This is a genomic window from Citrobacter youngae, assembly GCF_003818115.1.
GTDB lineage: Bacteria > Pseudomonadota > Gammaproteobacteria > Enterobacterales > Enterobacteriaceae > Citrobacter > Citrobacter youngae.
Window position 1 is genome coordinate 1 of the sequence record NZ_RPOI01000017.1, and the last position, 57671, is coordinate 57671.

Genomic DNA, 57671 nt, shown 5'->3' on the forward strand with positions numbered 1-57671 from the left:
TTTTACATCGGGTTGATGCGAATCGCCGGCCGATCCTGCTGAGTCGCAGCTATCACAATATTTTGTTCGATTTCGCCCGTTCGCGCCGGGCACTGTCCCAGTTTAACCCTCACGTCCTGTATCTTTCGTACCCGTTTGGCGGTTATAACGCCACGGCGGTAAAAGCAGCAGGCGACGCGGGATTCCACATGGCGGTCACCACGGTGAGAGGGAAGGTTAAGCCGGGAGATAATCCGTTCTTATTGAAAAGGCTTTATATTTTAAGAACGGATTCGCTGGAGACGATGTCGCGGCTGATAAGCAACCAGCCGCAGGGGTAAGGCTATCAGGCAACCTGTACCGGAATAGCTTTCGCGGTACGCTTCATTTCGTTGTCGCCTTCAAAGTAAGCCACTTTCGGGCGCCATGTACGGGCTTCTTCATCAGACATGGTGACGAAGCTGGCGATAATCACAATGTCGCCAACCTCTGCACAATGCGCTGCCGCACCGTTCACCGAGATGATTCTGGAGCCGCGTTCAGCCGCAATTGCATAGGTTGAGAAACGTTTCCCATTCGTCACGTTCCAGATATCAATAGCTTCATTTTCCAGAATACCGGAGGCATCAAGGAAATCCTGGTCGATGGCGCAGGAGCCTTCATAGTGCAGGTCCGCCTGCGTGACTTTTACACGGTGGAGCTTGCCTTGCAGCATGGTGCGAATCATAACTTCTATACCCTGTCGTTTACCTTGGCTAAGCAGGTGCTACTGACCTGCTTTGAGAATTTTCAGGCAGTATTGCCTGATTTTTAACCCCTGTCTACTGGGCTAATGTAACGCTTTGATTATCGATCAGACGAGCCTGACCCAGCCAGGCGGCAACCAGAATCACTGCGCGTTTACTGCTTTCAGTCAGTTCAAGCAGCGTGTCGGCGTCGCGGATCTGAATGTCGTCGGCGCGGAAGCCTTTTTCATTCAGCTCGTGTTCAGCAATGGCGATAATCTCTTCCAGATCGCGTTCCCCAGCCTGTAATTTTTCGCCAATGCGGCTCATCACTTTGTACAAGCCAGGGGCGACTTTACGCTGCTCTGCCGTGAGATAGCCGTTACGCGAGCTTAGGGCTAAGCCGTCTTTGGCGCGAATAATTGGTACGCCGACGATCTCAATGTCATAACCCATATCCGCCACCATTCTGCGGATCAGCGCCAGTTGCTGGAAATCCTTCTCGCCAAAGCAGGCGATATCTGGCTGGATCAAATTAAACAGCTTGCTGACGATAGTGGAAACACCACGGAAGTGGCCCGGACGGCTGGCGCCTTCAAGCATGGTAGACAGTCCCGGAACATCAACATAGGTATGACCTTCCGTGCCCTGCGGATAGATTTCTTTCTCTGATGGCGCAAAGACGATATCGACTTTGCGTTTGTTCAGCTTTTCGCAATCTTCCTGCAGCGTGCGTGGATAGCGCGCCAGGTCTTCCACACGGTCAAACTGCATTGGGTTGACAAAAATACTGACGATCACCACATCAGCCTGAGCCTTTGCTTCATCAACCAGCTTCATATGGCCGTCGTGCAGGTTGCCCATTGTCGGAACCAGCGCGACGCGTTTGCCTTCCTGACGCAGACGACGAATGTGCTGGCGCAGCAGCGGCAGAGTTTCAATAATTAACACTTGGACTCCTTAATGGAAACTGTGTTCTTCACCCGGATAGACGCCGGATTCAACCTCAGCAATATACTGCCGTACTGCGGCGCGCATGTCGCCCGCTTCAGCGAGGAAATTTTTGGCAAATTTAGGGATATGGCCGCCGGTAATGCCAAAGGCATCATGCATGACGAGGATTTGTCCATCAGTGACGTTACCTGCGCCAATACCAATAACCGGAATCGACAACGCATCGGTGACGCGCTTCGCCAGCTCAACCGGTACGCATTCCAGCACCAGCAACTGAGCGCCAGCCGCTTCCAGCGCCAGCGCGTCGTCGAGCAGCGTTTGCCCGGCATCACCACGGCCTTGCACCTTATAGCCACCATAAATGTTGACGGACTGCGGGGTCAGCCCCAGATGACCGCACACCGGGACCGCGCGTTCGGTGAGCATTTTCACCGTATCGACCAGCCACGCACCGCCTTCTACCTTGATCATGTTGGCGCCCGCACGCATAACCACCGCGGCGTTTGCAAAGGTTTGTTCTGGCGTAGCGTAGGCCATAAACGGGAGATCGGAAAGCAGCAGGCAGTTGGGTGCCCCGCGACGCACGGCGCGGGTGTGGTAGGCAATATCTTCAACGGTGACGGGGAGGGTAGAATCATGGCCCTGAACGGTCATGCCCAGCGAGTCGCCAACCAGCATCACATTGATACCTTCGTCGGCAAAGAGTTTCGCGAAGCTGTAGTCGTAAGCCGTAATCGTCGCGAAGCGTTTCTTCTCTTGCTTGTATTTTTGCAGCAATGAGATTGTTGTCGGTTTCATAACATTTCCTGATGGTGAAAGTCATATTTAACGGCATTCTAGCAGTCACATTCAGGGGGGCAATTGATTTAAGCAATCGTTTGGCGCGAAAGCAGTAAACGCTAAAGGGAAAGGATTACTTTACCAGTGTGCAGGTTTTGCTGCACCGAGTTGGGCGAGGTGTTGATGTAGGCTGGTTCCGTCCGGGAAGCTCAGTTCAGGCGCAATTTCATACAGCGGCCACAGCATGAAGCCGCGGTTCTTCATGTCGTAGTGTGGCACGGTCAGACGTTCGGTGTTAATCACTTCATCGCCAAACAGCATGATGTCGAGGTCCAGCGTACGCGGGCCCCAGCGTTCAGCTTTACGTACGCGACCCTGCTGTAGCTCAATGCGTTGGGTGTGATTAAGCAGTTCTTCGGGCGCGAGAGCCGTTTCCAGCGCCACGGCCGCGTTCAGGTAGTCTGGCTGATCCTGTGGGCCTAACGGCGGCGTACGGTAAAACGAGGAAACGGCGACGATGCGGCTGTCGGGAATGTCGCCGATCGCTTGCACGGCAGCATTAACCTGCTCCAGAGGTGAGGCTAAATTGCTGCCGAGCGCAATATAAGCGAGGGTCACGCGGAACCTTCGCGACGTGGCGCACGTTTGCGCGGACGACGATGGCGGCGGCGTTCTGGTTCTTCGTCGAGTTCGTTCAACATGCCTTTTTGTTCCGGCGGCGCGGAAACCTGGAATTCGCCCCACCACTGCGCCAGACGCTGCAGTTCGGCGTTATTTTCCACTTCGGCACGCAGGGCCAACAAGTCGTAGGCAGCGCGGAATTTTGGATGCTCCATCAGCTTCCAGGCGCGTTTGCCCTGACGACGGGACATGCGTAACTGAAGCTGCCAGATATCACGGGTGAGCGACGTCAGACGCTTAGGAATAGCCAGCGAGCGGCAGGCTTCGTCCAGTACATCGTTCATCGCCAGTGCGAAAGCGTCGTAATAGGCCAGACCGCTTTCCTGTGCGATTTTCTGCGCAGCTTCCAGTAACGGGTACCAGAACATCGCGGCAAACAAGAATGCCGGATTCACGCGCATATCATTGTGGATACGGGTGTCGGTATTCTTTAGTACCTGGGCAATGATGCGTTCCATCGCGCTGTCACCGTCTTCGGTGAAATAGCGGGTGATGGTTGGGAACAGCGGCTGGAACAGGCTGTACTCACGCAGTTTTTTATAGGTTTCATACCCGTAGCCCGCCTGTAACAGTTTGAGCGCTTCTTCAAACAGGCGTGCGGGGGGAATATCGTTAAGCAGCGTTGCCAGACGTGGGATCGGCTCTGCGGTTTCCGGGCTGATACGCATGTCGAGTTTGGCGGCAAAGCGCACGGCACGCAGCATACGTACAGGATCTTCGCGGTAGCGCGTTTCCGGATTACCAATCAGGCGGATGACGCCATCTTCGAGATCCTGCATGCCTCCGACGTAATCACGCACGGTGAAATCGGCCACGCTGTAATACAGGCTGTTAATCGTGAAGTCGCGGCGCTGGGCATCTTCTTCGATGGAGCCGAAGATGTTGTCACGCAGCAGCATACCGTTTTGCCCGCGCTGTGACGTTGTGCGATCGGACTCACTGCCTTCATGGTGTCCACGAAAGGTCGCAACTTCGATAATTTCCGGGCCAAACATGACATGGGTCAGACGGAATCGACGCCCAACCAGGCGACAGTTACGAAACAGTTTTCGCACCTGATCTGGCGTTGCATTGGTGGTGACATCAAAATCTTTCGGCTTTTTGCCCAGCAAAAGATCGCGTACGCCACCGCCTACCAGCCATGCCTCGTATCCGGCCTTATTGAGCCTGTACATTACCTTCAGGGCATTTTCACTGATATCTTTGCGGGAGATAGAGTGCTGCTCACGCGGGATTACCGTCATATGCGGACGGGCGACGGCAAGCTCGGCCTCGCGCTCCTCACGGCTTAGCACCTTGCGGCAAAAATTAGCGACTCGGGTAAAAATAGTGCACCTCGGTAGTGTCAAACTTCAGTCAGAACAAGTGTTGCTGTGTAAAAATCGCGGCTAATCATAGCTCAGCATGAGTCATTTGAGAATGCCGGATTTACATTCACTGAACCCGGCACAGTCGTAAGCGTCCAATTTTGCACCGCAGTTTGCAGTAATTCTTCCACACTCAGCGCTTGCCACGGTATTACAGTGTTCTGGCCGAGGAAGCGCAACGCGTTAATGAGAACCGGGCGTGGATCGCCTTGCGGCAGGGCAGGCGCATGATTCTGTTTAGAAAGTTTAGCGCCTTGCTCGTTGAGCGCCAACGGCAGATGAATATAGTCCGGTACTTGCCAACCGAACTGCTGATACAACGAAATTTGGCGTACAGTCGGTTCGATGAGATCCGCGCCGCGTACAATCTCTGTTACTCCCTGGAAGTGGTCATCAACCACTACTGCAAGGTTATAAGCAAACAGTCCGTCGCGTCGGTGGATAATAAAGTCTTCCCGTGCAAGCTCTGGGTCGGTGTGAATATTGCCGCGTAGCAGGTCGTTAAAGTGTAAAACGGGATGCTGTTGCTTGATGCGTACCGCTGCATTTTCCGGTCCGTGGCGTAACGCACGGCAATGACTGTCGTAAATCCCGCCAATACTCTGAATACGGGCGCGTGTGCAGGTACAGTAGTAACTTAAATCTTGTTGTTGTAACCAGGCCAGTGCCTCACGGTAGGCGTCATGGCGTTGCGACTGCCACATGATTTCGCCATCCCAGTGCAGCCCGTAATGTTCCAGCTGACGCAGAATCGTATCTGCAGCACCGGGAACTTCACGAGGGGGATCGATATCTTCAATGCGTACCCGCCAGATTCCGCGCTGTGCACGGGCCTGCAGATAACTGCCGAGGGCGGCTACCAGGGAACCAAAATGCAGTTCACCGGAAGGTGAAGGGGCAAAACGGCCAATGTAGGGTTTGTCTGTCATGTCGATGGATAATATAAAAGAATAAGGCGGGAGAAACTCCCGCCCAGGTACTGTCGGATTAGCGTAATGCTACCCGGCATGCAACAGTCTACGGGATTAACCCGCCATCTGTTTTTCGCGAATTTCTGCCAGCGTTTTGCAGTCGATGCACAGATCGGCTGTTGGACGGGCTTCCAGACGACGAATACCAATTTCTACGCCGCATGATTCGCAGTAGCCGAAATCTTCGTCTTCTACTTTCTTCAGTGTCTTCTCGATCTTTTTGATCAGTTTGCGCTCACGGTCACGGTTACGCAGCTCAAGGCTGAATTCTTCTTCCTGTGCGGCACGGTCAACCGGATCAGGGAAGTTAGCCGCTTCGTCCTGCATATGAGTCACAGTGCGATCGACTTCATCCCTGAGTTGATTACGCCATGCTTCAAGAATACGCCTGAAGTGCGACAGCTGGGCTTCGTTCATATACTCTTCGCCCGGTTTCTCCTGGTACGGCTCCACCCCAGCGATGGCGAGAATACTCAGGGACGATGTTTTACGGTTTTGCCCTTCTTGCATGTTGCTTCTCCTTAACACGCACTATCGATCCCCATGTTCGGGGGAAAAATCAGGTCGCTATAAATAGCAGATGCTTTTCCGGATAGCAATTATCTATACGTAACACTTGACAACCCTGTGAGGAAAAGCGTATTTGCGCACGCGGCCAGAATATTAATTAACCCGTTGTTTACACCATTACAAGGCAATGGGCAACGGCTCTTTAAGAGTCATACCATGGGCAGAAAGTTCCGCTTTATAAACCAGAATTTCGACCCCCTTTAGCTGTGCTTCGACTAATAACTGCGCATATTTTGCATCGATATGGCGCGCGGGTGAAAACCGTGTAATGGCTGAATGTAGTACCGCGAAAAATATGACGGCACGTTTACCTTCAGCCGCTACGCTCATCAATTCCCGAAGATGTTTCTGACCTCGTTCAGTTATGGCATCGGGAAAATAACCATACTCTTTTTCCGCCAACGTGACTGATTTTACTTCAATATAGCAGTCAGTCCGGGAATCTGCCTGTAACAAAAAATCAATACGGCTGCCTTCTGCGCCGTATTTTACTTCACTTTTCAACACGCTGTAGCCAGAAAGCTCCGCAATGAGTTCATTCTGAATAGCCTCTTTCGTTAAGCGATTGGCCCATAGCGTGTTAACACAAATAAATGCATCAGATGCGGTTTGCGTTAATTCCCAGGTATGTGGATATTTCCGCTTAATATTTTCTGATGTTGAATACCAGACGGTATCACCCGGGGTTGCGCATCCGGTCATTGCTCCGGTATTTGGGCAGTGTAGCGTCAAGGTTGTGCCATCCGGTGTGATCACATCCGCTAAAAAACGTTTATAGCGCTGAATTAGCGTAGCGCGTTGTAAAGGGGGAGAAAATTGCATGAATAATACCCTTGATTATTTGCTCAGCACCCAGCGTTGCAAGGTTGAATAGCGAGTGCGTCCTCGCTCAAATGACGAGGCATAAAGCGCAAACTCCGTAACCGGAAATGACCAGCAAAAACCGGGTGGCGGGATGGCGACTGCATGACTGGCATCGCGCAAGAGCGTGATATGCGGGTGAAAGGACTGTGGGCTCTGGTAGCATCCGCTGCGTGCGGCCTGTGCTCGCAGCATATTGGCCAGTTGCAATAACCCGCGTGGCGGCTGACGCATTCCCAGCCACACAACCCGCGAACGCAGCCATTGCCCTGCATCGTCCAGCCTGAGCGTGAACGCCGGCTGGCGAATGCGTCCAGCCAGTTGTGATAGCGCCTGCTGTTTCTCGGCACTCACATTCCCTAAAAAAGCCAGCGTCAGGTGCAGATTGTCTGCGGCGACCGGACGGCCCGCCTCCGGCGGAAATTGTGCGGCTCGCCAGTGGATGAGCTGCTCCCGAACCTCAGCAGGCAATTCAATGGCAAAGAACAGCCGTTTCGGCTCAGACATGATGGATACTCGGTTATGAATTAACGCGATGCTACAATGCAGCGCGAAGAATGTTAACCCTCTGGAGTCATTTGTGACGTCGTTGCCCGTTGCCGCCATAGTGCCTGAACTGCTTACTGCCCTTGATGCTTCACCGCAGGTCCTGCTGACCGCGCCGACCGGTGCCGGGAAATCGACCTGGCTGCCGCTACAGCTTCTGGCGCATCAGGGGATATCGGGGCGCATTATCCTGCTGGAACCGCGTCGCCTGGCGGCTCGCAATGTGGCACAACGACTGGCGGAGTCGCTGAACGAAAAGCCCGGCGAAACCGTGGGCTATCGCATGCGTGCGCAAAGCTGCGTGGGGCCGCAAACCCGGCTTGAAGTGGTCACGGAAGGTGTGCTCACACGCATGATCCAACGTGATCCAGAATTGCAGGGCGTTGGTCTGGTGATCCTTGATGAATTTCACGAGCGCAGCCTGCAGGCGGATCTGGCACTGGCGCTGCTGTTGGACGTACAGCAAGGCTTGCGGGACGATTTAAAACTGCTGATTATGTCAGCCACACTGGACAACGGGCGTTTGCAGCAGCTGTTGCCTGACGCGCCTACCCTTGTTTCCGAAGGACGTGCGTTTCCTGTTGAACGGCGCTACCAGCCGCTGACGACGCATTTACGTTTTGATGAGGCGGTTGCTATTGCCACCGCGGAGTTGCTACGTAACGAGAGTGGCTCGTTGCTGCTGTTTTTACCGGGTGTAGGGGAAATTCAGCGCGTGCAGGAACAGCTGGCTGGCCGCGTGGGTAGCGATATTCTGTTGTGTCCGCTGTACGGCGCATTGACGCTTGCCGAGCAGCGACAGGCCATTTTGCCCGCGCCACCGGGGCGACGTAAAGTCGTACTGGCAACCAATATTGCTGAAACTAGCTTAACGATTGAAGGCATCCGGCTGGTGGTGGACTGCGCCCAGGAACGCGTGGCGCGCTATGACGCGCGCACCGGTTTAACGCGGTTGATTACCCAGCGCATCAGCCAGGCATCGATGACCCAGCGAGCCGGGCGTGCAGGTCGTCTGGAGCCCGGTATCTGTCTGCATCTGCTTGCCAAAGAGCAGGCGGAAAGAGCGGCGGCGCAGGGAGAGCCTGAGATATTACAGAGCGATCTGTCCGGTCTGCTGATGGAACTGTTGCAATGGGGATGCACCGATCCTGCACAGTTGAACTGGCTGGATACGCCGCCCGCTATCAACCTGCAGGCGGCAAAACGGCTGTTACAGATGCTGGGCGCGTTGGAGGGCAACAGGCTAAGTGCCACGGGGCAGAAAATGGCGGCATTGGGTAATGATCCCCGTTTAGCGGCTATGCTGGTTAGCACCAACAATGATAACGAAGCGGCAACGGCGGCGAAACTGGCCGCGATTCTGGAAGAGCCGCCGCGCGGTGGCAGTACCGATTTAGCCGTCGCATTTTCACGAAATCAGCCCGCCTGGCAACTGCGTAGCCAGCAGCTATTGAAGCGCCTAAATGTGCGGGGAGGCCAGCCCGATAGCGAACGGTTAGCACTTTTACTGGCGCAGGCGTTTGCCGACAGGATCGCGCGCCGTCGCGGGTTGGATGGACGTTATCAACTGGCCAACGGGATGGGGGCGATGCTGGATTCCGATGACGCCCTGGGGCGCCATGAGTGGTTGATTGCGCCGTTGTTATTGCAAGGAAGCGCGTCACCGGATGCGCGTATTTTGTTAGCGTTGCCGCTGGATATTGAAGCGTTGATGCAGACGTGTCCTGAACTGCTGCAACAGTCCGACACCATCGAATGGGATGAAGCCCAGGGAACGTTAAAAGCACTGCGCCTCACGCGAATAGGCCAGTTGACGCTAAAAGTGCAGCCGTTGGCTAAACCTTCGGAAGACGAGTTGCATCAGGCGATGCTGAATGGTATTCGCGATAAAGGGCTAAGTGTGCTCAACTGGACGCCGGAGGCTGAACAGTTTCGGCTGCGCCTGCATTGCGCGGCAAACTGGTTGCCGGAGTACGACTGGCCTGCGGTAGATGAGGATTCTCTTCTGGCGGCGCTGGAGAGCTGGTTATTGCCGCATATGAGCGGTGTGCACTCTTTACGCGCGCTCAAAGCATTAAATGTGGCTCAGGCATTGCGCGGTTTGCTGGACTGGTCAATGCTGCAACGTCTGGATAGTGAACTGCCTGCGCATTACACTGTGCCGACGGGAAGCCGGATAGCCATCCGCTATCACGAGGATAATCCCCCGGTGTTGGCGGTCAGGATGCAGGAAATGTTTGGCGAAGCGAATACGCCAACCATCGCCGGGGGGCGTGTGCCGTTGGTGCTGGAGCTGCTTTCTCCGGCCCAGCGACCGCTACAGGTCACCAGCGATCTGAGCGCATTCTGGAAAGGATCGTACCGTGAGGTACAAAAAGAGATGAAAGGGCGTTATCCCAAACACGTCTGGCCGGACGATCCGGCGAATACCGCGCCAACGCGGCGCACCAAAAAGTATTCATAAATTGAGAGATTTCTTCTTCTGTCGCCTGACGGAAGAACAGAGAATCGGGCCTTTGCGCCTGAATGTTGCGGAGAAAAAGCATGGCGGGGAATGACCGCGAGCCAATTGGACGTAAAGGGAAACCGTCACGTCCGGTGAAACAAAAGGTGAGCCGTCGTCAACTCAGAGATGACGAGTATGACGACGATTATGATGATGACTATGAGGATGAAGAACCGATGCCGCGTAAGGGTAAGGGCAAAGGGCGTAAGCCTCGTGGTAAGCGTGGCTGGTTCTGGCTGCTGGTAAAACTGTCGATCGTCTTTTTGGTGCTGATCGCGATATATGGCGTGTACCTGGACCAAAAAATCCGTAGCCGCATTGATGGCAAAGTCTGGCAACTGCCTGCGGCTGTTTATGGCCGGATGGTTAACCTTGAGCCAGAAATGCCCATCGGCAAGAACGAGATGGTGAAACTGCTGGAGGCGACACAGTACCGTCAGGTGACGAAAATGACGCGCCCGGGCGAATTTACCGTGCAGGCGAAGAGCATTGAGATGATCCGCCGTCCGTTTGATTTCCCGGACAGTAAAGAAGGGCAGGTGCGTGCGCGTCTGACCTTTGATGGCGATCATCTGGATACTATTGAGAATATGGATAACAACCGCCAGTTCGGTTTCTTCCGTCTCGATCCGCGTTTGATCACCATGCTGTCTTCCCCTAACGGTGAGCAGCGTCTGTTCGTTCCGCGTAGCGGCTTCCCGGATTTGTTGGTAGATACGCTGCTGGCGACCGAAGACCGCCATTTCTATGAGCACGACGGCATCAGCCTCTATTCCATTGGACGTGCGGTGCTGGCGAATCTGACGGCCGGTCGTACGGTGCAGGGGGCCAGTACGCTGACACAGCAACTGGTGAAAAACCTGTTCCTGTCCAGCGAGCGCTCGTACTGGCGTAAAGCGAACGAAGCCTATATGGCGCTGATCATGGATGCGCGCTACAGCAAAGACCGCATTCTTGAGCTGTACATGAACGAAGTTTATCTCGGTCAAAGCGGCGATAATGAAATTCGCGGCTTCCCGCTGGCGAGCCTCTATTATTTCGGTCGTCCGGTGGAAGAACTGAGTCTCGACCAGCAGGCGTTGCTGGTGGGGATGGTTAAAGGGGCGTCAATCTACAACCCATGGCGTAATCCGAAGCTGGCGCTGGAGCGTCGTAATCTGGTGCTGCGCCTGCTGCAACAGCAGCAGATTATCGATCAGGACCTGTATGACATGCTGAGCGCGCGCCCGTTAGGCGTGCAGCCGCGTGGCGGGGTGATTTCACCACAACCAGCGTTTATGCAGATGGTACGCCAGGAGCTACAGGCGAAGCTGGGCGATAAAGTCAAAGATCTCTCCGGTGTGAAAATTTTCACCACCTTTGATTCCGTGGCACAGGATGCGGCAGAAAAAGCGGCGGTGGAAGGCATTCCGGTGCTGAAGAAACAGCGCAAGCTGAGCGATCTGGAAACCGCGATTGTGGTCGTTGACCGCTTTAGCGGCGAGGTTCGTGCGATGGTCGGCGGCGCAGAGCCGCAGTTTGCGGGCTATAACCGCGCGATGCAGGCCCGTCGTTCCATCGGTTCTCTGGCAAAACCGGCAACCTATCTGACGGCGCTGAGTCAGCCGAAGCTGTATCGCCTGAATACCTGGATCGCCGATGCGCCGATTGCGCTGCGCCAGCCGAACGGTCAGGTGTGGTCACCGCAGAACGATGACCGTCGCTATAGCGAAAGCGGTAAAGTAATGCTGGTGGATGCGTTAACGCGTTCAATGAACGTCCCGACCGTCAATCTGGGGATGGCGCTGGGCCTGCCCGCGGTTACCGAGACCTGGACGAAACTGGGCGCCCCGAAAGATCAGCTCAATCCGGTTCCGGCGATGCTGCTGGGGGCGTTGAACCTGACGCCAATTGAAGTGGCACAGGCGTTCCAGACCATCGCCAGCGGGGGTAACCGTGCGCCATTATCAGCACTGCGTTCGGTCATTGCTGAAGATGGGACCGTGCTGTATCAAAGCTTCCCGCAGGCAGAGCGCGCAGTGCCTGCACAGGCGGCATATATGACGCTGTGGACCATGCAACAGGTGGTTCAACGCGGTACGGGTCGCCAGCTTGGCGCGAAGTACCCAGGGCTGCATCTGGCAGGGAAAACCGGGACCACCAACAACAACGTGGATACCTGGTTTGCCGGTATCGACGGCAGCCAGGTGACGATTACCTGGGTAGGCCGCGATAACAACCAGCCAACCAAGTTGTACGGTGCCAGCGGCGCGATGTCGATTTATCAGCGTTATCTGGCGAACCAGACACCAACACCACTGGTGCTGACGCCGCCGGAGGATGTTGTTGATATGGGCGTAGATTACGACGGTAACTTTGTGTGCAGTGGTGGTATGCGTACGCTGCCAGTGTGGACTACCGATCCGGATTCGTTGTGTCAGCAAGGTGAGATGCAGCAGCAGTCAGGTAATCCGTTCGATCAATCAACGCAGTCGCAGCCTCAACAGCAGCAGCAACAACAGCCGCCGCAGCAGGAGAAGAAAGACAGCGACGGCGTCGCAGGTTGGATCAAGGATATGTTTGGCAGCAACTAATGCCTACCTCAAAACCCGCTCCGGCGGGTTTTTCTTTTGACGCCATTCGGTTTTGTTTTGCCTGATGGCGCTGCGCTTATCAGGCCTACGGAATTTGAGCAGCCGTGTCGCTATCCGGTACGTCTTCCGTTAAAACATTTCAGCTTAATTTATTAACCCTTTCTTTTCATCTGGTTATTTCTTAACCCCTTAGTTTTAGTAGGGGCGCGTAGTGCTTGCGATCGCAACAGCGTTTCGAATATCATGCTCCCGTTATAATAATAATTCTCGTTTACGTTATCATTCACTTTCATCAGAGAAATACCAATGGCGCGTCTTAAAACTGCTCAGCCAAACTCCTCACTGCGCAAAATTGCAGTCGTGGTAGCCACAGCGGTTAGCGGCATGTCTGTGTATGCACAGGCGGCGGTTCAACCGAAAGAAGAAACAATCACCGTAACCGCAGCACCTGCCGCACAAGAAAGCGCATGGGGGCCTTCGCCGACGATTGCCGCGAAGCGTTCCGCCACCGCAACCAAGACTGATACGCCTATCGAAAAGACCCCGCAGTCTGTTTCGGTTGTGACGCGTGAAGAGATGGATACCAAGCAACCGGCTACAGTAAAAGAAGCCATTGCTTATACACCCGGTGTTTTTGCTACCCGTGGTAGCTCTTCCACCTATGATGTAGTGACGATTCGTGGTTTTACCTCTCCAACCACGGTCAACACCAACCAGTATCTTGATGGCATGAAACTTCAGGGGAATAACTACTCTGAAGTATCTATGGACCCGTATTTTCTGGAACGCGTAGAAGTGATGCGCGGGCCGACTTCAGTGCTGTACGGCAACAGCAACCCTGGCGGCATCGTCAGTATGGTGAGCAAACGTCCGACAACAGAACCACTGAAAGAAGTGCAGTTTAAAATGGGGACGAACAACCTCTGGCAAACTGGTTTCGATTTTAGCGACGCTATTGATGATGACGGCGTGTGGTCATACCGTTTAACAGGGCTGGGTAATAGCCAGAACTCTCAGCAGGAGATGTCAAAATCAACGCGTTACGCAGTTGCACCTGCGTTTAGCTGGCGTCCTGATGATAAAACAGATTTCACCTTCCTGAGTAATTTCCAGAACGATCCGTACGCGGGTTATTATGGCTGGTTGCCGCGTGAAGGTACGCTTGTTCCGTATTACGATGCAATGGTAATCCGCACAAGCTGCCGACTGATTTCAATGAAGGTGAAGCGGATAACAAGATGGCTCGCCGCCAGCAGATGGTTGGCTACAACTTCTCACATGCCTTTAACGACACCTTCACCGTGCGCCAGAACCTGCGTTATGACAAGGTGAAAACGCTCTACCGTTCTGTATATGGTTTTGGCTATAGTCAGCCTGGTGAGATTATCCGTAAATACGTTCGTTCTGATGAAGATCTCAATGCATTTACCGTTGATACCCAGCTCCAGTCTGCTTTTGCCACTGGTGATGTCGCACATACTCTGCTGACCGGTGTTGATTACTCGCGTATGCGTAACGATGTCAATGCGCTGTATGGCGATGCCGATCCGTTAAATATGCAGAACCCTCAGTACGGTAACCCGAATATTGATGTCAGCGGACCGTATGCTAAGTACGCCGTGTTAAACCGTATGGAACAGACCGGACTTTACGCCCAGGACCAGATGGAATGGGATAAGTGGGTGCTGACACTGGGCGGCCGCTACGATTTCGCAACTACCTCCACGTTGACCCGCTCCAGTAATTCACTGGCCGAAGTGAACGATCAGCAGTTTACCTGGCGTGGTGGTGTTAACTATCTGTTTGACAATGGTATTTCTCCGTACTTCAGCTATAGCGAATCGTTTGAACCGACATCCGGTTCAACGAAAGAAGGCAAACCGTTCGATCCGTCGCGTGGTAAGCAGTACGAAGCCGGTGTGAAGTATGTTCCGAAGGATATGCCCGTTGTACTGACGGCGGCTGTGTACCAACTGACGAAAGATAAAAACCTGACGGCGGACCCGAACGATCCTACGGGTCTGTACAGCGTCCAGACTGGAGAGATTCGTTCACGCGGTATTGAACTGGAAGCAAAGGCAGCCGTAAATGCCAATATTAACGTTACGGCGGCTTACAGCTACACGGATGCGGAATATACCGAAGACACTATCTTTAAGGGGCAACGACCGGCGGAAGTACCACGTAATCAGGCTTCGTTATGGACCGATTACACGTTCTATGAATCAGCACTTAGCGGTTTGACCATTGGGGCTGGTGTGCGTTATACCGGTTCAACGGTGAGTTATTACAAAAACGATACTGCCTCAGGGAATAAAAACGATTCGTTTAATGTGGGCGGTTATACCGTTGCTGATGCCATGGTGAAATACGATCTGGCCCGTTTCGGTATGGCTGGTTCGTCCGTTGCCGTAAACGTCAACAACCTGTTTAATCGTGAATATGTTTCCAGTTGCTATAGCGAATACGCATGTTACTGGGGCGCAGAACGTCAGGTCGTTGCAACCGCAACCTTCCGTTTCTAATTTCTTTTGGGCACGCTTTGCGTGCCCGTTTTACAAGTTGGCTGCTATGCAGGAAAACAGATCCCATCCCGACACGACGTTTGCGTTGAAGAATGTCTCCTTCCGTGTGCCTGGCCGCACGCTTTTGCATCCTCTCTCGTTAACCTTTCCCGTGGGTAAAGTGACCGGTCTTATCGGCCACAACGGCTCCGGTAAATCCACCTTATTGAAAATGCTGGGACGCCATCAGCCGCCGTCAGAAGGTGAAATCCTGCTTGATGAGCAGCCGCTGGAGAGCTGGAGCAGCAAAGCGTTTGCCCGTAAGGTTGCCTATTTACCGCAGCAGTTACCGCAGGCTGAGGGGATGACGGTACGTGAGCTGGTGGCGATTGGGCGTTATCCGTGGCATGGCGCGCTGGGACGTTTTGGCGTGGCTGACAGAGAAAAAGTAGAAGAGGCTATTTCGCTGGTCGGCTTAAAGCCGCTGGCGCATCGCCTGGTAGATAGCTTGTCTGGCGGCGAGCGTCAACGTGCGTGGATCGCCATGCTGGTGGCGCAGGACAGCCGCTGCCTGCTGCTTGATGAACCAACTTCCGCGCTGGATATCGCTCATCAGGTTGACGTACTGGCGCTGGTGCATCGCTTAAGTCAGCAGCGCGGGCTGACGGTGATTGCGGTGCTGCATGATATCAACATGGCGGCCCGCTACTGTGATTACTTAGTTGCGCTGCGCGGTGGTGACATGATTGCACAAGGGACGCCTGCTGAACTGATGCGCAGTGAAACTCTGGAACAGATTTACGGTATCCCGATGGGCATTTTGCCGCATCCGGCCGGTGCCGCACCCGTGAGTTTTGTCTATTAATGATTGAATTACATCATATTACCCGTCGGCGGCTGCTTGCGGCGATGGTGCTGTCGCCGCTGCTGTGGCGGATGAATACGGCACACGCTGCGGCGGTTGATACGCAGCGCATTGTGGCGCTGGAATGGCTACCGGTGGAACTACTGCTGGCGCTGGGTATTACGCCGTATGGCATCGCGGATATCCCTAACTACAAGCTGTGGGTCAGTGAGCCCCCGTTGCCGGATTCGGTGATTGACGTCGGGCTACGTACGGAGCCCAATCTCGAACTGTTGACCGAAATGAAACCCTCGTTTTTGCTGTGGTCGGCAGGCTATGGTCCTTCCCCTGAAAAGCTGGCGCGGATTGCGCCTGGCCGGGGATTTAACTTCAGTGATGGTAAAAAGCCGCTGGCCGTTGCGCGACAATCGCTGCAGGAAATGGCGCAACTGTTCAATCTGCAAGCCTCTGCTGAACGCCATCTGACCGAGTACGATCGTTTTATCGCCAGCCTGAAACCGCGCTTCATTCAACGCGGCGCGCGTCCCGTGCTCCTGACATCCCTGCTTGATTCGCGACATATGCTGGTGTTTGGCCCAAACAGCCTGTTTCAGGACGTGCTGGATGAGTACGGGATCCGCAACGCCTGGCAAGGCGAAACCAACTTTTGGGGCAGCACCGCAGTAGGAATTGATCGGCTTGCCGCCTACAAAGATGTTGATGTGCTGTGCTTCGATCACGGTAACAACAGGGATATGCAGGCACTGATGTCCACACCGTTGTGGCAGGCGATGCCATTTGTTCGCGCCGGACGTTTTCAGCGTGTTCCCGCCGTCTGGTTCTATGGTGCAACGCTGTCCGCGATGCATTTTGCCCGCATTCTGGATAATGCGCTGGGAGGCAAAGCGTGAGTAAACGAATTGCGCTGTTCCCAACGCTTCTTCTGGCGGTTCTGTTTGTCGCTGCCTGTTGGCTGACCTGGGTAAACTTCTCTGTTGCGTTACCGCGCAGTCAGTGGCAACAGGCTATCTGGTCACCGGATATCAATGCTATTGAGCAGATGGTTTTCCACTACAGTCTGCTGCCGAGGCTGGCGATTTCACTACTGGTTGGTGCCGGACTGGGGCTGGTCGGCGTCTTGTTTCAGCAGGTGCTGCGTAACCCGCTGGCAGAGCCAACCACGCTGGGCGTCGCAACCGGTGCGCAGTTGGGCATTACCGTCACCACGCTATGGGCGATTCCCGGTGCGCTGACCACGCAATTTGCGGCGCTGGCCGGGGCATGTGTTGTTGGGGCACTGGTGTTTGGCGTTGCCTGGGGCAAACGTCTTTCTCCGGTGACGCTGATCCTTGCCGGGCTGGTGGTCAGCCTGTACTGCGGGGCAATTAACCAGTTGATGGTTATCTTCCATCACGATCAGCTGCAAAGCATGTTTTTATGGAGCAGCGGTACGCTAACCCAAACCGACTGGAGCGGCGTACAGCGCTTGTGGCCGCAGTTGCTGGGCGGCGTGATGCTGACGCTGCTGTTACTGCGCCCGATGACGCTGATGGGATTGGATGACGGCGTGGCGCGTAACCTCGGTCTGGCGCTGTCGCTGGCGCGCCTGGCGTCATTAACGCTGGCGATTGTGCTGAGTGCTTTGCTGGTTAACGCGGTGGGGATTATCGGTTTTATCGGCCTGTTTGCACCGCTGCTGGCGAAAATGCTCGGCGCGCGGCGTTTGTTGGCGCGTCTGATGCTGGCTCCGCTGATTGGGGCATTGATCCTCTGGCTCTCTGACCAAATTATTCTGTGGCTGACCCGCGTATGGATGGAAGTCTCCACTGGTTCGGTGACGGCGCTGATTGGCGCGCCATTGCTGCTGTGGCTGTTGCCGCGCCTTAGAAGTATGAGCGCGCCGGATATGAATGCCAGCAACCGTATCGCCGCTGAGCGTCAGCATGTACTGATGTTTGCCCTGGCAGGCGGGGCGATATTGCTGCTGACCGTTATTGTGGCGCTCGCGTTTGGTCGCGATGCGCACGGCTGGACATGGGCCAGTGGTGCAATGCTGGATGAGTTGATGCCCTGGCGCTGGCCGCGTATTCTGGCTGCACTGGTGGCTGGCGTAATGCTGGCTGTGGCGGGTTGTATTATTCAGCGTCTGACCGGAAACCCAATGGCCAGCCCGGAAGTATTAGGCATTAGTTCCGGGGCGGCATTTGGCGTGGTGTTAATGCTATTTCTGGTCCCCGGAAATGCCTTTGGCTGGCTGATGCCGGCCGGGAGCCTCGGGGCGGCAGCCACCTTGCTTATTATTATGATTGCCGCCGGGCGCGGGGGCTTTTCACCGCACCGCATGTTGCTGGCAGGGATGGCGCTCAGCACGGCGTTTACAATGCTGCTGATGATGCTGCAGGCCAGCGGCGATCCGCGCATGGCGGGTGTGTTGACCTGGATCTCCGGTTCAACCTATAACGCGACGGGCGAACAGGTGCTGCGCACCGGAATTGTAATGGTTATCCTGCTGGCAATGACGCCGCTGTGCCGTCGTTGGCTGACGATTTTACCGCTTGGCGGCGATACGGCGCGGGCTGTAGGTATGGCTATTACGCCGTCGCGAGTAGGATTACTGCTGTTGGCGGCGGGGCTGACGGCAACAGCCACCATGACCATTGGTCCGTTGAGCTTTGTCGGGCTGATGGCTCCGCATATTGCCCGTATGATGGGCTTTCGCCGGGCGATGCCGCATATGCTGATTTCGGCGCTGGCGGGAGGCGTGTTGCTGGTGTTTGCCGACTGGTGTGGGCGTATGGTGCTGTTTCCGTATCAGATCCCAGCGGGACTGCTGTCGACGTTTATTGGCGCGCCGTACTTTATCTATCTGCTGAGAAAACAGAGTCGTTAATTATGCCGGATGGCGGCATAACTGCCTTATCCGGCCTACGGGGGCAAATGTAGGCCGGATAAGCGTAAGCGCCACCCGGCAATTCATCACTTACAATTTCGCAAACACCCGGCGTGCGGCGTCGATGGTGTTATTGATATCTTCTTCACTGTGCGCCACGGACATAAAGCCCGCTTCGAAGGCGGACGGCGCCAGGTAAACGCCTTCATCCAGCATCATGTGGAAGAAACGCTTGAAGCGTTCAACATCGCAGGCCATCACGTCCTGATAGCAGGTCACGGTTTTGGCATCGGTGAAGAAAATCCCGAACATCCCGCCGACATGGTTAACCACCAGTGGAATATTTGCTTCTTCGGCAGCTTCCAGCAGACCTTCCGCCAGACGCGTCGTCAGTTCGTTCAACGTCTCATGAATCCCCGGCTGGGCGACTTCATTCAGACAGGCGAATCCGGCCGCCATCGCAATTGGATTACCGGACAGCGTACCCGCCTGGTAAACCGGCCCGGTTGGGGCCAGGGCATCCATCACATCACGACGGCCGCCAAATGCGCCAACGGGCATGCCGCCGCCGATGATTTTGCCAAGACAAGTCAGATCCGGCACGACGCCGTAATAATCCTGCGCACCGGCCAGCGCCACGCGGAAACCGGTCATCACTTCATCGATGATCAACAGCGCGCCAAACTCATCGCACAGCGCACGCAGGCCTGGCAGGAATTCCGGCAGCGGCGGGATGCAGTTCATGTTGCCCGCGACCGGCTCAACGATGATGCAGGCGATCTCCTGCGGATACTGTTCGAATGCCGCACGTACTGAGGCAAGATCGTTATAGGTGCAGGTCAGGGTGTGTTTCGCGAAATCAGCCGGAACGCCCGGGGAGTTCGGCTGACCCAGCGTTAACGCGCCGGAACCGGCTTTGACCAGCAGACAGTCGGCATGACCGTGGTAGCAGCCTTCAAATTTGATGATCTTATCGCGACCGGTGAAACCGCGCGCCAGACGGATCGCGCTCATTGTGGCTTCGGTACCGGAGTTCACCATACGTACCATATCCATGGTTGGCACTAACTCAGTGACCAGCGCCGCCATTTTTACTTCCATTTCGGTCGGCGCGCCGAAGCTTAAACCGCGCTCTGCCGCTTCAATCACGGCATTGCGAATTGCCGGGTGGTTGTGACCCAGCACCATCGGCCCCCAGGAGCCGACATAATCGATATAGGCTTTACCATCGACATCATACAGATATGCGCCGTCAGCTTTTTCAATAAACAGCGGAGTACCACCCACGCCAGTAAAGGCGCGAACGGGGGAGTTAACGCCGCCGGGGATAAGTTCGCGTGCTGCGCTGTAGAGGTTTTCAGACTTACTCATGGATGGGGTCCTGGTTCGTAGAAAAAGTAAATGCCCGCTATTCTAGTTATTCAGAGAAGGTTATGAAAGTTTTGCGTATTTGAAACAATACGATTTACAGGGGATTTTCACGAAACGTGCGAGTAGAATGCCGTTTCCGTATTTGTATTACCAATTAATGATTATCTGATGAAAACAGACACCCCTTCTTTTGAAGCACAACAAATTGTGCGTTTACGGCGCAGGGATCAGATCCGTCGACTCCTTGATCGTGACAAAACGCCGTTGGCGATCCTCTTTATGGCTGCCGTGGTGGGGACAGTGACGGGGTTGGTGGGTGTGGCGTTTGAGAAAGCCGTAACCTGGGTGCAGAATCTGCGTATTGGCACGCTGGCACAGGTTGCTGACCACGCCGTCCTGGTATGGCCTTTGGCGTTTATTCTTTCTGCATTGCTGGCGATGGTGGGTTATTTTCTGGTGCGTAAATTTGCCCCGGAAGCCGGTGGTTCGGGGATACCTGAGATTGAAGGCGCATTGGAAGAGCTCCGCCCGGTGCGCTGGTGGCGTGTGCTGCCGGTAAAATTTATCGGCGGTATGGGTACGCTGGGTGCCGGAATGGTGCTTGGGCGAGAAGGACCGACCGTGCAGATTGGTGGCAATATCGGGCGCATGGTGCTGGATATTTTCCGCATGCGTAGCGCCGAAGCGCGGCACACCTTACTGGCAACCGGTGCGGCTGCGGGGCTGTCAGCCGCGTTTAATGCGCCTTTGGCCGGCATTTTGTTCATTATTGAAGAGATGCGACCACAGTTTCGTTATAACCTCGTGTCGATCAAAGCCGTATTTACCGGCGTGATTATGTCGAGCATTGTATTTCGTATTTTCAACGGCGAGGCCCCGATTATTGAGGTCGGGAAACTCTCCAATGCGCCGGTTAATACGCTGTGGTTGTACCTCATCCTCGGGATTATTTTTGGTTGCGTCGGGCCGTTGTTCAATACCATGGTGTTGCGTACCCAGGATATGTTTCAACGCTTTCACGGTGGTGAAATTAAAAAATGGGTGCTGATGGGCGGTGCGATCGGCGGCCTGTGCGGGATCCTCGGTTTGATTCAACCTGAAGCGGCAGGCGGTGGATTTAACCTGATCCCGATTGCCGCTGCGGGCAATTTCAGCGTGGGCCTGCTGCTGTTTATCTTTATCGCCAGGGTTATCACCACGCTGCTGTGCTTCTCATCCGGCGCGCCTGGTGGGATATTTGCCCCGATGCTGGCGTTAGGCACATTGCTGGGAACTGCATTTGGCATGGCTGCAGCAGCCTCTTTTCCGCAGTATCATCTGGAGGCGGGGACGTTTGCTATTGCCGGGATGGGGGCATTGCTGGCCGCTTCAGTGCGTGCGCCGTTAACGGGCATTGTGCTGGTGCTGGAAATGACGGATAACTATCAGCTCATTTTGCCAATGATTATTACCTGTCTTGGCGCAACACTATTAGCCCAGTTTATGGGTGGAAAACCGCTATACTCGACTATCCTTGCCCGCACGCTGGCTAAACAGGAAGCGGAGCAGGCGGCAAAAAGCCAGAGTACCGCCACGGGCGAGAATACTTGAACGAAATACCAGGGTATTAGATAATGGCCTTAACCATTGGGTTATAATTTGCCCAATTGCCAATGTCGTTTGGAGCAAAATATGAGTGATGACGTAGCGCTGCCACTGCAATTTACTGAAGCAGCAGCCAATAAAGTAAAAAGCCTGATCGCAGATGAAGATAACCCAAATCTGAAATTACGCGTGTATATCACCGGCGGTGGTTGCAGCGGTTTCCAGTACGGTTTTACCTTTGATGATCAGGTAAACGATGGTGATATGACCATTGAGAAACAAGGTGTTGGTCTGGTGGTTGACCCGATGAGCCTGCAGTATCTGGTAGGCGGTGCGGTTGATTATACCGAAGGTCTGGAAGGTTCTCGCTTCGTTGTGACTAACCCGAACGCCAAAAGCACCTGCGGGTGTGGTTCCTCTTTCAGCATCTGATTGCTGTCTGCAATACCGGTGGTCTGATGGTGTAGGCCCGGTAAGCGTAGCGCCACCGGGCAATGTGCCGGATGGCGGCGTAAACGCCTTATCCGGCCTACATGTTTTGCATCGTCACATCAACGCCCGTTATCATCCAGCGCAAACGTCGGCAATTTCAAATGCCAACGAATGGCGGCAAGCCGAATCAACAGGGTGACAATCATCCCCATCATACTGGCGTTTTCCAGCGATACATTAAAGGTATAAAACGCTGTCGCATGCACGATCCCGCCGATAATACACGCCGTGGCGTAGATTTCGGTGCGCAAAATCATCGGCACTTCACGCGCTAACACGTCGCGAATAATTCCGCCGCCGACGCCGGTAATCACTCCCATACAAATCGCCACCAACGGTCCGGTTCCGGCGAGAAACGCTTTATTCACGCCAATACCCACGAACACCGCCAGGCCAACGGCATCCAGCACCGGAAGGATCCATTTCGGCAAGCGTCTTGGCTGACGCACCAGCACGATCGTCAACATACTGGTGATCATCGCCACCACCAGGTCGGTGGGATCTTTAACCCAGAATACGGGGCCATGATCCAGCGCCATATCACGGATCGTACCGCCACCGACGGCGGTTACCACGCCCAGGACCAGAACGCCGAAGGGGTCCATACGCAGTTTTCCGGCAAGCAATACGCCAGAGATAGCAAATACCGCGGTACCGACAATATCCAGCCAATAGACGAGCATCTTTACATCCTCACAATAAACCTGGTGGGGGCAGGCGCTAATTTACTTGTGAAAGCGCATTACAGAGTTGTTTTGCGGCGAGGATAATACGCGGGCTCGCGCGTTCAAACCAGTCACTATCAAGAGTAATAACCGGGATTTTTAGCTGATTTCCCCAGTATTGCTCAATTTTAAGAATTTCGCCTGAACCGCCGGTAGCAACAATTGCCTGAGGGGCTCTTGCCAGTACCTGTTCGCGGCTGACCTGCGGCCATGGAACCCGGCTGCCGGAAAAGATGTTTTCTCCACCACATACCTCAAGAACCTGGTTTTGAATGGAACCTTTTCCACTGGTAAACAGAGGATTTGCGCCAAACTGGAGAAACACACGTTTTTTAGGTTTGTTGGCATACTGAGACTTTAGTAAAGCATACTCATCAAGCAGGGTTTGCGCTGCTTGCTTTGCCTGTTCAGGCTTGGGACTCCATGGCGCAAGTTGACGCAATGCATCTGCGACCTGCTCGATGGTGACGGCATCGACCCAGATGACCTTAATTCCCAGGGCGGTCAGTTGATTAACCTGTCGCTCAGCATTCCCTCCACGCCAGGCAATAACCAAATCGGGTTTGAGCGCCACAATACGTTCCAGATTCATGCCTTGCCAGGTTGAGACCTCTTCAATATTTTTGGCCTCGGGCGGGTAGTTTGAATAGCTGCTGACGCCAACGGGGGTAATACCGGCGGCGAAGGCCAGTTCAGTGTTGGCTGGGGAAAGCGAAATAACGCGCGGCGCGGCGTAAAGCCACGCCGGAAGAATGAAAAGCAGGGCGACCAGCGCCCTGGAGATGTATTTAGCCATGTGCCAGTTTCTGCACCAGCGTTTCAACCATCAGGCTTGACTGTTTCGCGGCAACGACCAGGAACTCGTCAAAGCTGAGATGGGACTGCTGATCGGCGACGTCAGAGATAGCGCGAACGACAACAAACGGCACGTTAAAGTTGTGGCACACGTGCGCAATTGCGGTTGCTTCCATCTCAACGGCAATCGCCTGTGGGAAGTTATGCTTAATTTTTGCCAGACCAACGGAACCGTTAATGAAGGCATCGCCGCTGACGATCAGTCCACGGACGGCGTTCAGATTGAGTTCGGCAATGCAGGATTCCGCCGCAGCAATCAGTGTCGGGTTGGCTTTAAAACCGGCCGGGCAGCCCGGTAGCTGGCCAAATTCATAGCCGAATGCGGTGACGTCAGCATCGTGATAGCGCGCTTCGTCAGAAACCACGATATCACCCACTTTCAGCGTAGAGGCCAGGCCGCCCGCGGAACCGGTATTAATGATGGCGTCCGGCTTGCAGCGTTCAAGCAGCAGCGTAGCGCCCAGCGCCGCAGCTACTTTACCGATGCCTGATTTCAGTAGCGCAACCTCAGTACCGTTCAGTTGGCCGGTGTAAATTTCACAACCGCCAAGAGCGATTGTCTGACGGTTTTCGATTTTGTCACGCAGCAGCGTAACTTCTTCTTCCATTGCACCAATGATGCCGATTTTCATAGATTTACTCGCGATAAGCCAGATTTGAGGGCATAGTCTATCATGCGCTTAAGGGGTAGCGCATTTCTCAGGCGGGAGAGGACATGGCACAGATCGATTTCCGAAAAAAAATAAACTGGCATCGTCGTTACCGTTCACCGCAGGGCGTGAAATCTGAGCATGAGATCCTGCGCATTTTCGAAAGCGACCGTGGACGCATTATCAATTCTCCGGCTATTCGCCGACTGCAGCAAAAAACCCAGGTCTTTCCGTTGGAGCGTAACGCGGCGGTGCGTACGCGCCTGACGCACTCGATGGAAGTTCAGCAGGTAGGGCGTTATATCGCCAAAGAGATCCTCAGCCGACTGAAAGAGCAAAAGCTGTTGGAGCAGTACGGCCTGGATGAGTTGACCGGTCCCTTTGAAAGCATCGTCGAAATGTCCTGCCTGATGCATGACATCGGCAATCCGCCGTTTGGTCATTTTGGCGAGGCAGCGATTAATGACTGGTTTCGCCAGCGACTCTATCCGGCTGACGCTGAAAGTCAGCCGTTAAGCGACGATCGCTGCCTGGTGTCTGCGTTACGTTTGCGTGAAGGTGAAGAGTCGCTCAATGATATTCGCCGCAAGGTACGTCAGGACCTGTGCCATTTTGAAGGCAATGCGCAGGGCATTCGGCTGGTGCATACTCTGATGCGCATGAACCTGACCTGGTCGCAGGTGGGGGGAATTTTAAAATATACGCGCCCGGCATGGTGGCGTGGAGGTACGCCAGCGACGCATAACTATTTAATGAAGAAACCGGGCTATTACCTTTCCGAGGAACCGTATATTGAGCGGTTACGTAAAGAATTATCCTTAGCACCTTACAGTCGCTTTCCATTAACCTGGATTATGGAAGCAGCGGACGATATCTCTTATTGTGTGGCTGATCTGGAGGATGCTGTTGAGAAAAGAATCTTCAGCGTCGAGCAGCTTTACCACCATCTGTATGAGGCGTGGGGGCATCATGAAAAAGGTTCCCTGTTTAGTCAGGTTGTTGAGAACGCCTGGGAAAAATCTCGTTCAAATACATTAAGCCGCAGTACTGAAGATCAGTTCTTTATGTATTTACGCGTTAATACGCTGAATAAGCTGGTACCGTACGCCGCTCAGCGTTTTATTGATAATTTGCCGCAAATTTTTGAGGGGAGTTTTAATCACGCTTTATTAGAAGATGCCAGTAGCTTCAGTCAGTTGCTAGGGGTATATAAAAATGTAGCGGTAAAACATGTGTTTAGTCATCCAGATGTGGAACAGCTGGAATTGCAAGGCTATCGGGTTATCAGTGGGCTTCTGGAAATCTACCAGCCACTGCTAAAAATGTCATTATCCGACTTTAGCGGACTGGTTGAACACGAAAGATTAAAACAGTTCCCTATCGAATCACGATTATTTCAAAAGTTGTCTACCCGCCATCGTCTTGCTTATGTTGAGGCGGTCAGTAAAATATTGCCGGGTAGTGCCGAGTTCCCGGTCATGGAATATTATTACCGCTGCCGTTTAATTCAGGATTATATCAGCGGGATGACTGACTTGTATGCCTGGGATGAATATAGACGGCTGATGGCGGTAGAACAATAAATACTCATTTGTAAAGACGGACAATAAAATTTTACTTTTTCCTTAAACTTCATTCTGGAACTTAGCGCTATAAAACGACTCTGAGGTATACAGCAATTTTGCGTGACCTGTTAATCGAGAACGAAACACATGAAAAAAACCACATTAGCAATGAGTGCACTGGCTCTGAGTTTAGGTTTGGCGTTGTCCCCCCTGTCTGCAACGGCGGCTGAGACAGCGTCTTCAGCGACAACAGCCCAACAGATGCCAAGCCTGGCCCCGATGCTCGAAAAAGTGATGCCATCGGTGGTGAGTATTAATGTCGAGGGGAGCACGACGGTCAATACGCCGCGTATGCCGCGTAATTTCCAGCAGTTCTTTGGTGATAACTCTCCGTTCTGCCAGGACGGTTCTCCGTTCCAGAGCTCACCGTTCTGCCAGGGCGGTGCTCCGGGCGCTGACAACGGCGGCGGCCAGCAGCAGAAATTTATGGCGCTGGGGTCTGGCGTCATCATTGATGCCGCGAAAGGGTATGTTGTGACCAACAACCACGTGGTCGATAATGCCACGGTGATCAAGGTTCAACTGAGCGATGGGCGTAAGTTTGACGCAAAAATCGTCGGAAAAGATCCGCGCTCTGATATCGCGCTGATCCAAATTCAGGATCCGAAAAACCTGACGGCAATTAAGCTGGCAGATTCTGATGCGCTGCGCGTGGGTGATTACACTGTAGCGATTGGTAACCCGTTTGGCCTCGGTGAAACGGTGACATCAGGTATCGTTTCTGCACTGGGGCGTAGTGGCCTGAATGCCGAAAACTACGAGAACTTTATCCAGACGGATGCGGCGATCAACCGCGGTAACTCTGGCGGTGCGCTGGTTAACCTGAATGGTGAGTTGATCGGGATTAACACCGCGATCCTCGCGCCGGACGGTGGCAACATCGGGATTGGTTTTGCTATCCCAAGCAACATGGTGAAAAACCTGACTTCGCAGATGGTTGAGTTCGGCCAGGTTAAACGCGGTGAGCTGGGTATTATGGGGACTGAGCTGAGCTCTGAGCTGGCGAAAGCGATGAAAGTGGATGCCCAGCGTGGGGCATTCGTCAGCCAGGTTATGCCGAACTCTTCTGCAGCGAAAGCCGGTATCAAAGCCGGGGACGTGATTACCTCCCTGAACGGTAAACCAATCAGCAGCTTCGCTGCCCTGCGTGCGCAGGTCGGCACCATGCCAGTGGGTAGCAAAATTAACCTTGGCCTGCTGCGCGACGGTAAGCCGGTAACGGTGAACCTGGAACTGCAGCAGAGCAGCCAGACTCAGGTTGATTCCAGCTCTATCTTCAAAGGCATTGAAGGTGCGGATATGAGCAACAAAGGCCAGGACAAAGGTGTCGTGGTAAGCGATGTGAAACCGAATTCGCCGGCGGCACAGATTGGCCTGAAGAAAGGGGATGTCATCATTGGTGCTAACCAGCAACCGGTGAAAAACATCGCGGAACTGCGCAAAATTCTCGACAGTAAACCGGCTGTTCTGGCGCTGAACATTCAGCGTGGTGACAGCTCTATCTATCTGTTGATGCAATAATCCCTCTGAACCCCTTCCCATATCAGGGAAGGGGTTTCTTTTTGTGATACCTACCACAACTCCATACTTCTCTCTTCTGCTTTGTGCATTTGCACAATGTCGCAGCCTGTTTTCTTCCCTATGCTTGAGCACTGCTCACAGGAGGGCTTTATGGCTGGCTGGCATCTCGATACCAAAATGGCGCAGGATATTGTGGCGCGAACCATGCGCATCATTGATACCAATATCAACGTAATGGATGCCCGTGGGCGGATAATCGGCAGTGGCGATCGCGAACGTATTGGTGAATTGCACGAAGGGGCACTGCTGGTGCTCTCACAGGGCCGGGTAGTCGATATTGATGATGCGGTAGCGCGACATTTGCACGGCGTGCGTCAGGGGATAAACCTGCCGCTGCGGCTCGAAGGCGAAATCGTTGGCGTTATTGGCTTAACCGGTGAGCCGGAGCATTTGCGTAAGTACGGTGAACTGGTGTGTATGACCGCCGAAATGATGCTGGAGCAGTCGCGTTTGATGCATCTGCTCGCTCAGGACAGTCGTCTGCGCGAAGAACTGGTGATGAACCTGATTCAGGCTGAAGAAAACACCCCGGCGCTGGTGGAATGGGCGCAGAGGCTGGGTATAGATCTGAACCAGCCGCGCGTGGTAGCGGTGGTGGAGGTCGACAGCGGTCAGCTTGGTGTAGACAGTGCCATGGCTGAGCTACAGCAATTGCAGAACGCGTTGACTACGCCTGAACGTAATAATCTGATTGCGATTGTTTCCCTGACCGAGATGGTAGTTCTGAAACCCGCACTGAATCAGTTTGGCCGCTGGGATGCAGAAGATCATCGCAAGCGTGTTGAACAGTTGATCGCCCGTATGAAAGAGAACGGACAACTACGCTTTCGCGTATCGCTGGGCAACTATTTTACCGGGCCGGGCAGCATTGCCCGTTCGTATCGCACCGCACGTACAACCATGATGGTCGGCAAGCAGCGCATGCCGGAAAGCCGCAGCTATTTTTACCAGGATTTAATGTTGCCAGTGCTGCTGGACAGCCTGCGCGGCGGCTGGCAGGCTAATGAGCTGGCCCGTCCGCTGGTTCGGCTGAAAGCGATGGATAACAACGGCTTGCTGCGTCGGACTTTAGCGGCGTGGTTTCGGCATAACGTTCAGCCGCTGGCGACCTCAAAAGCGTTATTTATCCACCGTAATACGCTGGAATATCGCCTGAACCGAATTTCAGAGCTGACCGGGCTGGATTTAGGGAATTTTGACGACCGATTGCTGCTGTATGTCGCGCTACAGCTGGATGAGCAGCATTAATTCCTTGCCTGTTGGCGCTACGCTTATCAGGTAAAATGCCGGGGGGCGGCTTCGCCTTACCCGGCCTACGAATACATTCACTCGCGGTTATTTACGCGTTAGTTTTTCCAGATCGGCTTCAATTTCGCTGATCTTGTTGGTCACGACGCTTTCCAGATGACGTAAGTCATCGAGGATCTTGCGTTTAAGATCGACTTCGCTGCGATCGCGCTGGCAGATCTGATCCAGTTCGTCGATCACATAGCGCAGGTTGGGACTGATCTCCTGCACTTCTTTGTAACCCTGGCCGACGCCATCGGCGACAACCGTTTTACGCTGACGGGGATATTTGAACTTCACGCTCTTGGCAAAAAACTCGCCTTTATCCTTCTGGAAATAGATTTTCAGGATATCGTTGTTGGCTTCTTGCCGCAGGCTGTAACGATCGATTTCTTCAGGATTAGTAATGCCCAGACTTTTCAGATTGTCATACATAGCGGTACCCTTAAGCTCACCATAACCATTGAATAATTAACGAAAAGCCTTGTTTATGCCACTCGCAGATGTAAAAAAAGCGGGCTAAGCCCGCTTTTTCAAATCACTGTTAGTCGATGGTGCGTAACAGTTCGTTGATTCCTACTTTGCCACGCGTTTTGGCATCGACTTTCTTCACAATCACCGCGCAGTACAGGCTGTATTTGCCATCTTTCGACGGCAGGTTGCCGGAAACGACAACAGAGCCCGCCGGTACGCGGCCATAATGCACTTCGCCGGTTTCACGATCGTAAATACGGGTGCTCTGACCGATGTACACGCCCATAGAGATAACAGAGCCTTCTTCGACGATCACGCCTTCAACCACCTCAGAGCGCGCGCCGATGAAGCAGTTGTCCTCGATGATGGTCGGGTTAGCTTGTAACGGCTCCAGTACGCCGCCGATGCCAACGCCGCCGGACAGGTGAACGTTTTTACCAATTTGCGCGCAGGAACCCACGGTCGCCCAGGTATCAACCATCGTACCTTCATCAACATAAGCGCCGATGTTCACGTAAGAGGGCATTAATACGGTGTTACGCGCGATAAACGCGCCCTGACGTACAGCCGCTGGCGGAACCACGCGGAAACCTTCTTTCTGGAAGCGTGCTTCGTCGTAGTTGGCGAATTTCATCGGCACTTTATCGAAGTAACGGCTTTCCGCACCCTCGATAACCTGATTATCGTTAATACGGAAAGAGAGCAGGACCGCCTTTTTCAGCCACTGATGCGTGACCCACTGACCCTCAATCTTTTCTGCGACGCGCAGTGCACCGGAATCCAGTAAAGCAATAACCTGATTCACCGCTTCGCGGGTTACGGTATCTACATTTGCCGGAGTGATGTCGGCACGACGCTCAAAAGCGGACTCAATAACGTTCTGTAACTGCTGCATTGTTAAACTCTTTCCATAATAAATAAAAACATTACCCTTTATCGTTTGGATTGAGGGCCTCTGTCAACCGTTGATGTACTTCCTGCTGCAGCTCATTATTAAGGGCACGCCGGTCGGCGGTGGCGATTATGAATAAATCTTCTACTCGCTCGCCAATAGTTGTAATTCGGGCGCCATGCAGCGAAATTCCCAGATCGGCAAAAATCTGCCCGACCCGCGCCAGCAGTCCAGGCTGGTCGAGAGCGATAAGCTCAAGGAATGATTTACGGTCGGTATGGGTCGGAAGAAAAGTAACCTCGGTATCGACGGTAAAGTGGCGTAATTTTGCCGGTTGACGACGCGGCTGCGGCGGTTGCCAACTGCGTTGAGTAATGGCTTGTTCAAGCCCAAAACGGATCGCTTCGTGCCTGTCTGACGACAGCGGACTGCCGTCCGGCTCCAGAACGATGAACGTATCCATCGCCATGCCATCACGGGTGGTGAAAATCTGTGCATCGTGAACGCTAAGATTACGTCTGTCCAGTTCGGCGCAGACGGCGGCGAACAGGTAAGGGCGGTCCGGGCTCCAGATGAAAATTTCTGTCCCGCCGCGCGTGGCCTGCGGGCTGAGTAAAATTAGTGGTTTGCTCAGATCGTGCTGCAGCAAATGGCGTGCATGCCAGGCCAGCTGATTTGGGCTGTGGCGCACGAAATAGTTGGCGCGACAGCGCGACCAGATGTGGTGCAGCGCTTCTTCATCAATGTTGTCCATTCGCAGCAACGCCAGTGCCTGCAGCTGATGATGGCGCACACGCTCGCGCATATCCGGTGTATTTTGCATTCCACGACGCAGCTGTTTTTCCGTGGCGAAGTATAATTCGCGCAACAGGCTTTGCTTCCAGCTATTCCACAGTGTTTCGTTAGTAGCGCAAATATCTGCGACGGTCAGGCACACTAAAAAGCGCAGACGATGTTCCGTTTGTACTTCTTCAGCGAATTGCTTGATCACCTCCGGATCCTGAATATCACGGCGCTGAGCGGTCACCGACATTAGCAGATGCTGGCGCACCAGCCACATGACCAGATTTGTTTCACGCGAGTTGAGTCCGTGTAATTCGGCGAACTTGAGTACGTCCTGAGCCCCCAGAATAGAGTGATCGCCGCCACGTCCTTTGGCGATATCGTGGAACAGCGCAGCAATCAGAATGAGTTCCGGTTGACGCAGGCGCGGCCACAGATCCACACACAGCGGATGGCGCGGGCGAGTCTCTTCCCTGGCAAAACTTTCCAGCTTGAGCATTACGCGGATGGTGTGCTCATCCACCGTATAAGCATGAAACAGGTCAAACTGCATTTGACCGACAATGTGTGACCACTGCGGCATATAGGCCCATAACACGCTGTGGCGATGCATTGGCAACAGGCCGCGACTCACTGCACCCGGATGGCGCAACATGCTGAGAAATAGCGAGCGCGCTTCCGGAATGTAGCACAGCGGTTGAGTTAAATGACGGCGGGCATGACGCAAATGACGCAGTGTGGTGGAGTAAATTCCGGTGATCGCGCTATTGCGTACCATGATGTAAAACATCCGCAAAATAGCCTCGGGCTCGCGGATAAACAGGTCGTCATTGCGCAGGTCAATCAATGTGCCACGCAACTGAAAGTCGTCATCAATTGGGCGCGGTTTTTCATCAGCCGGCATGGCGAGGATCGCCTCGTCAAACAGCTGGAGCAGCATGTGGTTCAGTTCACTCACTCGTCGCGTGACCCGGAAATAGTCTTTCATCATCCGCTCGATCGGCTCATTGCCTTCACCGCCATAATTGAGGCGTTGAGCCACGCTGAGCTGTCGATCAAACAGCAGACGATTATCGTAACGGTTCACGATCAGATGCAATGCAAAGCGAATGCGCCACAGAATATGCAAACATTCATTCAGTTCGGCGCGCTCCGCCAGCGTCAGGAAGCCGAAGCCGACCATCTCATCCAGCGACGTGGCACCAAAATGACGGCGGGCGACCCATTGCAGGGTGTGGATGTCGCGCAGTCCACCAGGACTGCTTTTGATATCCGGCTCCAGGTTGTAGCTGGTGCCGTGATAGCGCTGATGGCGTTGATTCTGTTCCTCCACTTTGGCAGCGTAAAATTTATCGGACGGCCAGAAACCTTCGCTAAAAATATGCTTTTGTAGCTCCAGAAACAGCGCCACGTCGCCAATCAGCAGGCGTGTTTCAATCAGGTTGGTGGCGACGGTTAAATCCGATAGCCCCTCCAGCAGACACTCTTCCAGCGTCCGCACGCTGTGCCCAACCTCTAGCCTCACGTCCCATAGCAGCGTTAACAGCTCGCCGACTTTTTCGGCCTGTGCGTCAGGGAGCTTTTTACGACTCAGGATCAGTAGGTCAATATCGGAAAGGGGATGCAGTTCGCCGCGTCCGTAACCGCCAACAGCAACCAGCGCCAGATCGGCAATCTGACCGAAACCGGCTTCAATCCACAGACGCTGAAGTAACTGGTCAATAAACTCGGTGCGGGCCTCAATGAGTTGCTCTGCGGAGATCCCGCTGTCAAACGCTTCGCCTAACCAGTGCTGGAAAGCGTCGATATGCGCTTTAATGCCGGGGCAGTTGAGGTCGTGCTGTGGCCATGTCCCCGGGTTTTGCGGTTGGCCAGGCAGGGTGGGGAGGGCAGTATTTGCGTGCTGTTCAGGAAGAGTATTCATTATGCGCCACCCATTAAAAAGCCGGATGGCGGCTAATGCGCCTTACCCGGCCTACGGATTTACTCTTCATCCTTCAAGCTGCTTCTGCGTTGGCTGCGCTCGTTCACTCCAGTCACGTACTTTTGTACGCTTCTGGAGATTCACTCTCTTGCCGTCTTGAAGCAACTCGAATGATTTTGAGTAAAGGTGCAATTTGTAGGCCTGATAAGATGCAGGGGCATCGCCATCAGGCAAAACATTATTCGCCGTGTGTGATGATCGCCGGGATGGTGTCATCCGTGCGTAACGTCAGAATTTCACAGCCGTTTTCCGTCACCACAATAGTATGCTCGTACTGAGCAGACAAGCTCCGGTCTTTGGTTTTCACCGTCCAGCCGTCTTTCATGGTGCGGATACGGTAATCACCGGCATTCAGCATCGGTTCTACGGTGAAGGTCATGCCCGGCTGCAGTACCACACCGCCGTCGTCCGCATCGTAATGCAGAACCTGCGGTTCTTCATGGAAGCCGCGACCAATGCCGTGACCGCAGTATTCACGGACCACAGAGAAACCTTCGCCTTCCGCGTATTTCTGAATTGCAGCACCCAGGGTACGCAGGCGAATACCTGGTTTTACCATGCGCAGCGCCAGGTACAGGCTTTCCTGCGTGACGCGGCACAGACGCTCGCCAAGAATGGTCGGTTTCCCGACGATAAACATTTTGGACGTATCGCCGTGGTATTCGTCTTTAATCACGGTGACGTCAATGTTGACGATATCGCCGTCTTTCAGGAGCTTGGCATCGTCCGGGATCCCGTGGCACACGACTTCATTAATAGAGATGCACACGGATTTCGGATAACCGTGATAGCCCAGGCATGCGGAAATGGCCTGCTGTTCATTCACGATGTAGTCGTTACAGATGCGATCCAGCTCGCCGGTGCTGACGCCCGGTTTAACAAACGGTGCGATCATTTCCAGTACATCAGCGGCCAGGCGGCCTGCGACGCGCATTTTTTCGATTTCTTCAGGGGTCTTGATTGAGATAGCCATGAATTCTGTCCATCAGTGCCGATGATATCGGCAATAATTGTTTAAGTGCTGCCAATGGTATCAGTCCCGCATACATGCTGCCAAATTGAGAATCATTCTAAACTTCGCCTTTCGTGCCACAGGTGCGTTGGCTGTATTTTTTCACTCCAGTCACTTACTACATGTAAGCTCCTGGAGATTCAAAAATTTGCCGCCTTCCTGTAACACGAAATTCATCGTTCATTCAGCACACAGTACCAACAATTATTGGTGTCGACGGCGTATTTGTGGTATAAAGCGCGCCGGACTTCCGTTCTATTCGCAGACTACACACGATGGACGGGAGCGACAAATCTCACTTTGTGTAACAACACACACGTATCGACACATATTCCGGGGTGCCCTTAAGGGTCGGTAATATGGGATGCGTGGAGGCTTAACCCCAACTTTTATATATAGAGGTTTTAATCATGGCAACTGTTTCCATGCGCGACATGCTCAAGGCTGGTGTTCACTTCGGTCACCAGACCCGTTACTGGAACCCGAAAATGAAGCCGTTCATCTTCGGTGCGCGTAACAAAGTTCACATCATCAACCTTGAGAAAACTGTACCGATGTTCAACGAAGCTCTGGCTGAACTGAACAAGATCTCTGCTCGTAAAGGTAAAATCCTTTTCGTTGGTACTAAACGCGCTGCAAGCGAAGCGGTGAAAGACGCTGCTAACAGCTGCGACCAGTTCTTCGTGAACCATCGCTGGCTGGGCGGTATGCTGACTAACTGGAAAACCGTTCGTCAGTCCATCAAACGTCTGAAAGATCTGGAAACTCAGTCTCAGGACGGTACTTTCGAAAAGCTGACCAAGAAAGAAGCGCTGATGCGCACCCGTGAGCTTGAGAAACTGGAAAACAGCCTGGGCGGTATCAAAGACATGGGCGGCCTGCCGGACGCTCTGTTCGTAATCGATGCTGACCACGAGCACATTGCTATCAAAGAAGCAAACAACCTGGGTATCCCGGTATTTGCTATCGTTGATACCAACTCTGATCCGGACGGTGTTGACTTCGTTATCCCGGGTAACGACGACGCAATCCGTGCTGTGACCCTGTACCTGGGCGCTGTAGCTACTACCGTTCGTGAAGGCCGTTCTCAGGATCTGGCTTCCCAGGCGGAAGAAAGCTTCGTAGAAGCTGAATAATAAGGCACGCTCGTTAGAGCGACCCCTTATATATCCTGGATAATTCGAGTTGCTGGAAGGCGTTGACGCAACGAATCCCCCGGAGCTTACGTCAGTAAGTGACTGGGGTGAGTAAGGAAAACAACGCACCAGCAGCTTGAAGAATGACGGATATAGGCCAGGTAGTATCACGTTTGGTTAGGGGGCCTGTATATGGCCCCCTTTTTCACTTTTAAATCTGTGCGGTTTCATGCCGGGCAGATCAAATCTTCCGAGGATTTTAGAATGGCTGAAATTACCGCATCCCTGGTAAAAGAGCTGCGTGAGCGTACTGGCGCAGGCATGATGGATTGCAAAAAAGCACTGACTGAAGCTAATGGCGACATCGAGCTGGCAATCGAAAACATGCGTAAGTCCGGTGCTATTAAAGCAGCGAAAAAAGCAGGCAACGTTGCTGCTGACGGCGTAATCAAAACCAAAATCGACGGCAATATCGCTTTCATTCTGGAAGTTAACTGCCAGACTGACTTCGTTGCTAAAGATGCTGGTTTCCAGGCATTTGCTGACAAAGTACTGGACGCTGCTGTTGCTGGCAAAATCACTGACGTTGAAGTTCTGAAAGCACAGTTCGAAGAAGAACGTGTTGCTCTGGTTGCTAAAATCGGTGAGAACATCAACATCCGTCGCGTGGCTTCCCTGGAAGGCGAAGTTCTGGGTAGCTACCAGCACGGTGCGCGTATCGGTGTTCTGGTTGCTGCAACTGGCGCTGATGAAGAACTGGTTAAACAGCTGGCAATGCACATTGCTGCAAGCAAACCAGAATTCGTTAAGCCGGAAGACGTTTCTGCTGAAGTAGTAGAAAAAGAATACCAGGTTCAGCTGGATATCGCGATGCAGTCTGGCAAGCCGAAAGAAATCGCAGAGAAAATGGTTGAAGGCCGCATGAAGAAATTCACCGGCGAAGTTTCTCTGACTGGTCAGCCTTTCGTTATGGAACCGAGCAAATCTGTTGCTCAGCTGCTGAAAGAGCACAACGCTGACGTAACTGGTTTCATCCGCTTCGAAGTGGGTGAAGGCATCGAGAAAGTTGAGACTGACTTTGCAGCAGAAGTTGCTGCGATGTCCAAGCAGTCTTAATTTTAAAAGGAGCCGCCTGAGGGCGGCTTCTTTTTGCGCCCGACTTGTAAATTCAGCTAAGCGCTATAGTGGCAGGGCTGAAAAGCGACATACAATGTCGCTGGAATTAACTCATCTCATTCGTTGACAGTCTCAGGAAAGAAACATGGCTACCAATGCAAAACCCGTCTACAAACGTATTCTGCTTAAGTTAAGTGGCGAAGCTCTGCAAGGTTCAGAGGGCTTCGGTATTGATGCAAGCATACTTGACCGTATGGCTCAGGAAATCAAAGAGCTGGTCGAGCTGGGAATCCAGGTTGGCGTAGTGATCGGTGGTGGTAACCTGTTCCGTGGTGCTGGTCTGGCGAAAGCAGGGATGAACCGCGTCGTGGGCGACCACATGGGCATGTTAGCCACCGTAATGAACGGTCTGGCGATGCGCGATGCGCTTCACCGCGCCTATGTGAACGCTCGCCTGATGTCCGCTATCCCTCTGAACGGTGTGTGTGATAACTACAGCTGGGCGGAAGCGATCAGCCTGCTGCGTAACAACCGCGTGGTTATTTTGTCCGCTGGTACAGGCAACCCGTTCTTCACCACTGACTCCGCAGCCTGCCTGCGTGGTATTGAAATTGAAGCGGATGTGGTTCTGAAAGCCACTAAAGTTGATGGTGTGTTTACCGCCGATCCAGCTAAAGATCCAACAGCAACCATGTACGAACAGTTGACCTATGCTGAAGTACTGGATAAAGAACTGAAAGTGATGGATCTGGCTGCGTTCACGCTGGCTCGTGACCACAAATTACCGATTCGTGTCTTCAACATGAACAAACCGGGTGCGTTGCGCCGCGTTGTGATGGGTGAAAAAGAAGGCACGTTAATCACGGAATAATTCCCGTTGCGGCTAAATGCAGGTAATATTCCGCTTTAATGTCGCGGGATACGTCCCTCAAAATTAATCAAGACTATACTTGTCACATCTTGCGTGGTGGGTATGGTCTGACTGAAACAAGCTTTCAAGGATTCGTAACGTGATCAACGATATCAGAAAAGATGCTGAAGTACGCATGGACAAATGCGTCGAAGCATTCAAAAATCAAATCAGCAAAATTCGCACGGGTCGTGCTTCTCCCAGCCTGCTGGATGGCATTATCGTAGAATATTACGGCACGCCGACTCCGCTGCGCCAGCTGGCAAGCGTAACGGTTGAAGATTCCCGTACCCTGAAAATCAACGTGTTTGACCGTTCTATGGGGCCGGCTGTTGAGAAAGCGATTATGGCTTCTGACCTCGGTCTGAACCCAAGCTCAGCGGGTTCTGACATCCGCGTTCCGCTGCCACCGCTGACCGAAGAACGTCGTAAAGATCTGACCAAGATCGTACGTGGTGAAGCTGAAGGCGCGCGTGTTGCTGTGCGTAACGTACGCCGTGATGCCAACGACAAAGTGAAAGCGCTGCTGAAAGATAAAGAGATCAGCGAAGATGACGATCGCCGTTCTCAGGACGACGTACAGAAACTGACCGATGCTGCAATCAAGAAAGTTGATGCGGCGCTGGCAGAGAAAGAAGCGGAACTGATGCAGTTCTGATTCGCCTGTACGCTAAAAACGCCGCTTAGAAGGCCTGAGAAGGCTGGATGGCGGCGTTTTGCTTTTTTATCCTGTCTCAATTCTTCTGGATGTCTCATGAAGCAATTAACCATCCTGGGCTCAACCGGCTCTATTGGTTGCAGTACGCTCGATGTAGTACGCCATAACCCGGATAAATTTCGTGTTGCTGCGTTGGTAGCGGGTAAAAATGTCGCCCGTATGGTGGAGCAATGCCTTGAGTTTTCCCCCCGCTACGCGGTGATGGATGACGAAAAAAGTGCAGCGCTGGTGAAATCCGCATTGCGGGATCATGGAAGTCGCACCGAGGTTATGTGCGGGCAGCAGGCTGCCTGTGATATGGCCGCGCTGGATGATGTCGATCAGGTCATGGCGGCGATAGTTGGCGCGGCAGGTTTGTTGCCAACGCTTGCGGCAATCCGCGCAGGCAAAAACATTTTGCTGGCGAATAAAGAGTCTCTGGTAACCTGCGGACGTCTGTTTATGGACGACGTGAAACGGCATAAAGCGCAGCTTTTGCCGGTAGATAGCGAACATAACGCGATTTTTCAGAGTTTACCGCAACCTATCCAACACAATCTGGGATACGCTGACCTTGAGCAAAACGGCGTTGTGTCTGTTTTGCTTACCGGGTCTGGTGGCCCTTTCCGTGAAACGCCATTGCCCGATCTGGCTCTAATGACTCCCGATCAGGCATGTCGTCATCCGAATTGGTCGATGGGACGAAAAATCTCCGTCGATTCCGCCACCATGATGAATAAAGGTCTGGAATACATTGAAGCGCGTTGGTTGTTTAATGCCAGTGCAAGCCAGATGGAAGTGCTGATCCATCCACAGTCGGTTATTCACTCGATGGTCCGTTATCAGGATGGTAGCGTCCTGGCCCAGTTGGGTGAGCCTGATATGCGCACGCCTATCGCCCATACGATGGCATGGCCGGAACGTGTGAGCTCTGGGGTTAAGCCTGTCGATTTTTGCAAACTCAGTGCGTTGACGTTTTCCGCACCTGATTATCAGCGTTATCCGTGCCTGAAACTGGCGATGGACGCGTTTGAGCAAGGACAGGCTGCGACAACTGCGTTGAACGCCGCAAATGAGATTACCGTTGCTGCATTTTTGGCGCAGCAGATTCGATTTACGGATATCGCCGATCTCAATTTGTCCGTACTGGATAGGATGGATTTGCAGGAACCGCAGAGCGTTGAAGATGTGCTGAGGGTCGATGCCATCGCCAGAGACGTCGCGACAAAACAAGTGACACGACTCTCAAGCTGATGATAATCACTCTGTGAGGGATCGTGCTATTTGTTAGCGTTGGGCTTCAGTGATATAGTCTGCGCCACCTGATCGCAGGTATTTGCTTTTTTTCGATCGGGTAAGCCGTGGTTTGACACGGCTTTTTTGTGGATAGGCTTCAGTATTCCTGAGTACCGTATAATCCTTTCAGGGACTAAAAACGCGTTATGTTGTCTGCAACTAAACCATTAAGCGAGAACTTGCCAGCACATGGTTGTCGCCATGTCGCAATTATCATGGATGGCAATGGCCGCTGGGCGAAAAAGCAAGGGAAGATCCGCGCCTTTGGGCATAAGGCCGGAGCAAAATCCGTCCGCCGGGCTGTCTCTTTTGCTGCCAATAACGGTATTGACGCGTTAACGCTGTATGCCTTTAGCAGTGAGAACTGGAACCGACCAGCGCAGGAAGTCAGTGCGTTAATGGAATTGTTTGTGTGGGCACTTGATAGCGAAGTGAAAAACCTGCACCGCCATAACGTGCGCCTGCGTATTATTGGGGATATCAGTCGATTTAACACACGTTTGCAAGAACGGATTCGCAAGTCGGAAGCGCTTACAGCCCAGAATACCGGGTTAACGCTGAATATTGCCGCGAATTACGGTGGACGGTGGGATATTGTCCAGGGCGTCAGGCAACTGGCACAACAGGTGCAGGAAGGTCTGTTGCGTCCAGAGCAAATTGATGAAGAGATGCTTGGTCAGCAAGTGTGTATGCATGAGCTGGCTCCTGTGGATTTAGTGATAAGGACTGGGGGAGAGCATCGAATTAGTAATTTTTTGTTGTGGCAAATTGCCTATGCCGAACTTTACTTTACGGATGTTCTCTGGCCCGATTTCGATGAACAAGACTTTGAAGGTGCGCTACATGCCTTTGCTAATCGTGAGCGTCGTTTCGGCGGCACCGAGCCCGGTGATGAAAAAGCCTGATGGGGGTCGCTTTTGCTGAAGTATCGCCTGATTTCTGCTTTTGTTTTAATACCCGTTGTCATCGCGGCGTTGTTTTTGTTGCCGCCAGTGGGGTTCGCCATTGTTACGCTGGTCGTCTGTATGCTGGCCGCCTGGGAATGGGGACAGTTAAGCGGTTTTGCCACGCGTACACAGCGAGTTTGGTTGGCGGTTTTGTGCGGGCTATTGCTGGCACTGATGCTGTTTTTGCTGCCTGAGTATCATCATAATATTCACCAACCGCTGGTTGAAGTGTCGCTTTGGGCGTCGCTGGGCTGGTGGGCCGTGGCGCTATTACTGGTGTTGTTTTACCCCGGTTCAGCCTCGGTCTGGCGTAATTCCAAAACATTACGCATAATTTTCGGCGTGTTAACCATTGTTCCTTTCTTTTGGGGAATGCTGGCGCTACGTGCCTGGCACTATGATGAGAATCATTATAGTGGCGCGCTATGGCTGCTCTATGTCATGATCCTCGTTTGGGGAGCGGACTCTGGTGCCTATATGTTTGGTAAGATGTTTGGCAAACATAAACTGGCGCCGAAGGTTTCTCCTGGTAAAACCTGGCAGGGTTTTATTGGCGGACTTGCCACTGCAGCTGTAATCTCGTGGGGTTATGGTATGTGGGCGAATCTTGAAGTTGCGCCTGTCACCTTGCTCATTTGCTCCATCGTTGCAGCCCTGGCCTCCGTGCTGGGTGACCTGACCGAGAGTATGTTTAAGCGTGAAGCAGGTATTAAGGACAGTGGTCACTTAATCCCAGGACACGGTGGTATTCTGGATCGTATTGACAGCCTGACGGCTGCGGTGCCGGTCTTTGCTTGCCTGTTGTTACTGGTATTCAGGACGCTCTAACGGATGGTCTTATGCTGAGTATTCTCTGGAATCTGGCTGCATTCATCGTTGCACTTGGTGTACTTATCACCGTGCATGAATTTGGTCATTTCTGGGTTGCACGGCGCTGCGGAGTCCGCGTCGAGCGCTTTTCCATTGGCTTTGGAAAAGCGCTTTGGCGCCGTACCGATAAACAGGGTACGGAATACGTGATCGCCTTAATTCCCCTCGGCGGTTACGTCAAAATGCTGGATGAGCGCGCTGAGCCCGTTGTACCGGAGCTGCGCCACTATGCTTTCAACAATAAAACAGTTGGGCAGCGCGCGGCCATTATCGCTGCAGGCCCGATTGCAAATTTCCTCTTCGCTATTTTTGCCTACTGGCTGGTGTTTATCATCGGTGTCCCTGGCGTTCGTCCGGTTGTTGGTGAAATAACACCCAACTCGATTGCTGCCCAGGCGCAAATTCAGCCAGGTACGGAACTAAAAGCGGTTGATGGTATCGAAACCCCTGATTGGGATACCGTCCGATTGCAGCTGGTAGCCAAAATTGGTGATGAGCAGACTATCCTCAGCGTGGCACCGTTTGGTAGTAACCAGCGACAGGATAAAACGCTGGATTTGCGCCAATGGGCATTTGAGCCAGACAAACAGGACCCCGTCACGAGTTTGGGCATTCGTCCTCGTGGTTCGCAGATTGAACCGGTGCTGTCAGAAGTGCAGGTAAACTCCGCGGCAAGTAAGGCGGGTTTGCAAGCTGGCGACAGGATCGTTAAAGTCAATGGTCAGCCGCTGACGCAATGGATGACGTTCGTGACGTTGGTGCGCGATAATCCGGATAAGCCGTTAGCGCTAGATATTGAAAGACAAGGAAGTTCCTTGTCTTTAACGTTAACCCCAGATTCAAAAGAGGTTAACGGGAAGGCAGAAGGTTTTGCGGGCGTGGTGCCTAAAGTTATTCCTCTGCCTGATGAGTATAAGACTGTACGCCAGTATGGGCCATTCAGCGCCATCCTCGAAGCCTCGGATAAAACGTGGCAGTTGATGAAGCTAACGGTCAGTATGCTGGGAAAATTGATTACCGGTGATGTAAAACTGAACAACCTCAGTGGGCCGATTTCTATCGCCCAGGGGGCTGGGATGTCAGCGGAGTTCGGGGTTATTTATTACCTGATGTTCCTTGCGCTTATCAGCGTGAACTTAGGGATAATCAACCTGTTTCCGTTGCCCGTTCTTGACGGGGGGCATCTGCTGTTCCTGGCGATTGAAAAGCTGAAGGGCGGTCCGGTATCCGAGCGGGTTCAAGACTTTAGTTATCGCATTGGCTCTATCTTGCTGGTGTTGTTAATGGGGCTTGCACTTTTCAATGATTTCTCTCGGTTGTAAGAGAGTGTTAGGAAGAACGCATAATAACGATGGCGATGAAAAAGTTGCTCATAGCGTCGCTGCTGTTTAGCAGCGCCACCGTATACGGTGCTGAAGGGTTCGTAGTGAAGGACATTCATTTCGAAGGCCTACAGCGAGTCGCCGTTGGTGCGGCTCTCCTCAGTATGCCGGTGCGCACAGGCGACACGGTTAATGATGAAGATATCAGTAATACCATTCGTGCTCTGTTCGCCACCGGTAACTTTGAGGATGTCCGCGTCCTGCGCGATGGTGATACCCTTCTGGTTCAGGTAAAAGAACGTCCGACGATTGCCAGCATCACTTTCTCCGGTAACAAATCGGTGAAAGATGACATGCTGAAACAAAACCTCGAGGCGTCTGGCGTACGTGTTGGCGAGTCTCTGGATCGCACAACGCTTGCCGATATCGAAAAAGGTCTGGAAGATTTCTACTATAGCGTCGGTAAATACAGCGCCAGTGTGAAAGCAGTGGTCACGCCGTTGCCGCGTAACCGCGTTGACCTCAAACTGGTCTTCCAGGAAGGCGTTTCGGCGAAGATCCAACAGATCAATATCGTCGGCAACCATGCCTTCACAACCGACGAGCTTATCTCTCACTTCCAACTGCGCGATGAAGTACCGTGGTGGAACGTGGTGGGCGATCGTAAATACCAGAAACAGAAACTGGCGGGCGACCTTGAAACCCTGCGCAGCTACTATCTGGATCGCGGCTATGCTCGCTTCAATATCGATTCCACACAGGTTAGCCTGACGCCGGATAAAAAAGGTATCTACATCACCGTTAACATCACAGAAGGCGAGCAGTACAAGCTTTCTGGGGTCCAGGTGAGTGGTAATCTGGCCGGGCACTCTGCCGAAATTGAGACCCTGACGAAAATCGAACCGGGTGAACTCTATAACGGCACTAAAGTGACCAAAATGGAAGATGATATCAAGAAGCTACTGGGACGCTATGGTTATGCCTACCCGCGTGTACAGTCGCAGCCTGAAATCAACGATGCAGACAAAACCGTTAAATTGCGTGTAAACGTGGATGCGGGTAACCGTTTCTATGTGCGTAAGATCCGTTTTGAAGGTAACGACACCTCGAAAGATTCCGTGCTGCGTCGCGAAATGCGCCAGATGGAAGGTGCCTGGTTGGGCAGCGATCTGGTTGACCAGGGTAAAGAGCGTCTGAACCGTCTGGGTTACTTTGAAACTGTCGATACCGATACTCAACGTGTTCCGGGCAGTCCTGATCAGGTTGATGTGGTTTATAAGGTGAAAGAGCGCAACACCGGTAGCTTTAACTTCGGTGTGGGTTACGGCACTGAAAGTGGCGTGAGCTTCCAGGCGGGCGTTCAGCAGGATAACTGGTTAGGTACCGGTTATTCCGTCGGGATTAGCGGCACCAAAAACGACTATCAGACCTATACTGAGCTGTCTGTCACCAACCCGTACTTCACCGTCGATGGTGTGAGTCTCGGTGGCCGTGTCTTCTATAACGACTTCCAGGCGGATGATGCAGATCTGTCCGACTATACCAACAAAAGCTATGGTACGGACGTAACGCTGGGCTTCCCGGTCAACGAATACAACACGTTGCGTGCAGGCCTGGGTTATGTACATAACAAACTGTCCAACATGCAGCCGCAGATTGCGATGGATCGTTATCTTGAATCCATGGGTGAAGACAATACCAACAGCTTTGCCGCGGATGATTTCACCTTCAACTACGGTTGGACCTACAACAAGCTGGACCGTGGGTATTTCCCTACGGAAGGTACGCGTGTCAACCTGAACGGTAAAGTGACCATCCCGGGTTCTGATAACGAATACTATAAAGCGACGTTGGATACGGCGACCTATGTGCCGATTGATGACGACCACAAATGGGTGGTTTTGGGACGCACCAAGCTGGGTTATGGTGATGGCATTGGCGGCAAAGAGATGCCGTTCTATGAGAACTTCTACGCGGGTGGTTCCAGCACTGTACGTGGCTTCCAGTCAAACACCATTGGTCCAAAAGCAGTCTATTTGCCAGGTGCTAAATCGGATTCCAATTCGAGTAACTATGAAGAGTGCTCGAGAACTGACAATAAACCTTGTCAATCAGACGATGCAGTCGGCGGTAACGCCATGGCTGTAGCGAGCCTGGAATTTATCACACCTACGCCGTTTATCAGCGATAAATATGCTAACTCGGTCCGTACTTCCTTCTTCTGGGATATGGGTACCGTGTGGGATACGAACTGGCAGAATACCGCTGACACCCGTGCAGTTGGCGTGCCAGACTACAGCGATCCGAATAATATCCGTATGTCTGCGGGTATCGCGTTACAATGGATGTCCCCATTGGGGCCGTTGGTTTTCTCCTACGCCCAACCGTTCAAGAAGTACGATGGAGACAAAGCGGAACAGTTCCAGTTTAACATTGGTAAAACCTGGTAATTGTTCTTCGCAAAGGAATGTAGTGGTAGTGTAGCGCTGACTTTAGGCGATCTTGCATGGGATCGCCTGGCCACGCAAAGAACTGCACCTTCGGGTGCAAATGGGATGGTAAGGAGTTAATTGTGAAAAAGTGGTTATTAGCTGCAGGTCTCGGTTTAGCGATGGCAACGTCCGCACAGGCTGCTGACAAAATTGCAATCGTCAACATGGGTAGCCTGTTCCAACAGGTTGCACAGAAGACGGGTGTTTCTACTACGCTGGAAAATGAGTTCAAAGGCCGCGCCAGCGAACTGCAGCGTATGGAATCCGACCTGCAATCTAAAATGCAGCGTCTGCAATCAATGAAAGCAGGCAGCGACCGTACCAAGCTGGAAAAAGACGTAATGGCTCAGCGCCAGACTTTCTCTCAGAAAGCGCAGGCTTTCGAGCAGGATCGTCAACGTCGTTCTAACGAAGAACGCGGCAAGCTGGTTAATCGTATCCAGACAGCTGTGAAATCTGTTGCGAGCAGCCAGAGCATCGATCTGGTTGTTGACGCGAACACCGTTGCATACAACAGCAGCGATGTAAAAGACATCACCGCTGACGTACTGAAACAGGTTAAATAAGTAATGCCTTCAATTCGACTGGCTGATTTAGCAGAGCAGTTGGATGCAGAATTACACGGTGATGGCGATATCGTCATCACCGGCGTAGCGTCCATGCAATCTGCGCAAACTGGCAATATCACGTTCATGGTGAATCCAAAGTACCGTGAGCACCTGAGTGCATGCCAGGCTTCTGCCGTTGTGATGACGCAGGACTCCCTTCCATTTGCTAAGAGTGCTGTGCTGGTAGTGAAGAATCCCTACCTGACCTATGCACGAATGGCGCAAATTTTAGATACCACGCCTCAGCCTGCGCAAAACATTGCACCGAGTGCAGTAATCGATGCGACGGCGAAGTTGGGTAACAATGTTTCTGTGGGCGCGAATGCGGTCATTGAGTCTGGCGTAGAACTGGGCGATAACGTGGTTATCGGCGCAGGTTGCTTCGTTGGAAAAAACACAAAAATCGGCGCAGGTTCACGCTTGTGGGCGAATGTGACGATTTACCACGACATTCAGATCGGTGAAAATTGCCTGATCCAGTCCAGCACCGTTGTCGGATCCGACGGATTTGGTTACGCGAACGATCGCGGTAACTGGGTGAAGATCCCGCAGCTTGGTCGCGTGATTATTGGCGATCGTGTTGAGATTGGCGCATGTACCACCATTGACCGTGGTGCGCTGGACGATACCGTGATCGGTAATGGTGTTATCATTGATAACCAGTGCCAGATTGCGCATAACGTCGTGATTGGCGACAATACGGCTGTAGCCGGTGGCGTCATTATGGCGGGTAGCCTGAAGATTGGCCGTTACTGCATGATTGGCGGCGCCAGCGTGATTAATGGGCATATGGAAATATGCGACAAAGTCACGGTAACTGGCATGGGTATGGTGATGCGTCCTATCACTGAACCGGGCGTCTACTCCTCAGGCATTCCGCTACAACCCAACAAGGTATGGCGTAAAACAGCTGCACTGGTGATGAACATTGATGATATGAGCAAGCGCCTCAAAGCGATTGAGCGCAAGGTTAATCAACAAGACTAAAGCACCGTCTTTGCATGTCTGACTTTTCGGCCTGTCCCATTCATACGATTGCGACAGGCCGTGTTATTATTGCCTTTTAGTATATTTTGACAGGAAGAGTATTTTGACTACTAACACTCATACTCTGCATATTGAAGAGATTTTAGAACTTCTGCCGCACCGTTTTCCGTTTTTACTGGTAGACCGCGTGCTGGATTTTGAAGAAGGTCGTTTTCTGCGCGCAGTGAAAAATGTATCCGTTAACGAGCCTTTCTTTCAGGGCCACTTCCCGGGTAAACCGATTTTTCCTGGCGTGTTGATTCTGGAAGCGATGGCGCAGGCCACGGGTATTCTGGCGTTTAAAAGCGTAGGAAAACTGGAACCGGGCGAACTGTATTATTTCGCTGGTATTGATGAAGCACGCTTTAAGCGTCCCGTCGTGCCTGGCGATCAGATGATCATGGAAGTGACTTTCGAGAAAACGCGCCGCGGCCTGACCCGTTTCAAAGGGGTTGCACTGGTCGACGGTAAAGTTGTGTGCGAAGCAACGATGATGTGTGCCCGTAGCCGGGAGGCCTGATACGTGATTGATAAATCCGCCTTTATTCACCCAACAGCCATTGTCGAAGACGGCGCCAGCATTGGCGCTAATGCTCACATTGGCCCATTTTGTATTGTTGGACCCCATGTTGAAATTGGTGAGGGTACCGTACTGAAGTCTCACGTTGTCGTGAATGGCCATACAAAAATTGGTCGCGATAACGAGATTTATCAGTTTGCCTCCATCGGTGAAGTGAACCAGGACCTGAAATATGCTGGTGAACCGACCCGTGTGGAAATTGGCGATCGCAACCGCATTCGCGAAAGCGTCACCATTCATCGTGGCACAGTGCAAGGCGGTGGGTTGACGAAGGTGGGCAGCGATAACTTACTGATGATTAACGCACACGTTGCGCATGATTGTACGGTAGGTAACCGTTGCATTCTGGCGAATAACGCGACACTTGCCGGACATGTTTCGCTTGATGATTTTGTTATCATCGGCGGCATGACTGCGGTGCATCAGTTCTGCATTATTGGTGCACACGTGATGGTGGGTGGCTGCTCTGGCGTAGCCCAGGACGTCCCGCCATACGTTATCGCCCAGGGTAACCACGCGACGCCATTTGGCGTTAATATTGAAGGTCTGAAGCGTCGCGGCTTCACCCGTGAAGCCATTACTGCGATCCGCAACGCCTATAAAGCGCTGTACCGCAGCGGCAAAACGCTTGAGGAAGTGAAACCGGAAATCGCCGAACTGGCGAAGCAGTACCCCGATGTTCAGGCTTTTAGTGACTTCTTTGAACGCTCAACGCGTGGTCTGATTCGTTAATGACTGAGCAGCGTCCTTTAACGATTGCCCTTGTCGCCGGAGAAACCTCCGGCGATATTCTTGGTGCCGGTTTAATTCGTGCACTCAAGGCCCGTGTTCCCAACGCGCGGTTTGTTGGCGTTGCGGGTCCATTGATGCAGGCGGAAGGCTGTGAAGCCTGGTACGAAATGGAAGAACTGGCAGTAATGGGCATTGTAGAAGTGCTCGGGCGCCTGCGCCGTTTACTGCATATCCGTGCCGATCTCACTCGCCGATTCACCGACCTCAAGCCGGATGTCTTCGTCGGGATTGATGCGCCTGATTTCAACATTACCCTCGAAGGCAACCTGAAATCGCAGGGCATAAAAACCATTCATTACGTCAGCCCCTCTGTATGGGCGTGGCGACAGAAACGCGTTTTCAAAATAGGCAGATCCACCAATATGGTGCTGGCCTTTCTGCCTTTCGAAAAAGCGTTTTATGACAAATTTAACGTCCCGTGCCGCTTCATCGGCCACACTATGGCGGATGCCATGCCGCTGGATCCGGATAAAAACGCAGCGCGTGATGTGTTAGGCATTCCTCATGATGCTCACTGCCTGGCGCTTTTGCCTGGGAGTCGCGGTGCAGAAGTGGAGATGCTCAGCGCCGATTTTCTGAAAACGGCGCAGCTATTACGTCAGCATTATCCGGATCTCGAAGTCGTCGTGCCGTTGGTCAATGCCAAACGGCGCGAGCAATTTGAACGTATCAAGGCTGAGGTTGCCCCGGAACTTTCCGTGCATATGCTCAATGGAATGGGACGCGAAGCAATGGTCGCCAGTGATGCTGCGCTGTTGGCCTCTGGCACGGCTGCACTGGAATGTATGCTGGCGAAATGCCCGATGGTGGTTGGCTACCGTATGAAACCTTTCACTTTCTGGTTGGCAAAACGTCTGGTGAAGACTGATTACGTTTCGCTACCTAACCTACTAGCGGGAAGAGAACTGGTTAAAGAGCTGTTGCAGGATGAATGTGAGCCGCAGGCGCTGGCGCACGCGTTGCTGCCTCTGTTGGCGAACGGTAAAACCAGCCATGCGATGCACGACACGTTCCGCGAATTGCACCAGCAGATCCGTTGCAATGCGGATGAGCAGGCGGCGGATGCAGTCCTGGAGTTAGCACAATGATTGAATTTGTTTATCCACATACGCATTTGGTAGCGGGTGTGGATGAAGTTGGACGTGGTCCATTGGTTGGCGCGGTAGTGACTGCCGCGGTCATTCTGGATCCGGCTCGTCCTATTATTGGTCTGAACGACTCAAAAAAACTGTCGGAAAAGCGTCGTCTGTCACTTTACGATGAAATCCAAGAAAAAGCGTTAAGCTGGAGTTTGGGTCGTGCGGAACCGCATGAAATCGACGAGCTGAACATTTTGCATGCCACCATGCTGGCGATGCAGCGTGCGGTTGCGGGTTTGCATATTGCGCCGGAATACGTACTGATTGACGGCAATCGTTGCCCGGCATTACCGATGCCGTCAATGGCGGTGGTCAAAGGTGATAGCCGCGTGGCGGAGATTAGCGCTGCGTCGATACTGGCAAAAGTCACCCGTGACGCTGAAATGGCGGCGCTGGATACGGTTTTCCCGCAGTATGGCTTTGCACAGCACAAAGGTTATCCGACCGCTTTTCATCTGGAAAAGTTGGCACTGCATGGCGCAACAGAGCACCATCGCCGTAGTTTTGGCCCCGTCAAACGCGCACTGGGACTCACGTCCTGATTCTTGTGTCGAAGGAATCTGAAGATGTCTGAACCTCGTTTCGTCCACCTGCGGGTGCACAGCGACTACTCCATGATCGATGGGCTGGCGAAAACCGGGCCGCTGGTGAAAAAGGCGGCCGCGTTGGGCATGCCTGCGCTGGCGATCACCGATTTTACCAACCTGTGTGGTCTGGTGAAGTTTTACGGAGCGGGTCATGGCGCAGGTATTAAGCCGATTGTTGGCGCAGATTTTCATGTCCGTAGCGAACTATTGGGTGATGAACTCACGCAACTGACTGTACTGGCCGCAAATAATACCGGCTACCAGAACCTGACGTTGTTGATATCAAAAGCCTATCAGCGCGGCTATGGCGCAGAAGGGCCGGTGATCGACAGAGACTGGTTGGTCGAGTTAAAAGAAGGTTTGATTTTGCTCTCCGGCGGTCGTATGGGTGACGTCGGACGCAGCCTGTTGCGTGGGAACAACGCACTGGTCGACGAGTGCGTGGCGTTTTATGAAGAGTATTTCCCTGATTGCTACTTCCTTGAGCTGATCCGTACCGGTCGACAGGATGAAGAAAATTACCTGCATGCTGCCGTAGCACTGGCCGAAACACGCGGCCTGCCGGTGGTCGCGACCAACGATGTTCGCTTCCTTGAAACCGGTGACTTTGACGCGCATGAAATCCGCGTAGCAATCCACGACGGGTTCACCCTTGATGATCCCAAACGCCCGCGTAACTATTCGCCGCAGCAGTACATGCGCAGCGAAGATGAGATGTGCGAGCTGTTCTCCGATATCCCGGAAGCGCTGGAAAACACCGTCGAGATTGCTAAACGTTGCAACGTGACGGTGCGCCTGGGTGAATACTTCCTGCCGCAGTTCCCGACTGGCGACATGACCACCGAGGATTTCCTCGTCGCGAAATCGCGTGAAGGCCTGGAAGAACGTCTGGAATTTTTGTTCCCCGATCCTGAAGTTCGCGCGCAGAAGCGCCCGCCTTATGATGAACGTCTGGAAGTTGAACTTAAAGTTATCAACCAGATGGGCTTCCCGGGTTACTTCCTGATCGTAATGGAATTTATCCAGTGGTCGAAAGATAACGGTGTACCGGTAGGCCCTGGACGTGGTTCCGGTGCAGGCTCGCTGGTGGCCTACGCGCTGAAAATTACCGACCTTGATCCGCTGGAATTCGACCTGCTGTTCGAACGTTTCCTGAACCCGGAACGTGTCTCAATGCCCGACTTCGACGTTGACTTCTGTATGGAGAAACGCGACCAGGTCATCGAACACGTGGCGGAAATGTACGGTCGTGATGCGGTTTCGCAGATTATTACCTTCGGTACGATGGCGGCAAAAGCGGTTATCCGCGACGTGGGCCGCGTACTGGGTCACCCGTATGGCTTTGTTGACCGTATTTCGAAACTGGTGCCGCCCGATCCGGGCATGACGCTGGCTAAAGCCTTTGAAGCCGAACCTCAACTGCCGGAAATCTATGAGGCAGATGAAGAGGTTAGAGCGCTTATTGATATGGCGCGCAAGCTGGAAGGTGTCACGCGTAACGCGGGTAAGCACGCCGGTGGCGTGGTTATCGCACCGACCAAAATTACCGATTTTGCGCCGCTGTACTGCGATGAGCAGGGGCTGCACCCGGTTACCCAGTTTGATAAGAACGACGTGGAATACGCCGGTCTGGTGAAATTCGACTTCCTCGGTCTGCGTACGCTCACCATCATTAACTGGGCGCTGGAGATGATCAACGCGCGCCGTGAGAAGAACGGCGAACCGCCGCTGGATATCGCCGCGATTCCGCTGGACGACAAGAAAAGCTTCGACATGCTGCAACGCTCGGAGACAACAGCCGTCTTCCAGCTTGAATCCCGCGGCATGAAAGATCTGATCAAACGTCTGCAGCCTGACTGCTTCGAAGATATGATAGCCCTGGTGGCCCTGTTCCGACCGGGTCCGCTACAGTCAGGGATGGTAGATAACTTTATCGACCGTAAGCATGGCCGTGAAGAGATTTCCTACCCGGACGTACAATGGCAGCATGAGTGTCTGAAACCGGTACTGGAGCCGACCTACGGCATTATCCTGTATCAGGAACAGGTTATGCAGATTGCCCAGGAGCTGTCCGGATACACCCTTGGCGGCGCGGATATGCTGCGTCGTGCGATGGGTAAGAAAAAGCCGGAAGAGATGGCCAAGCAGCGCGGCACCTTTGAAGAAGGGGCGAAAAAGCGCGGCGTCGACGGCGAACTGGCGATGAAAATCTTTGACCTGGTGGAGAAATTCGCCGGTTACGGATTTAACAAATCGCACTCCGCTGCCTATGCGCTGGTTTCTTACCAGACGCTGTGGCTGAAGGCGCATTATCCTGCCGAGTTTATGGCGGCGGTAATGACCGCCGATATGGATAACACAGAGAAAGTCGTCGGACTGGTGGATGAATGCTGGCGCATGGGGCTCAAAATCCTGCCGCCGGACATCAACTCCGGGCTTTATCATTTTCACGTGAATGATGATGGCGAGATTGTCTACGGCATCGGCGCGATAAAAGGCGTGGGTGAAGGGCCAATTGAGGCTATTATTGAGGCGCGAAATGAAGGTGGTTACTTCCGCGAGCTGTTTGATCTCTGTGCGCGTACGGATATCAAAAAACTCAACCGCCGGGTGCTGGAAAAGCTAATCATGTCCGGGGCGTTTGACCGCCTTGGCCCGCATCGCGCGGCGTTGATGAACTCGCTCAGCGATGCCCTAAAAGCCGCCGATCAGCATGCGAAAGCCGAGGCAATTGGTCAGGCTGATATGTTTGGCGTACTGGCGGAAGAGCCGGAACAAATTGAACAGTCTTATGCCAACTGTACGCCGTGGCCGGAGCAGGTGGTATTAGACGGTGAGCGTGAAACGTTAGGTCTTTACCTGACGGGACACCCGATCAACCAGTATTTAAAAGAAATTGAGCGCTATGTCGGAGGCTACAGGCTGAAAGACATGCATCCGACAGAACGTGGTAAAGTCACCACGGCTGCGGGGCTCGTCATTGCTGCGCGGGTAATGGTCACCAAGCGCGGCAATCGTATCGGCATCTGTACACTGGATGACCGTTCCGGGCGTCTGGAAGTGATGTTATTTACCGATGCTCTGGATAAATACCAGCAATTGCTGGAAAAAGACCGCATACTTATCGTCAGCGGACAGGTCAGCTTTGATGACTTCAGCGGCGGGCTTAAAATGATGGCCCGTGAAGTCATGGATATTGACGAAGCCCGGGAAAAATATGCTCGCGGGCTTGCTATCTCGCTGACGGACAGGCAAATTGATGACCAGCTTTTAAACCGACTCCGTCAGTCTCTGGAACCCCACCGCTCGGGGACAATTCCAGTACATCTCTACTATCAGAGGGCGGATGCGCGTGCGCGTTTGCGTTTTGGCGCAACGTGGCGTGTCTCTCCGAGCGATCGTTTGCTAAACGATCTCCGTGGCCTTATTGGTTCGGAGCAGGTGGAACTGGAGTTTGACTAATACAGGAATACTATGAGTCTGAATTTCCTTGATTTTGAACAGCCGATTGCAGAGCTGGAAGCAAAAATCGATTCTCTGACTGCGGTTAGCCGTCAGGATGAGAAACTGGATATTAACATCGATGAAGAAGTGCATCGTCTGCGTGAAAAAAGCGTAGAACTGACGCGTAAAATCTTCGCCGATCTTGGCGCATGGCAGGTAGCCCAACTGGCGCGCCATCCACAGCGTCCGTACACCCTGGATTATGTCCGCCTGGCATTTGATGAATTTGATGAGCTGGCGGGCGATCGTGCCTATGCGGATGATAAAGCTATCGTCGGCGGCATCGCGCGTCTGGATGGCCGTCCGGTGATGATCATTGGTCATCAGAAAGGCCGTGAGACCAAAGAAAAAATCCGTCGTAATTTCGGCATGCCAGCGCCGGAAGGTTATCGCAAAGCGCTGCGTCTGATGGAAATGGCTGAACGTTTCAATATGCCGATCATTACCTTCATCGACACCCCAGGGGCATACCCGGGCGTGGGCGCGGAAGAACGTGGTCAGTCAGAAGCGATTGCGCGCAACCTGCGTGAAATGTCGCGTCTGAGCGTACCGGTTATCTGTACCGTAATCGGTGAAGGTGGCTCCGGCGGCGCGCTGGCGATCGGCGTGGGTGATAAAGTGAATATGCTGCAGTACAGCACCTATTCCGTTATCTCTCCGGAAGGCTGCGCCTCCATTTTGTGGAAAAGCGCCGACAAAGCGCCGCTGGCCGCAGAAGCGATGGGCATCATCGCCCCGCGTCTGAAAGAGCTGAAGCTGATTGACTCTATCATCCCGGAACCGTTGGGCGGCGCCCATCGTAACCCGGAAGTGATGGCGGCATCCCTGAAAGCACAACTGCTGGCCGATCTCGCCGATCTCGACGTGTTAAGCAAAGAAGATTTGAAAAACCGTCGTTACCAGCGTCTGATGAGCTATGGTTACGCGTAAACTGCATTAATTCTGAAAAGGGCCACAACGCTGTGGCCCTTTTTTTTACCTGCAGTTTGACCAGGCTATGCTTAACTAAGGTTTTTCCAGGAGGAACGCATGAATATCATTGCCATCATGGGACCGCATGGCGTCTTTTATAAAGATGAGCCCATCAAGGAACTTGAACGTGCGCTGCAGCAGCAGGGATTTCAGATTATCTGGCCGCAGAATAGCGTCGACCTGCTGAAGTTTATCGAGCATAACCCGCGAATTTGCGGCGTCATTTTTGACTGGGATGAATACAGTCTGGATCTGTGCAGTGACATCAATCAGCTCAACGAGTATCTCCCGCTCTACGCCTTTATTAATACCCATTCGACAATGGATGTCAGTGCGCACGACCTGCGCATGGCGCTGTGGTTCTTTGAGTACGCATTGGGCCAGTCTGATGATATTGCTACGCGTATTCGCCAGTACACCAATGAATATCTCGACAACATTACGCCTCCTTTTACCAAAGCGCTGTTTACCTATGTGAAGGAAGGGAAATATACCTTCTGCACGCCCGGGCACATGGCGGGAACGGCGTACCAGAAAAGTCCGGTCGGCTGCCTGTTCTATGATTTCTTTGGCGGTAATACGCTGAAAGCCGACGTGTCCATTTCGGTGACCGAGCTGGGCTCATTGCTTGATCATACCGGTCCGCACCTGGAAGCGGAGGAGTATATCGCGCGTACTTTTGGTGCCGAGCAGAGCTATATGGTGACCAACGGCACCTCGACATCGAACAAGATTGTCGGTATGTATGCTGCACCTGCAGGCAGTACGCTCCTGATTGACCGCAACTGCCATAAGTCACTGGCGCATTTGCTGATGATGAGTGATGTGGTGCCAATCTGGCTGAAGCCTACGCGTAACGCGCTGGGGATCCTCGGCGGTATACCCCGTCGGGAATTTACCCACGCAAGCATTGAACGCAAAGTTGAGGAAACCAATCAGGCGCAATGGCCGGTCCACGCGGTGATCACCAACTCCACCTATGATGGCCTGTTGTATAACACCAACTGGATCAAACAAACGCTGGATGTGCCCTCCATCCATTTTGATTCAGCCTGGGTGCCGTATACCCATTTTCATCCGATCTATCAGGGGAAAAGCGGGATGAGCGGCGAACGGGTTCCGGGAAAGGTGATTTTTGAAACCCAGTCCACCCACAAGATGCTGGCGGCGTTGTCACAGGCTTCGCTGATTCATATTAAGGGCGATTATGACGAAGACACGTTCAACGAAGCCTTTATGATGCACACCTCTACGTCTCCAAGCTACCCGATTGTTGCGTCTATCGAAACGGCGGCGGCAATGCTGCGTGGCAATTCAGGCAAGCGGTTAATCAATCGTTCGGTGGAACGGGCGCTGCATTTCCGTAAAGAAGTGCAGCGGCTACGCGAAGAGTCAGATGGCTGGTTCTTTGACATCTGGCAGCCGGAAAGGGTGGATGAAGCAGAGTGCTGGCCAGTGTCGCCTGGCGAAGACTGGCACGGATTTGTCGATGCTGACGCCGACCACATGTTCCTTGACCCGGTGAAAGTGACCATTCTGACGCCGGGAATGGATGAACAGGGAAATATGAGCGAAGAGGGGATCCCCGCAGCGCTGGTGGCGAAATTCCTCGATGAACGCGGCGTCGTCGTCGAGAAAACGGGACCGTATAACCTGTTGTTCCTGTTCAGCATTGGTATTGATAAAACCCGGGCGATGGGGCTGCTACGTGGCCTGACGGAATTTAAACGTTCATACGACCTGAATTTACGCGTGAAAAATATGCTGCCGGATCTGTATGCCGAAGATCCTGATTTCTATCGTAATATGCGTATTCAGGATCTGGCTCAGGGGATCCATAAACTGATCCGCCAGCACGATCTCTCCGGGCTGATGCTGCGGGCATTTGATACCTTACCGGAAATGAAAATGACACCTCACCAGGCCTGGCAGCGGCAGATCAAGGGTGAAGTCGAAACGGTAGCACTTGATCAACTGGTGGGGCGCGTTTCCGCCAATATGATCCTGCCTTACCCTCCCGGTGTGCCGCTGCTGATGCCCGGAGAAATGATCACTGCCAAAAGCCGCGCTGTACTCGATTTCCTGCTGATGCTGTGCTCGGTGGGGCAGCGCTACCCTGGATTTGAAACCGATATCCATGGCGCTAAACTGGGTGAGGACGGCGTGTATCGTGTGAGAGTCCTGAAAATGGCATAACGACTTGCCTGAACCCGTTGCGCACGAGTAACGTGCTGAGAGTAAAATTAAAGAGGCGAAGAGCATGCTGGGGTTAAAACAGGTTCACCATATTGCCATTATTGCGACGGACTACAGGGCCAGTAAGGCATTTTACTGCGATGTATTAGGTTTCACGTTAATGAGCGAAGCCTACCGGGAAGAGCGTGACTCCTGGAAAGGCGATCTGGCGTTGAACGGCCAGTACGTGATTGAGCTGTTTTCTTTTCCGTTTCCGCCTTGCCGCCCGAGTCGACCGGAAGCCTGCGGTTTACGCCATCTGGCGTTCAGCGTCGAGGATGTGGAAAAGTCGATTGCTCATCTTGAAGCCCATCATGTGAAATGTGAGCCGGTGCGCATCGATCCGTTTACCGGCAAACGCTTTACGTTTTTTAACGATCCAGACGGATTACCGCTTGAACTGTACGAGCTGTAAGGCTTGTCATTGTGGCGTTAGCCCGGTAACGTGCCGGGCAATGCTATTGTAAGCAATCATCATGACGACACTTACACTGAACACTTCACTTCTGAACACTAACGCGATCCTCGTTGCCTTTAGCGGCGGCCTCGACTCTACCGTACTACTGCATCAGTTGGTGCTGTGGCGAGCGCAGCATCCTGATGTCGCCCTACGCGCAATCCATATTCATCACGGATTAAGCCCGCACGCAGACAGTTGGGTACAGCACTGTGAGTCGGTATGTGCGCAGTGGCAGGTGCCGCTGGTGGTTGAACGGGTCCATCTTGAGGATGATGGCCTGGGCATCGAAGCGCAGGCTCGATGCGCGCGCTATCAGGCCTTTGCGCAGACGCTGCTGCCTGGAGAGGTGCTGATGACCGCTCAGCATCTGGACGATCAATGTGAGACATTTTTGTTAGCGCTTAAGCGTGGCAGCGGTCCTGCCGGACTTTCCGCCATGGGCGAAAACTCACCGTTCGCCGGAACCCAACTGATTCGACCGTTGCTGGCGCAAACGCGAGAGGCGCTTGAAACTTGGGCGCGCCAGCATGAATTACGCTGGATTGAAGATGAAAGCAATCAGGATGACACCTACGATCGCAATTTCCTCAGGTTGCGCGTTACCCCATTGCTCCAACAGCGCTGGCCGCACTTCGCGCAAGCCACTGCTCGCAGCGCCGCGCTGTGCGCCGAGCAGGAGAGCTTACTGGATGAACTGCTGGCCAGCGATTTAGCCAACTGTGTTATGGCGCAAGGTACACTCTTGCTCGGGCCATTAATGACGATGAGTACTGTACGACGTGCCGCGCTGCTTCGTCGCTGGCTGGCGGGGTTAAATGCGCCGATGCCTTCCCGTGATGGGCTGGAACGTATCTGGCAGGAAGTGGCGCTGGCACGGGAAGATGCGTCACCAAGTTTTCGCCTCGGGGAGTACGAG

General features: G+C 53.2%; 48 protein-coding genes and 2 pseudogenes (1 of these 50 running past the window's edge). 33 read left to right on the top strand and 17 right to left on the bottom strand.

What is annotated here, in order from left to right; translation table 11 throughout:
- A partial coding sequence (locus EHN13_RS15450) for a polysaccharide deacetylase family protein (RefSeq protein WP_479415249.1) occupies window positions 1-320 on the top strand: 320 nt, incomplete at its 5' end.
- Window positions 321-325: 5 nt separating this feature from the next.
- On the opposite strand, the gene panD is transcribed toward EHN13_RS15450, so the two are convergent.
- The 9 genes from panD to thpR form a co-directional block, all read right to left on the bottom strand.
- Window positions 326-706 (bottom strand): aspartate 1-decarboxylase, encoded by a 381-nt coding sequence (gene panD / locus EHN13_RS15455; protein WP_000621526.1) that lies wholly within the window; start codon window positions 704-706, stop codon window positions 326-328.
- Window positions 707-800: 94 nt separating this feature from the next.
- The gene (gene panC, locus EHN13_RS15460) at window positions 801-1655 is read right to left on the bottom strand and encodes a pantoate--beta-alanine ligase (protein WP_124021696.1); all 855 of its coding nucleotides are present in this window, start codon (window positions 1653-1655) and stop codon (window positions 801-803) included.
- Between the two features lie 9 nt (window positions 1656-1664).
- Window positions 1665-2456: a 3-methyl-2-oxobutanoate hydroxymethyltransferase gene (gene panB, locus EHN13_RS15465; RefSeq protein WP_124021697.1), complete on the bottom strand. Its 792-nt coding sequence runs from the start codon at window positions 2454-2456 to the stop codon at window positions 1665-1667.
- A 120-nt stretch (window positions 2457-2576) separates the two neighbouring features.
- Window positions 2577-3056: a 2-amino-4-hydroxy-6-hydroxymethyldihydropteridine diphosphokinase gene (folK, locus tag EHN13_RS15470; protein ID WP_101741404.1), complete on the bottom strand. Its 480-nt coding sequence runs from the start codon at window positions 3054-3056 to the stop codon at window positions 2577-2579.
- Window positions 3053-4447, bottom strand: a complete 1395-nt coding sequence (gene pcnB, locus EHN13_RS15475) for a polynucleotide adenylyltransferase PcnB (RefSeq protein ID WP_211339286.1) — start codon at window positions 4445-4447, stop codon at window positions 3053-3055. Before pcnB ends, folK begins: the two co-directional genes overlap by 4 nt.
- A 71-nt stretch (window positions 4448-4518) precedes the next feature.
- Window positions 4519-5415 carry a tRNA glutamyl-Q(34) synthetase GluQRS gene (gene gluQRS / locus EHN13_RS15480; RefSeq protein WP_124021699.1) on the bottom strand — a complete coding sequence of 299 codons (897 nt, stop codon included), beginning with the start codon at window positions 5413-5415 and terminating at the stop codon, window positions 4519-4521.
- 96 nt (window positions 5416-5511) lie between these two features.
- Window positions 5512-5967, bottom strand: coding sequence for an RNA polymerase-binding protein DksA (dksA, locus tag EHN13_RS15485; protein WP_003829221.1), 456 nt, complete (start codon window positions 5965-5967; stop codon window positions 5512-5514).
- A gap of 177 nt (window positions 5968-6144) precedes the next feature.
- On the bottom strand, window positions 6145-6849 hold the full coding sequence (gene sfsA / locus EHN13_RS15490) for a DNA/RNA nuclease SfsA (protein ID WP_061067266.1): 705 nt from the start codon (window positions 6847-6849) through the stop codon (window positions 6145-6147).
- A 15-nt stretch (window positions 6850-6864) separates the two neighbouring features.
- A complete protein-coding gene (gene thpR / locus EHN13_RS15495; RefSeq protein ID WP_124021700.1) occupies window positions 6865-7395 on the bottom strand; it encodes an RNA 2',3'-cyclic phosphodiesterase in 531 nt (176 codons plus the stop codon).
- A 73-nt stretch (window positions 7396-7468) separates the two neighbouring features.
- On the opposite strand from thpR, the gene hrpB reads away from it, so the two are divergent.
- From hrpB to fhuB, 6 genes and pseudogenes are all read left to right on the top strand, one after another.
- The gene (gene hrpB, locus EHN13_RS15500) at window positions 7469-9898 is read left to right on the top strand and encodes an ATP-dependent helicase HrpB (RefSeq protein ID WP_124021701.1); all 2430 of its coding nucleotides are present in this window, start codon (window positions 7469-7471) and stop codon (window positions 9896-9898) included.
- An 80-nt stretch (window positions 9899-9978) separates the two neighbouring features.
- Window positions 9979-12513 carry a bifunctional glycosyl transferase/transpeptidase gene (mrcB, locus tag EHN13_RS15505; RefSeq protein WP_048212660.1) on the top strand — a complete coding sequence of 845 codons (2535 nt, stop codon included), beginning with the start codon at window positions 9979-9981 and terminating at the stop codon, window positions 12511-12513.
- Window positions 12514-12819: 306 nt separating this feature from the next.
- A pseudogene (fhuA, locus tag EHN13_RS15510) lies at window positions 12820-15038 on the top strand (ferrichrome porin FhuA).
- A gap of 46 nt (window positions 15039-15084) precedes the next feature.
- A complete protein-coding gene (gene fhuC / locus EHN13_RS15515) occupies window positions 15085-15882 on the top strand; it encodes a Fe3+-hydroxamate ABC transporter ATP-binding protein FhuC (RefSeq protein ID WP_124021702.1) in 798 nt (265 codons plus the stop codon).
- Complete coding sequence (fhuD, locus tag EHN13_RS15520) at window positions 15882-16772, top strand: Fe(3+)-hydroxamate ABC transporter substrate-binding protein FhuD (protein WP_124021703.1); 891 nt, start codon at window positions 15882-15884, stop codon at window positions 16770-16772. Before fhuC ends, fhuD begins: the two co-directional genes overlap by 1 nt.
- Entirely contained in the window at window positions 16769-18751 is a 1983-nt protein-coding gene (gene fhuB / locus EHN13_RS15525) for a Fe(3+)-hydroxamate ABC transporter permease FhuB (RefSeq protein ID WP_124021704.1), read from the top strand. The genes fhuD and fhuB overlap by 4 nt, the downstream gene beginning before the upstream one ends.
- Before the next feature lie 90 nt (window positions 18752-18841).
- Here fhuB and hemL read toward each other — a convergent pair whose 3' ends face one another.
- The gene (hemL, locus tag EHN13_RS15530) at window positions 18842-20122 is read right to left on the bottom strand and encodes a glutamate-1-semialdehyde 2,1-aminomutase (RefSeq protein ID WP_124021705.1); all 1281 of its coding nucleotides are present in this window, start codon (window positions 20120-20122) and stop codon (window positions 18842-18844) included.
- 168 nt (window positions 20123-20290) lie between these two features.
- Here hemL and clcA point away from each other — a divergent pair, with 168 nt between their 5' ends.
- The 3 genes and pseudogenes from clcA (at window position 20291) to erpA (ending at window position 22138) form a co-directional block, all read left to right on the top strand.
- The gene (gene clcA, locus EHN13_RS15535; protein ID WP_048212654.1) at window positions 20291-21712 is read left to right on the top strand and encodes a H(+)/Cl(-) exchange transporter ClcA; all 1422 of its coding nucleotides are present in this window, start codon (window positions 20291-20293) and stop codon (window positions 21710-21712) included.
- Between the two features lie 23 nt (window positions 21713-21735).
- Window positions 21736-21801, top strand: a pseudogene (yadW, locus tag EHN13_RS24145) (small protein YadW).
- Window positions 21794-22138, top strand: coding sequence for an iron-sulfur cluster insertion protein ErpA (erpA, locus tag EHN13_RS15540; protein WP_003018581.1), 345 nt, complete (start codon window positions 21794-21796; stop codon window positions 22136-22138). The pseudogene yadW and the gene erpA overlap by 8 nt, the downstream one beginning before the upstream one ends.
- A gap of 119 nt (window positions 22139-22257) precedes the next feature.
- Here erpA and EHN13_RS15545 read toward each other — a convergent pair whose 3' ends face one another.
- Genes EHN13_RS15545 through mtnN form a run of 3 tightly spaced genes read right to left on the bottom strand, consistent with a single transcriptional unit; the run spans window position 22258 to window position 24410 of the window.
- On the bottom strand, window positions 22258-22881 hold the full coding sequence (locus EHN13_RS15545; protein WP_101741410.1) for a TRIC cation channel family protein: 624 nt from the start codon (window positions 22879-22881) through the stop codon (window positions 22258-22260).
- 37 nt (window positions 22882-22918) lie between these two features.
- The gene (btuF, locus tag EHN13_RS15550) at window positions 22919-23719 is read right to left on the bottom strand and encodes a vitamin B12 ABC transporter substrate-binding protein BtuF (protein ID WP_048212652.1); all 801 of its coding nucleotides are present in this window, start codon (window positions 23717-23719) and stop codon (window positions 22919-22921) included.
- On the bottom strand, window positions 23712-24410 hold the full coding sequence (gene mtnN / locus EHN13_RS15555) for a 5'-methylthioadenosine/S-adenosylhomocysteine nucleosidase (protein WP_048212651.1): 699 nt from the start codon (window positions 24408-24410) through the stop codon (window positions 23712-23714). The genes btuF and mtnN overlap by 8 nt, the downstream gene beginning before the upstream one ends.
- Before the next feature lie 83 nt (window positions 24411-24493).
- On the opposite strand from mtnN, the gene dgt reads away from it, so the two are divergent.
- The 3 genes from dgt to cdaR all read left to right on the top strand — a co-directional run bounded on the left by dgt (window position 24494) and on the right by cdaR (window position 28882).
- Entirely contained in the window at window positions 24494-26011 is a 1518-nt protein-coding gene (gene dgt / locus EHN13_RS15560; RefSeq protein ID WP_048212650.1) for a dGTPase, read from the top strand.
- Window positions 26012-26140: 129 nt separating this feature from the next.
- Complete coding sequence (degP, locus tag EHN13_RS15565; protein ID WP_005132129.1) at window positions 26141-27574, top strand: serine endoprotease DegP; 1434 nt, start codon at window positions 26141-26143, stop codon at window positions 27572-27574.
- A 150-nt stretch (window positions 27575-27724) separates the two neighbouring features.
- Entirely contained in the window at window positions 27725-28882 is a 1158-nt protein-coding gene (gene cdaR, locus EHN13_RS15570; RefSeq protein ID WP_005132128.1) for a DNA-binding transcriptional regulator CdaR, read from the top strand.
- A gap of 87 nt (window positions 28883-28969) precedes the next feature.
- Here the strand turns inward: cdaR and EHN13_RS15575 are convergent, their stop codons facing one another.
- From EHN13_RS15575 to map, 4 genes are all read right to left on the bottom strand, one after another.
- On the bottom strand, window positions 28970-29356 hold the full coding sequence (locus EHN13_RS15575) for a DUF3461 family protein (RefSeq protein WP_003018562.1): 387 nt from the start codon (window positions 29354-29356) through the stop codon (window positions 28970-28972).
- Between the two features lie 109 nt (window positions 29357-29465).
- Complete coding sequence (gene dapD / locus EHN13_RS15580; RefSeq protein WP_003837532.1) at window positions 29466-30290, bottom strand: 2,3,4,5-tetrahydropyridine-2,6-dicarboxylate N-succinyltransferase; 825 nt, start codon at window positions 30288-30290, stop codon at window positions 29466-29468.
- 31 nt (window positions 30291-30321) lie between these two features.
- Window positions 30322-32994 carry a bifunctional uridylyltransferase/uridylyl-removing protein GlnD gene (gene glnD / locus EHN13_RS15585; protein ID WP_048212649.1) on the bottom strand — a complete coding sequence of 891 codons (2673 nt, stop codon included), beginning with the start codon at window positions 32992-32994 and terminating at the stop codon, window positions 30322-30324.
- Between the two features lie 238 nt (window positions 32995-33232).
- On the bottom strand, window positions 33233-34027 hold the full coding sequence (gene map, locus EHN13_RS15590; RefSeq protein ID WP_048212648.1) for a type I methionyl aminopeptidase: 795 nt from the start codon (window positions 34025-34027) through the stop codon (window positions 33233-33235).
- Window positions 34028-34476: 449 nt separating this feature from the next.
- Between map and rpsB the strand changes: the two genes are divergently transcribed.
- The 20 genes from rpsB to tilS all read left to right on the top strand — a co-directional run.
- Entirely contained in the window at window positions 34477-35202 is a 726-nt protein-coding gene (gene rpsB / locus EHN13_RS15595; RefSeq protein ID WP_005132117.1) for a 30S ribosomal protein S2, read from the top strand.
- 264 nt (window positions 35203-35466) lie between these two features.
- A complete protein-coding gene (tsf, locus tag EHN13_RS15600) occupies window positions 35467-36318 on the top strand; it encodes a translation elongation factor Ts (RefSeq protein WP_005132116.1) in 852 nt (283 codons plus the stop codon).
- A 145-nt stretch (window positions 36319-36463) separates the two neighbouring features.
- Window positions 36464-37189, top strand: coding sequence for a UMP kinase (gene pyrH / locus EHN13_RS15605; RefSeq protein WP_005132114.1), 726 nt, complete (start codon window positions 36464-36466; stop codon window positions 37187-37189).
- Between the two features lie 139 nt (window positions 37190-37328).
- Complete coding sequence (frr, locus tag EHN13_RS15610; RefSeq protein WP_005132113.1) at window positions 37329-37886, top strand: ribosome recycling factor; 558 nt, start codon at window positions 37329-37331, stop codon at window positions 37884-37886.
- A 96-nt stretch (window positions 37887-37982) separates the two neighbouring features.
- Entirely contained in the window at window positions 37983-39179 is a 1197-nt protein-coding gene (ispC, locus tag EHN13_RS15615) for a 1-deoxy-D-xylulose-5-phosphate reductoisomerase (protein ID WP_048212647.1), read from the top strand.
- 188 nt (window positions 39180-39367) lie between these two features.
- Window positions 39368-40126: a (2E,6E)-farnesyl-diphosphate-specific ditrans,polycis-undecaprenyl-diphosphate synthase gene (ispU, locus tag EHN13_RS15620; protein WP_040230029.1), complete on the top strand. Its 759-nt coding sequence runs from the start codon at window positions 39368-39370 to the stop codon at window positions 40124-40126.
- 12 nt (window positions 40127-40138) lie between these two features.
- Window positions 40139-40996 carry a phosphatidate cytidylyltransferase gene (gene cdsA / locus EHN13_RS15625; RefSeq protein ID WP_048212646.1) on the top strand — a complete coding sequence of 286 codons (858 nt, stop codon included), beginning with the start codon at window positions 40139-40141 and terminating at the stop codon, window positions 40994-40996.
- Between the two features lie 11 nt (window positions 40997-41007).
- Window positions 41008-42360, top strand: a complete 1353-nt coding sequence (gene rseP / locus EHN13_RS15630) for a sigma E protease regulator RseP (RefSeq protein WP_124021706.1) — start codon at window positions 41008-41010, stop codon at window positions 42358-42360.
- A gap of 29 nt (window positions 42361-42389) precedes the next feature.
- Complete coding sequence (gene bamA, locus EHN13_RS15635; RefSeq protein WP_061067279.1) at window positions 42390-44810, top strand: outer membrane protein assembly factor BamA; 2421 nt, start codon at window positions 42390-42392, stop codon at window positions 44808-44810.
- 122 nt (window positions 44811-44932) lie between these two features.
- Window positions 44933-45418: a molecular chaperone Skp gene (gene skp, locus EHN13_RS15640; protein WP_005132103.1), complete on the top strand. Its 486-nt coding sequence runs from the start codon at window positions 44933-44935 to the stop codon at window positions 45416-45418.
- Window positions 45419-45421: 3 nt separating this feature from the next.
- Window positions 45422-46447, top strand: coding sequence for a UDP-3-O-(3-hydroxymyristoyl)glucosamine N-acyltransferase (lpxD, locus tag EHN13_RS15645; RefSeq protein ID WP_040230032.1), 1026 nt, complete (start codon window positions 45422-45424; stop codon window positions 46445-46447).
- Between the two features lie 103 nt (window positions 46448-46550).
- Window positions 46551-47006 (top strand): 3-hydroxyacyl-ACP dehydratase FabZ, encoded by a 456-nt coding sequence (gene fabZ, locus EHN13_RS15650; RefSeq protein ID WP_003018528.1) that lies wholly within the window; start codon window positions 46551-46553, stop codon window positions 47004-47006.
- Between the two features lie 3 nt (window positions 47007-47009).
- On the top strand, window positions 47010-47798 hold the full coding sequence (gene lpxA / locus EHN13_RS15655) for an acyl-ACP--UDP-N-acetylglucosamine O-acyltransferase (RefSeq protein WP_005132096.1): 789 nt from the start codon (window positions 47010-47012) through the stop codon (window positions 47796-47798).
- Window positions 47798-48946, top strand: coding sequence for a lipid-A-disaccharide synthase (gene lpxB, locus EHN13_RS15660; RefSeq protein WP_061067280.1), 1149 nt, complete (start codon window positions 47798-47800; stop codon window positions 48944-48946). The genes lpxA and lpxB overlap by 1 nt, the downstream gene beginning before the upstream one ends.
- Window positions 48943-49539, top strand: coding sequence for a ribonuclease HII (gene rnhB / locus EHN13_RS15665; RefSeq protein ID WP_124021707.1), 597 nt, complete (start codon window positions 48943-48945; stop codon window positions 49537-49539). The genes lpxB and rnhB overlap by 4 nt, the downstream gene beginning before the upstream one ends.
- Window positions 49540-49563: 24 nt before the next feature.
- Window positions 49564-53046: a DNA polymerase III subunit alpha gene (gene dnaE, locus EHN13_RS15670; RefSeq protein WP_124021708.1), complete on the top strand. Its 3483-nt coding sequence runs from the start codon at window positions 49564-49566 to the stop codon at window positions 53044-53046.
- A 12-nt stretch (window positions 53047-53058) separates the two neighbouring features.
- On the top strand, window positions 53059-54018 hold the full coding sequence (gene accA / locus EHN13_RS15675; RefSeq protein ID WP_061067282.1) for an acetyl-CoA carboxylase carboxyl transferase subunit alpha: 960 nt from the start codon (window positions 53059-53061) through the stop codon (window positions 54016-54018).
- A gap of 99 nt (window positions 54019-54117) precedes the next feature.
- Window positions 54118-56256, top strand: a complete 2139-nt coding sequence (gene ldcC, locus EHN13_RS15680) for a lysine decarboxylase LdcC (protein ID WP_124021709.1) — start codon at window positions 54118-54120, stop codon at window positions 56254-56256.
- A gap of 64 nt (window positions 56257-56320) precedes the next feature.
- On the top strand, window positions 56321-56710 hold the full coding sequence (locus EHN13_RS15685) for a VOC family protein (protein WP_048212638.1): 390 nt from the start codon (window positions 56321-56323) through the stop codon (window positions 56708-56710).
- A 61-nt stretch (window positions 56711-56771) separates the two neighbouring features.
- Window positions 56772-57671 carry the 5' portion of a tRNA lysidine(34) synthetase TilS gene (tilS, locus tag EHN13_RS15690; protein WP_124021710.1) on the top strand. 393 nt of this gene lie beyond the right edge of the window, so 900 of the gene's 1293 nt are visible here — the first part of the coding sequence; its start codon is at window positions 56772-56774; its stop codon lies off the right edge, out of view.

Coding starts and splice junctions, on each gene's coding strand:
- panD (WP_000621526.1), bottom strand. CDS start 706: ATGATTCGCACCATGCTGCAAGGCAAGCTCCACCGTGTAAAAGTCACG.
- panB (WP_124021697.1), bottom strand. CDS start 2,456: ATGAAACCGACAACAATCTCATTGCTGCAAAAATACAAGCAAGAGAAG.
- gluQRS (WP_124021699.1), bottom strand. CDS start 5,415: ATGACAGACAAACCCTACATTGGCCGTTTTGCCCCTTCACCTTCCGGT.
- dksA (WP_003829221.1), bottom strand. CDS start 5,967: ATGCAAGAAGGGCAAAACCGTAAAACATCGTCCCTGAGTATTCTCGCC.
- sfsA (WP_061067266.1), bottom strand. CDS start 6,849: ATGCAATTTTCTCCCCCTTTACAACGCGCTACGCTAATTCAGCGCTAT.
- thpR (WP_124021700.1), bottom strand. CDS start 7,395: ATGTCTGAGCCGAAACGGCTGTTCTTTGCCATTGAATTGCCTGCTGAG.
- mrcB (WP_048212660.1), top strand. CDS start 9,979: ATGGCGGGGAATGACCGCGAGCCAATTGGACGTAAAGGGAAACCGTCA.
- fhuC (WP_124021702.1), top strand. CDS start 15,085: ATGCAGGAAAACAGATCCCATCCCGACACGACGTTTGCGTTGAAGAAT.
- fhuD (WP_124021703.1), top strand. CDS start 15,882: ATGATTGAATTACATCATATTACCCGTCGGCGGCTGCTTGCGGCGATG.
- hemL (WP_124021705.1), bottom strand. CDS start 20,122: ATGAGTAAGTCTGAAAACCTCTACAGCGCAGCACGCGAACTTATCCCC.
- clcA (WP_048212654.1), top strand. CDS start 20,291: ATGAAAACAGACACCCCTTCTTTTGAAGCACAACAAATTGTGCGTTTA.
- erpA (WP_003018581.1), top strand. CDS start 21,794: ATGAGTGATGACGTAGCGCTGCCACTGCAATTTACTGAAGCAGCAGCC.
- EHN13_RS15545 (WP_101741410.1), bottom strand. CDS start 22,881: ATGCTCGTCTATTGGCTGGATATTGTCGGTACCGCGGTATTTGCTATC.
- btuF (WP_048212652.1), bottom strand. CDS start 23,719: ATGGCTAAATACATCTCCAGGGCGCTGGTCGCCCTGCTTTTCATTCTT.
- mtnN (WP_048212651.1), bottom strand. CDS start 24,410: ATGAAAATCGGCATCATTGGTGCAATGGAAGAAGAAGTTACGCTGCTG.
- dgt (WP_048212650.1), top strand. CDS start 24,494: ATGGCACAGATCGATTTCCGAAAAAAAATAAACTGGCATCGTCGTTAC.
- degP (WP_005132129.1), top strand. CDS start 26,141: ATGAAAAAAACCACATTAGCAATGAGTGCACTGGCTCTGAGTTTAGGT.
- cdaR (WP_005132128.1), top strand. CDS start 27,725: ATGGCTGGCTGGCATCTCGATACCAAAATGGCGCAGGATATTGTGGCG.
- EHN13_RS15575 (WP_003018562.1), bottom strand. CDS start 29,356: ATGTATGACAATCTGAAAAGTCTGGGCATTACTAATCCTGAAGAAATC.
- dapD (WP_003837532.1), bottom strand. CDS start 30,290: ATGCAGCAGTTACAGAACGTTATTGAGTCCGCTTTTGAGCGTCGTGCC.
- glnD (WP_048212649.1), bottom strand. CDS start 32,994: ATGAATACTCTTCCTGAACAGCACGCAAATACTGCCCTCCCCACCCTG.
- map (WP_048212648.1), bottom strand. CDS start 34,027: ATGGCTATCTCAATCAAGACCCCTGAAGAAATCGAAAAAATGCGCGTC.
- rpsB (WP_005132117.1), top strand. CDS start 34,477: ATGGCAACTGTTTCCATGCGCGACATGCTCAAGGCTGGTGTTCACTTC.
- tsf (WP_005132116.1), top strand. CDS start 35,467: ATGGCTGAAATTACCGCATCCCTGGTAAAAGAGCTGCGTGAGCGTACT.
- pyrH (WP_005132114.1), top strand. CDS start 36,464: ATGGCTACCAATGCAAAACCCGTCTACAAACGTATTCTGCTTAAGTTA.
- ispC (WP_048212647.1), top strand. CDS start 37,983: ATGAAGCAATTAACCATCCTGGGCTCAACCGGCTCTATTGGTTGCAGT.
- ispU (WP_040230029.1), top strand. CDS start 39,368: ATGTTGTCTGCAACTAAACCATTAAGCGAGAACTTGCCAGCACATGGT.
- rseP (WP_124021706.1), top strand. CDS start 41,008: ATGCTGAGTATTCTCTGGAATCTGGCTGCATTCATCGTTGCACTTGGT.
- bamA (WP_061067279.1), top strand. CDS start 42,390: ATGGCGATGAAAAAGTTGCTCATAGCGTCGCTGCTGTTTAGCAGCGCC.
- lpxD (WP_040230032.1), top strand. CDS start 45,422: ATGCCTTCAATTCGACTGGCTGATTTAGCAGAGCAGTTGGATGCAGAA.
- lpxB (WP_061067280.1), top strand. CDS start 47,798: ATGACTGAGCAGCGTCCTTTAACGATTGCCCTTGTCGCCGGAGAAACC.
- rnhB (WP_124021707.1), top strand. CDS start 48,943: ATGATTGAATTTGTTTATCCACATACGCATTTGGTAGCGGGTGTGGAT.
- dnaE (WP_124021708.1), top strand. CDS start 49,564: ATGTCTGAACCTCGTTTCGTCCACCTGCGGGTGCACAGCGACTACTCC.
- accA (WP_061067282.1), top strand. CDS start 53,059: ATGAGTCTGAATTTCCTTGATTTTGAACAGCCGATTGCAGAGCTGGAA.
- ldcC (WP_124021709.1), top strand. CDS start 54,118: ATGAATATCATTGCCATCATGGGACCGCATGGCGTCTTTTATAAAGAT.
- EHN13_RS15685 (WP_048212638.1), top strand. CDS start 56,321: ATGCTGGGGTTAAAACAGGTTCACCATATTGCCATTATTGCGACGGAC.